Source organism: Exiguobacterium sp. OS-77 (assembly GCF_000414195.2).
GTDB classification, from domain to species: domain Bacteria; phylum Bacillota; class Bacilli; order Exiguobacteriales; family Exiguobacteriaceae; genus Exiguobacterium_A; species Exiguobacterium_A indicum.
Window position 1 is genome coordinate 1,342,561 of record NZ_DF239008.1, and the last position, 57,671, is coordinate 1,400,231.

Annotated in this window: 53 protein-coding genes and 2 tRNA genes (1 of these 55 running past the window's edge); 36 read left to right on the plus strand and 19 right to left on the minus strand. The window is 45.1% G+C overall.

Features of this window, described 5'->3' with window-relative positions; genetic code table 11:
* Positions 1–26 precede the first annotated feature (26 nt).
* Positions 27–986 (plus strand): GTP-binding protein, encoded by a 960-nt coding sequence (locus EXG77_RS06575; RefSeq protein ID WP_023468590.1) that lies wholly within the window; start codon positions 27–29, stop codon positions 984–986.
* Entirely contained in the window at positions 979–1,380 is a 402-nt protein-coding gene (locus EXG77_RS06580) for a reverse transcriptase-like protein (RefSeq protein ID WP_023468589.1), read from the plus strand. The genes EXG77_RS06575 and EXG77_RS06580 overlap by 8 nt, the downstream gene beginning before the upstream one ends.
* Positions 1,381–1,402: 22 nt before the next feature.
* Here EXG77_RS06580 and EXG77_RS06585 read toward each other — a convergent pair whose 3' ends face one another.
* Positions 1,403–2,707 carry a hemolysin family protein gene (locus tag EXG77_RS06585; RefSeq protein WP_035396939.1) on the minus strand — a complete coding sequence of 435 codons (1,305 nt, stop codon included), beginning with the start codon at positions 2,705–2,707 and terminating at the stop codon, positions 1,403–1,405.
* A gap of 118 nt (positions 2,708–2,825) precedes the next feature.
* On the opposite strand from EXG77_RS06585, the gene fumC reads away from it, so the two are divergent.
* Together fumC and EXG77_RS06595 are read left to right on the plus strand one after the other, a co-directional pair.
* The gene (gene fumC, locus EXG77_RS06590; RefSeq protein ID WP_035396940.1) at positions 2,826–4,220 is read left to right on the plus strand and encodes a class II fumarate hydratase; all 1,395 of its coding nucleotides are present in this window, start codon (positions 2,826–2,828) and stop codon (positions 4,218–4,220) included.
* Positions 4,221–4,300: 80 nt separating this feature from the next.
* Positions 4,301–5,818: a diguanylate cyclase gene (locus EXG77_RS06595; RefSeq protein WP_035396942.1), complete on the plus strand. Its 1,518-nt coding sequence runs from the start codon at positions 4,301–4,303 to the stop codon at positions 5,816–5,818.
* Positions 5,819–5,868: 50 nt separating this feature from the next.
* Here EXG77_RS06595 and EXG77_RS06600 read toward each other — a convergent pair whose 3' ends face one another.
* Genes EXG77_RS06600 through EXG77_RS06610 form a run of 3 tightly spaced genes read right to left on the minus strand, consistent with a single transcriptional unit; the run spans position 5,869 to position 7,802 of the window.
* On the minus strand, positions 5,869–6,345 hold the full coding sequence (locus EXG77_RS06600) for a dihydrofolate reductase (RefSeq protein WP_035396944.1): 477 nt from the start codon (positions 6,343–6,345) through the stop codon (positions 5,869–5,871).
* The gene (locus EXG77_RS06605; protein ID WP_035396946.1) at positions 6,342–7,136 is read right to left on the minus strand and encodes a thymidylate synthase; all 795 of its coding nucleotides are present in this window, start codon (positions 7,134–7,136) and stop codon (positions 6,342–6,344) included. The genes EXG77_RS06600 and EXG77_RS06605 overlap by 4 nt, the downstream gene beginning before the upstream one ends.
* Before the next feature lie 48 nt (positions 7,137–7,184).
* Positions 7,185–7,802 (minus strand): hypothetical protein, encoded by a 618-nt coding sequence (locus EXG77_RS06610; RefSeq protein ID WP_023468584.1) that lies wholly within the window; start codon positions 7,800–7,802, stop codon positions 7,185–7,187.
* Between the two features lie 224 nt (positions 7,803–8,026).
* Here EXG77_RS06610 and EXG77_RS06615 point away from each other — a divergent pair, with 224 nt between their 5' ends.
* Positions 8,027–9,697 carry an alpha-glucosidase gene (locus tag EXG77_RS06615; RefSeq protein WP_035396948.1) on the plus strand — a complete coding sequence of 557 codons (1,671 nt, stop codon included), beginning with the start codon at positions 8,027–8,029 and terminating at the stop codon, positions 9,695–9,697.
* Between the two features lie 235 nt (positions 9,698–9,932).
* On the opposite strand, the gene EXG77_RS06620 is transcribed toward EXG77_RS06615, so the two are convergent.
* The 3 genes from EXG77_RS06620 to EXG77_RS06630 form a co-directional block, all read right to left on the minus strand.
* Complete coding sequence (locus EXG77_RS06620; RefSeq protein ID WP_023468582.1) at positions 9,933–10,289, minus strand: PilZ domain-containing protein; 357 nt, start codon at positions 10,287–10,289, stop codon at positions 9,933–9,935.
* 59 nt (positions 10,290–10,348) lie between these two features.
* Complete coding sequence (locus tag EXG77_RS06625; protein ID WP_035396950.1) at positions 10,349–11,047, minus strand: queuosine precursor transporter; 699 nt, start codon at positions 11,045–11,047, stop codon at positions 10,349–10,351.
* 126 nt (positions 11,048–11,173) lie between these two features.
* On the minus strand, positions 11,174–11,656 hold the full coding sequence (locus EXG77_RS06630; RefSeq protein ID WP_035396952.1) for a GNAT family N-acetyltransferase: 483 nt from the start codon (positions 11,654–11,656) through the stop codon (positions 11,174–11,176).
* Between the two features lie 204 nt (positions 11,657–11,860).
* On the opposite strand from EXG77_RS06630, the gene EXG77_RS06635 reads away from it, so the two are divergent.
* On the plus strand, positions 11,861–12,175 hold the full coding sequence (locus EXG77_RS06635) for a hypothetical protein (RefSeq protein WP_035396953.1): 315 nt from the start codon (positions 11,861–11,863) through the stop codon (positions 12,173–12,175).
* A 41-nt stretch (positions 12,176–12,216) separates the two neighbouring features.
* Complete coding sequence (locus EXG77_RS06640; protein ID WP_052017107.1) at positions 12,217–13,008, plus strand: class I SAM-dependent methyltransferase; 792 nt, start codon at positions 12,217–12,219, stop codon at positions 13,006–13,008.
* 56 nt (positions 13,009–13,064) lie between these two features.
* On the opposite strand, the gene putP is transcribed toward EXG77_RS06640, so the two are convergent.
* Both putP and EXG77_RS06650 read right to left on the minus strand, forming a co-directional pair.
* Positions 13,065–14,537: a sodium/proline symporter PutP gene (gene putP, locus EXG77_RS06645; protein WP_035396955.1), complete on the minus strand. Its 1,473-nt coding sequence runs from the start codon at positions 14,535–14,537 to the stop codon at positions 13,065–13,067.
* Positions 14,538–14,797: 260 nt separating this feature from the next.
* Positions 14,798–15,973 carry a MalY/PatB family protein gene (locus EXG77_RS06650; RefSeq protein WP_052017108.1) on the minus strand — a complete coding sequence of 392 codons (1,176 nt, stop codon included), beginning with the start codon at positions 15,971–15,973 and terminating at the stop codon, positions 14,798–14,800.
* 437 nt (positions 15,974–16,410) lie between these two features.
* Here EXG77_RS06650 and EXG77_RS06660 point away from each other — a divergent pair.
* The 6 genes from EXG77_RS06660 (at position 16,411) to EXG77_RS06685 (ending at position 21,212) form a co-directional block, all read left to right on the plus strand.
* A tRNA-Thr gene (locus EXG77_RS06660) sits at positions 16,411–16,481 on the plus strand.
* An 89-nt stretch (positions 16,482–16,570) separates the two neighbouring features.
* Entirely contained in the window at positions 16,571–17,458 is an 888-nt protein-coding gene (locus tag EXG77_RS06665) for a helix-turn-helix domain-containing protein (protein ID WP_035396957.1), read from the plus strand.
* A 7-nt stretch (positions 17,459–17,465) separates the two neighbouring features.
* Positions 17,466–18,356 carry a helix-turn-helix domain-containing protein gene (locus tag EXG77_RS06670; RefSeq protein WP_035396959.1) on the plus strand — a complete coding sequence of 297 codons (891 nt, stop codon included), beginning with the start codon at positions 17,466–17,468 and terminating at the stop codon, positions 18,354–18,356.
* A 12-nt stretch (positions 18,357–18,368) separates the two neighbouring features.
* Positions 18,369–19,244 carry a helix-turn-helix domain-containing protein gene (locus EXG77_RS06675; protein ID WP_203229906.1) on the plus strand — a complete coding sequence of 292 codons (876 nt, stop codon included), beginning with the start codon at positions 18,369–18,371 and terminating at the stop codon, positions 19,242–19,244.
* A gap of 203 nt (positions 19,245–19,447) precedes the next feature.
* Positions 19,448–20,314 (plus strand): helix-turn-helix domain-containing protein, encoded by an 867-nt coding sequence (locus EXG77_RS06680; RefSeq protein ID WP_035396967.1) that lies wholly within the window; start codon positions 19,448–19,450, stop codon positions 20,312–20,314.
* A gap of 22 nt (positions 20,315–20,336) precedes the next feature.
* The gene (locus EXG77_RS06685) at positions 20,337–21,212 is read left to right on the plus strand and encodes a helix-turn-helix domain-containing protein (RefSeq protein ID WP_035396969.1); all 876 of its coding nucleotides are present in this window, start codon (positions 20,337–20,339) and stop codon (positions 21,210–21,212) included.
* On the opposite strand, the gene EXG77_RS06690 is transcribed toward EXG77_RS06685, so the two are convergent.
* Complete coding sequence (locus EXG77_RS06690; RefSeq protein WP_023468569.1) at positions 21,209–21,838, minus strand: FMN-dependent NADH-azoreductase; 630 nt, start codon at positions 21,836–21,838, stop codon at positions 21,209–21,211. The two genes, EXG77_RS06685 and EXG77_RS06690, sit on opposite strands and share 4 nt — an antisense overlap.
* A 146-nt stretch (positions 21,839–21,984) precedes the next feature.
* Between EXG77_RS06690 and EXG77_RS06695 the strand changes: the two genes are divergently transcribed.
* The gene (locus EXG77_RS06695; protein ID WP_370448366.1) at positions 21,985–23,826 is read left to right on the plus strand and encodes a putative bifunctional diguanylate cyclase/phosphodiesterase; all 1,842 of its coding nucleotides are present in this window, start codon (positions 21,985–21,987) and stop codon (positions 23,824–23,826) included.
* Positions 23,827–23,908: 82 nt separating this feature from the next.
* Here EXG77_RS06695 and EXG77_RS06700 read toward each other — a convergent pair whose 3' ends face one another.
* Complete coding sequence (locus tag EXG77_RS06700; RefSeq protein WP_035396973.1) at positions 23,909–24,586, minus strand: amino acid ABC transporter permease; 678 nt, start codon at positions 24,584–24,586, stop codon at positions 23,909–23,911.
* 2 nt (positions 24,587–24,588) lie between these two features.
* Complete coding sequence (locus tag EXG77_RS06705; RefSeq protein WP_023468566.1) at positions 24,589–25,431, minus strand: transporter substrate-binding domain-containing protein; 843 nt, start codon at positions 25,429–25,431, stop codon at positions 24,589–24,591.
* Positions 25,432–25,725: 294 nt separating this feature from the next.
* Between EXG77_RS06705 and gltB the strand changes: the two genes are divergently transcribed.
* The 22 genes from gltB (at position 25,726) to EXG77_RS06815 (ending at position 52,251) form a co-directional block, all read left to right on the plus strand.
* Positions 25,726–30,198 carry a glutamate synthase large subunit gene (gltB, locus tag EXG77_RS06710; protein WP_035396975.1) on the plus strand — a complete coding sequence of 1,491 codons (4,473 nt, stop codon included), beginning with the start codon at positions 25,726–25,728 and terminating at the stop codon, positions 30,196–30,198.
* Positions 30,195–31,661, plus strand: coding sequence for a glutamate synthase subunit beta (locus tag EXG77_RS06715; RefSeq protein ID WP_023468564.1), 1,467 nt, complete (start codon positions 30,195–30,197; stop codon positions 31,659–31,661). The genes gltB and EXG77_RS06715 overlap by 4 nt, the downstream gene beginning before the upstream one ends.
* A gap of 158 nt (positions 31,662–31,819) precedes the next feature.
* On the plus strand, positions 31,820–32,113 hold the full coding sequence (locus tag EXG77_RS06720) for a hypothetical protein (protein WP_023468563.1): 294 nt from the start codon (positions 31,820–31,822) through the stop codon (positions 32,111–32,113).
* Complete coding sequence (locus EXG77_RS06725) at positions 32,106–34,118, plus strand: BglG family transcription antiterminator (RefSeq protein ID WP_035396976.1); 2,013 nt, start codon at positions 32,106–32,108, stop codon at positions 34,116–34,118. Before EXG77_RS06720 ends, EXG77_RS06725 begins: the two co-directional genes overlap by 8 nt.
* 193 nt (positions 34,119–34,311) lie before the next feature.
* Positions 34,312–35,742, plus strand: coding sequence for a PTS mannitol transporter subunit IICB (locus EXG77_RS06730; RefSeq protein ID WP_023468561.1), 1,431 nt, complete (start codon positions 34,312–34,314; stop codon positions 35,740–35,742).
* A 34-nt stretch (positions 35,743–35,776) separates the two neighbouring features.
* The gene (locus tag EXG77_RS06735) at positions 35,777–36,214 is read left to right on the plus strand and encodes a PTS sugar transporter subunit IIA (protein WP_023468560.1); all 438 of its coding nucleotides are present in this window, start codon (positions 35,777–35,779) and stop codon (positions 36,212–36,214) included.
* A gap of 2 nt (positions 36,215–36,216) precedes the next feature.
* Complete coding sequence (locus EXG77_RS06740; protein WP_035396977.1) at positions 36,217–37,359, plus strand: mannitol-1-phosphate 5-dehydrogenase; 1,143 nt, start codon at positions 36,217–36,219, stop codon at positions 37,357–37,359.
* A gap of 238 nt (positions 37,360–37,597) precedes the next feature.
* Positions 37,598–38,395: a hypothetical protein gene (locus tag EXG77_RS06745; RefSeq protein ID WP_035396979.1), complete on the plus strand. Its 798-nt coding sequence runs from the start codon at positions 37,598–37,600 to the stop codon at positions 38,393–38,395.
* 68 nt (positions 38,396–38,463) lie between these two features.
* Entirely contained in the window at positions 38,464–38,988 is a 525-nt protein-coding gene (locus EXG77_RS06750) for a TraR/DksA C4-type zinc finger protein (protein WP_023468557.1), read from the plus strand.
* Between the two features lie 196 nt (positions 38,989–39,184).
* The gene (gene adh, locus EXG77_RS06755) at positions 39,185–40,705 is read left to right on the plus strand and encodes an aldehyde dehydrogenase (protein ID WP_035396981.1); all 1,521 of its coding nucleotides are present in this window, start codon (positions 39,185–39,187) and stop codon (positions 40,703–40,705) included.
* Between the two features lie 22 nt (positions 40,706–40,727).
* Positions 40,728–41,090 carry a DUF779 domain-containing protein gene (locus EXG77_RS06760; protein ID WP_023468555.1) on the plus strand — a complete coding sequence of 121 codons (363 nt, stop codon included), beginning with the start codon at positions 40,728–40,730 and terminating at the stop codon, positions 41,088–41,090.
* A gap of 184 nt (positions 41,091–41,274) precedes the next feature.
* Positions 41,275–42,285 (plus strand): S66 peptidase family protein, encoded by a 1,011-nt coding sequence (locus EXG77_RS06765; RefSeq protein ID WP_035396983.1) that lies wholly within the window; start codon positions 41,275–41,277, stop codon positions 42,283–42,285.
* Between the two features lie 15 nt (positions 42,286–42,300).
* Positions 42,301–42,642, plus strand: coding sequence for a hypothetical protein (locus EXG77_RS06770; protein ID WP_023468553.1), 342 nt, complete (start codon positions 42,301–42,303; stop codon positions 42,640–42,642).
* Between the two features lie 21 nt (positions 42,643–42,663).
* Positions 42,664–43,596, plus strand: coding sequence for an alpha/beta hydrolase (locus EXG77_RS06775; protein WP_035396985.1), 933 nt, complete (start codon positions 42,664–42,666; stop codon positions 43,594–43,596).
* Positions 43,597–43,638: 42 nt separating this feature from the next.
* Positions 43,639–43,722: transfer RNA gene (locus tag EXG77_RS06780), tRNA-Leu, on the plus strand.
* A gap of 201 nt (positions 43,723–43,923) precedes the next feature.
* Positions 43,924–44,691: a transporter substrate-binding domain-containing protein gene (locus tag EXG77_RS06785; protein ID WP_023468551.1), complete on the plus strand. Its 768-nt coding sequence runs from the start codon at positions 43,924–43,926 to the stop codon at positions 44,689–44,691.
* Positions 44,692–44,722: 31 nt separating this feature from the next.
* Entirely contained in the window at positions 44,723–45,367 is a 645-nt protein-coding gene (locus EXG77_RS06790; protein WP_023468550.1) for an amino acid ABC transporter permease, read from the plus strand.
* Complete coding sequence (locus tag EXG77_RS06795; protein WP_023468549.1) at positions 45,364–46,092, plus strand: amino acid ABC transporter ATP-binding protein; 729 nt, start codon at positions 45,364–45,366, stop codon at positions 46,090–46,092. Before EXG77_RS06790 ends, EXG77_RS06795 begins: the two co-directional genes overlap by 4 nt.
* A gap of 312 nt (positions 46,093–46,404) precedes the next feature.
* Entirely contained in the window at positions 46,405–49,245 is a 2,841-nt protein-coding gene (locus EXG77_RS06800; protein ID WP_035396987.1) for a 2-oxoglutarate dehydrogenase E1 component, read from the plus strand.
* Between the two features lie 35 nt (positions 49,246–49,280).
* Entirely contained in the window at positions 49,281–50,537 is a 1,257-nt protein-coding gene (gene odhB, locus EXG77_RS06805) for a 2-oxoglutarate dehydrogenase complex dihydrolipoyllysine-residue succinyltransferase (RefSeq protein WP_035396989.1), read from the plus strand.
* 157 nt (positions 50,538–50,694) lie between these two features.
* Positions 50,695–51,591: a glycerophosphodiester phosphodiesterase gene (locus EXG77_RS06810; protein ID WP_023468546.1), complete on the plus strand. Its 897-nt coding sequence runs from the start codon at positions 50,695–50,697 to the stop codon at positions 51,589–51,591.
* Between the two features lie 216 nt (positions 51,592–51,807).
* Positions 51,808–52,251 carry an Rrf2 family transcriptional regulator gene (locus tag EXG77_RS06815; RefSeq protein ID WP_023468545.1) on the plus strand — a complete coding sequence of 148 codons (444 nt, stop codon included), beginning with the start codon at positions 51,808–51,810 and terminating at the stop codon, positions 52,249–52,251.
* Between the two features lie 53 nt (positions 52,252–52,304).
* On the opposite strand, the gene mnhG is transcribed toward EXG77_RS06815, so the two are convergent.
* The 7 genes in view from mnhG to EXG77_RS06850 are tightly spaced (at most 47 nt apart) and all read right to left on the minus strand, a layout consistent with a single transcriptional unit that may run on beyond the window.
* Positions 52,305–52,679, minus strand: a complete 375-nt coding sequence (gene mnhG, locus EXG77_RS06820; protein WP_023468544.1) for a monovalent cation/H(+) antiporter subunit G — start codon at positions 52,677–52,679, stop codon at positions 52,305–52,307.
* Positions 52,663–52,899, minus strand: a complete 237-nt coding sequence (locus tag EXG77_RS06825; RefSeq protein WP_369792086.1) for a Na(+)/H(+) antiporter subunit F1 — start codon at positions 52,897–52,899, stop codon at positions 52,663–52,665. Before EXG77_RS06825 ends, mnhG begins: the two co-directional genes overlap by 17 nt.
* A gap of 47 nt (positions 52,900–52,946) precedes the next feature.
* The gene (locus EXG77_RS06830) at positions 52,947–53,423 is read right to left on the minus strand and encodes a Na+/H+ antiporter subunit E (protein WP_023468542.1); all 477 of its coding nucleotides are present in this window, start codon (positions 53,421–53,423) and stop codon (positions 52,947–52,949) included.
* Between the two features lie 3 nt (positions 53,424–53,426).
* A complete protein-coding gene (locus tag EXG77_RS06835) occupies positions 53,427–54,914 on the minus strand; it encodes a Na+/H+ antiporter subunit D (RefSeq protein WP_035396991.1) in 1,488 nt (495 codons plus the stop codon).
* Positions 54,907–55,248 carry a Na(+)/H(+) antiporter subunit C gene (locus EXG77_RS06840; RefSeq protein WP_023468540.1) on the minus strand — a complete coding sequence of 114 codons (342 nt, stop codon included), beginning with the start codon at positions 55,246–55,248 and terminating at the stop codon, positions 54,907–54,909. The genes EXG77_RS06835 and EXG77_RS06840 overlap by 8 nt, the downstream gene beginning before the upstream one ends.
* Before the next feature lies 1 nt (position 55,249).
* A complete protein-coding gene (locus EXG77_RS06845) occupies positions 55,250–55,690 on the minus strand; it encodes a Na(+)/H(+) antiporter subunit B (RefSeq protein ID WP_023468539.1) in 441 nt (146 codons plus the stop codon).
* A protein-coding gene (locus EXG77_RS06850; RefSeq protein WP_035396993.1) for a Na+/H+ antiporter subunit A crosses the window boundary here: on the minus strand, positions 55,687–57,671 show its 3' portion. It continues 421 nt past the right edge of the window; 1,985 of the gene's 2,406 nt are visible here — the last part of the coding sequence; its start codon lies off the right edge, out of view — the gene reads right to left on this strand; the stop codon is at positions 55,687–55,689. Before EXG77_RS06850 ends, EXG77_RS06845 begins: the two co-directional genes overlap by 4 nt.

Sequence of the window (57,671 nt, forward strand, 5' to 3'; positions counted from 1 at the left end):
CAACAAGGACGCTAAGGAGTGAAATCATGCAAGACAAAATACGTACGACCGTCATCACTGGTTTTTTAGGTGCCGGTAAAACTACGCTACTCAATCATCTCGTTTCTCAACCGACAGAAAAATTTGCCTTGCTCGTCAATGAAGTAGGTTCTGTTCATATTGATGAAGCATTGATTGAACGAAGTGACGAAGAGATGATCGAATTGACGAATGGCTGCATTTGTTGTTCGATTCGCGGCGATTTACGGGATGCGTTGCTACGGATCGCAAAACGCCGTCGAGATGGAGAGCTATCGTTTGATCGATTATTGATTGAGACGACAGGCGTTGCGGATCCAGGACCGATTCTACAGACATTCTACTTTGAGCCGGCTGTTGAACAGTCCTATCAGATTTCAAGTGTTGTCACAGTCATCGATGCGTACCACTTGGAACGTCAACTGACGTTCCAAGAAAATGTGAAACAAATCGGCTTTGCTGACGTCCTGATCTTGAATAAAATGGATTTGATTGACGAGTCAAAGCGCGAAACGTTGTCCGCTTTACTGCGCGAACGAAATCCTTCTGCAGCTATCATTGAAACGGAACAGGCTCAACTTGAATCGGACCGACTGTTTGAAACGTTCCATTTTCCAAAAGAAGAGCAAGTACGACTCAGTCAACAAACGGATCAGATTCATCAGTCGGTTGAGGATTTCACGGCATTGACGATTGTCGAGGAACGACCCTTGAACCGAAATCGATTCGGAATGGTCCTACGTGAGGTGTTAGAAGCGTATGCGGAAGATCTCTATCGCTATAAAGGAATCATTCATTTTGCAGATACGGATCGAAAGGTCATTTTACAAGGTACTGGCATGATTTACGGCACAGCAATCAGAGAACCATTTAGCGAACAACCAAAGACGACGCTCGTCTTCATTGGGAAAGGGCTAGATGAACAAGCGATACGAAAAGGAATCGAGGCGGCAATTGAACATGGTTGAACTTTATTTTGACGGTACGGTCCGTCCTTCAAATGATGAAGCGGCGGTTGGGCTTTTCAGTAAAAATTCCGAGGGAGAAGTCACGGAAAAAATGTATCAAATTCAAGCGATCAATAATCATGAAGCAGAATTTATTGCTTTTGCGAAAGCCGTCGATTGGGCGCACGAACTGATTGCACAAGGCGAGAGCGTCATTTCGTTTCGGACGGATTCAGAAGCGGTTGCACTCGCAGTCGAACGCGAATTCGTCAAGAACAAACGAACACAGACGATCTTTGATCCTGCCTTTGCGCGTTATCAACTCTTACCACTCGCTTTCGTGAAGTGGATTCCACGGTCGGAGAACAAAGCAGATCGTGTCGCACGAGAAGCGTTACGATTATACGAAGCATGATTGACGACAAACACCCCTATCCTCACGGTAGGGGTGTTTGTTCATGTTCGATGCGCTCGATCAGAATTTGGTCGACGCGTCGTCCGTCTAAATCAACGACTTCAAACCGGTACGGTCCAATTTCGACAGTACTTCCACGGGAGGGTACATCACCTAACGTATATAGAATCAAACCAGCAACCGTATGATAGGCGTTCAACTGTTCACCGGGTAAGTCTTCTGTATAACCGAGCGTCCGCTTTAAATCATCGATGTGCAATAGACCATCCGCGAGGAAGGAGCCATCCTTTCGCATGACGAGTTCCGGTTCTTCCTCGACGCTTGAAATTTCGCCAACGAATGCTTCGAGGATGTCGAATAAGGTGATCATGCCGAGGAAACCACCGTATTCATCAAGAACAAAGGCGATGGATACCGTCTCTTTGCGCATCCGTTCAAGCAAGACGGTTGCTTTCAATTGACGGGGAACGATCAGTGGCGACTGAATCAGTCGTTCAAGTTCCTGGATAGGTCGTTCCGTTGATAGCACCTCTTTCGCATCGATGAAACCGACGAAGTGATCCAGGTCACCATGACCAACCGGTAAGTTTCGATGTCGCGCTTGCCGGAGCTCTTGTAAGATCGTGTCGGAGTCATCCGCTAAGTCAATCCATTCGGTAACGGTACGCGGCTCCATCAGTTCGTACGCGTACAAATCATGAAAATCAAACACACGAGAGACTTGCTCCGCTTCTGATCGATTGAAGGTGCCCTCTTGCGTACCACGAATCAGTAATTGCCGGACTTCGTCTTCCGTCTCGTCTTCTGTTTGCAGGCGATCCAGACCAATCAAACGGAAGATGGAACTCGTGGACTTACTTAGAACCCAAATGAATGGTCGAAGCACAATCGAGAAAAAACGCATCGGTGGGGCAAGCCACATCGTGACCCGTTCTGGACTGACAAGGGCGATACGCTTAGGAACGAGTTCACCGATGACGAGCGAAATATAGGTGATGATCGTTACGACGAGAATATAACCGATCGTACTGGCATAAGGGGCGAGCCACGCGAATTGAGCAAGCCACTTGATGACCGGTCCTGAGAGAGCAGCACCACCAAAGGCACCATTGACGATTCCGATTAACGTGATGCCGACTTGAACAGTCGATAACAGATCGGTTGGTCGATCGAGTAACTCTAATGCAACATGGGCTGACTTTTTGCCATCATTCGCTGCTTTCTCTAATTTGGACCGTTTTGAGGAAAGCAAAGCGAGTTCAGTCATCGCAAAAATACCGTTTGCTAGAATCAAAAGCAGTACAATCGTTAAGTTAATCAACCACATGAAATCTTCACTCCTTTTTTCGATAATAAACTATTCCCGAAAACTGTCTCTCTCATTCCCATTCTGTCTACTTTTGCGTTAAACTAAAAGAGAAATAATCAAAAGGGGGAATTTGTTTATGGAATACCGTGTAGAACGTGACACGATGGGGGAAATTCGTGTACCAGAAGCGCAGGAATGGGGCGCACAAACACAACGTAGTCTAGAAAACTTTAAGATCGGAACGGAAAAAATGCCGATTGAAGTCATTCGTGCCTTTGCAGTCCTGAAAAAAGGAGCGGCGCTTGCGAACCGCGACTTAGGCGTGCTTGAGGCAGAAAAAGCGGGTGTCATCGCTGAAGTATGTGACGAGATCATCGCGGGGAAATTCGATGATGAGTTTCCGCTTGTCGTTTGGCAAACGGGTTCAGGTACACAGTCGAATATGAACGTCAACGAAGTGATCGCTCGGGTCGCGACACGTAAGTTGAAAGAACAAGGCAGTGAGACGACGATTCATCCGAATGATGACGTCAACAAATCACAAAGTTCAAATGATACATATCCGACAGCGATGCATTTAGCGGCGAAGACAGTCTTGTTGGAATCACTATTCCCAGCAATCGATGCTTTGCATGCGACACTTGACGAAAAAGCGAACGCGTTTGCGGATATCGTCAAGATTGGACGGACACACTTGCAAGATGCTACACCAATCACACTCGGTCAAGAAATCAGCGGTTGGGTCCGGATGCTTGCACTTTCGAAGCAGATGATCGAACGGACGCTTGATCCGTTAACGGAATTAGCAATCGGCGGTACGGCTGTTGGAACGGGCATCAACGCACATCCGGACTTCGGTGATTTGGCTGCGCAAAAAATGAGTGAAGAAACGGGATATGAATTCACGAGCGCGGAAAACAAATTCCACGCCCTAACCAGCCACGATCAACTCGTCTTTACGCATGGTGCGGTCAAAGCGTTAGCGATGGACGCGATGAAGATCGCAAACGACGTTCGCTGGCTCGCGTCAGGTCCACGAGCAGGAATCGGCGAAATTACGATTCCAGAAAATGAGCCGGGAAGCTCAATCATGCCGGGGAAAGTCAATCCGACTCAAAGTGAAGCGTTGACGATGGTCGCAGCGCAAGTCCTTGGAAACGATGCGACGATTGGTTTTGCTGCAAGTCAAGGAAACTTCGAACTAAACGTCTTCAAGCCGGTCATCATGTATAACTTCATACAATCGGTTCGTTTACTGACAGATGCCTTGCATTCGTTCAATGACCACTGCGCAATCGGAATCGAACCAGAACAGTCCGTCATCGCTGAGAACGTCGAACGTTCGTTGATGCTTGTCACTGCACTCAACCCGCATATCGGATATGAGAATGCGGCGAAAATTGCAAAGGCAGCGCATCAGTCAGGTTCGACATTAAAAGAAGCAGCACTTGCGACTGGTTTATTGACAGAAGAACAATATGATCAATGGATCGTACCAGCAGATATGGTCCGTCCGAACTTAAAAGCGTGAGTTGAAAAAGCGGGGGATTTCCCTCGCTTTCTCTTTATCCGAGGATTGTTCTTCGGATGTATAGAAAGAGAGGGGATTGGATGGAACGAAGTCGAAAACGAATAGAAAAACAACTGCAACAGACGATCATCATGGTCGAGACGTTACTTCGGATGCCGGCCGTGCCACGAACAGAACTACTCGCATTGGCAAGCTGGCTTGAAGGACTCGGGAGAGAGGAACTGTTCAGAGGACTTGCCGATCAAGTGAGTCGGGAAAAAGCGACGTGGGAACAAATGAATGCGGTCATCACGCAGCCAATCGTTAAAGAATTACTGCAGCCAATCGTCGATCAGTTGTCGGACCGTTCACGCGCCAACCGGATTCGAAAAGAATTGGTCGTCACTGTGACAAGACGTTTTCTTGAGAATATCAAATGGAAAAAATCGCTCGAACAGGAGCGCTATATGTCACGATTCTTCAGTTCGGTGGAAGACACGTTGTCGATATCACATGATATTGCTATGGATGCCGTCATTATCGACCATTCATCTATCGTGGAATCATTGGAGTTGTTCCAAAAACTGATCAAACAAATGGAGTCAGCATTCGTTCCCGTCATCATCGTAGGTCCAAACCGGTCTGATATTCGTCAAGTCAGCTATGAGATGGGAGCCGATGACTACTGGGATGAGACAGTGACGAATGAAGAACGACATGTTCGTCTAGCGAGACTATTACGAAAATTAAGGGTCGTATCTTCGACGATCTTGGTCGATGAACTGACGGGAGCTTATAACCGGAAATACCTCCAAAATGCCTTTGATCGTCGCGTAGCACGTCTCGAACGTGAACAGCGGACATTTGGGTTAGCGATTTTTGATATCGATCATTTTAAGAGGATCAATGATTTACATGGACATCCAACGGGGGATTTGGTCCTCTCCGAACTAGCTACCATCGTTCAACAAGCCGCTCGTCTCGATGATGAATTCATTCGTTTCGGTGGTGAGGAATTCATCTTATTGTTTTCAGCAGAAACAGTACCGCAAGCCGTTGCGAGTATGAATAAAATTCGCGAGCGTGTCGAGCGCCATATTTTTGCGAACGGATTAAAAGTAACGGTTTCGATTGGTCTCTCCTTTGCTTTTGATCTCCTCACATCCCTGGCGCAAGCAACAGCAGAGGCAGATGAAGCTCTGTATCAAGCGAAACGTAATGGTCGTAATCAAGTGGTGTCCTATTCGACAGCGATATCGATCGAAAAAATACTAGTCTATATCCGTGTCGAGGAAGGATTCCTTAAACAGGTACATACGCTTGATATGCCGGGTCATCCGAAATACCATATTGAGGTGATTCCGCTAGATGATCAACGGACGTCGCCAATACAATTGGCGATTCTTTCACTCGATCAGTTAGCAAGCGAGAACTTTGTACGATTAGAGGAGTGGAGACAACAACGGGAATCGATCATTGATGCTTTGGTCGTGACGGATCAAGAAGACGATCGTTTAGCCAATGCGCTATCATGCGGTGCGACAGACTATATCATGACCTCACAGATCGATTCTGATATGGAGGAATGGATTGCTGAATGGATCATGCAAATTCCTTAAAAAAACAGCCACATTCGTCCATCATACGGAGCAATGTGGCTGTTTTTTAGTTACTGATCATATCGACGAATGATGAACGGATAATCGTTTCCCTCGACCGCATCATAATGTGTTTCGGAAGTAATCTGAAATGAAGATGGGATTTCGGGATAATGTACATCTCCAGAAAGAACCGTATCAATTTCAGTGACATACAGGCGGCGAGCAAGAGGAAGCGTTTGAGCAAACAACTCTCCACCACCAATCAAAAAGACTTCTTCTTCTGAATCGACGTATGGTTGCAAAGCAGATAGATCATGCCATACCGTTACACCTTCGGCTGCAAACGTCTGATCGCGCGTAATGACGATGTTCTCTCGACCGGGCAACGGTCGTCCGATGGATTCGAACGTCTTTCGTCCCATGATGATCGGTTTGCCAATCGTCGTACGCTTGAAGTGAGCTAAATCAGCTGGAAGGTGCCAAGGCATCGCATTGTCACGACCGATGACATGATTTTTTGTAAACGCTACGATATGTGTGATCATACGGCTACCACACCTTTAATGTGCGGATCAGGATCATAGCCTTCAATGATGATGTCTTCGAAGCGGAAGTCTTCAATACGATCGACTGTTCGAGCGAAGCGCAGCGTCGGTAATTTTTTCGGGGTACGCGTCAACTGAAGATTAACTTGTTCAATATGATTTGAATAGATATGAGCGTCACCGAGCGTATGAACGAAGTCACCAACCTCAAGTCCACACACATGAGCAATCATATGTGTCAGTAACGCATAAGATGCAATATTAAATGGTACGCCTAGGAAAACATCAGCTGAACGTTGATACAATTGGCATGATAGTTTTCCGTCAGCGACATAAAATTGGAACAAGAGATGACAAGGTGGTAAAGCCATCTCATCGACTTGTCCAGGATTCCAAGCACTGACGATCAAACGACGAGAATCCGGATTCGTTTTGATCTGTTCAATGACTTGTGCTAGCTGATCGACCTTCGTGCCATCTGGACGTGGAAAAGAGCGCCATTGTGCCCCGTAAACAGGACCTAGATCTCCGTTCTCATCGGCCCATTCGTTCCAAATCCGCACACCATTTTCCTGTAGATAACGAATATTCGTATCACCCGAGATGAACCAAATCAACTCATGGATGATCGACTTCATATGTAACTTTTTCGTCGTAATGAGAGGAAAACCATCTTGAAGGGAGAAGCGCATTTGGTGACCAAACACGCTGAGTGTTCCCGTTCCCGTCCGGTCTTCCTTTTTTGTTCCGTGTTCCAAAATGTGTTCGCAAAGTGCATGATATTGTTCCATCGGATGACATCTCCTTTTCGAAAAATCCAAATTTCATTGTACCATAAATTAAGATTTTGAGGATGTCGGTAAATGTCTTGCGAATAGATAACGGAATAAGCCAAAGAGCGGAATCACGTCTTGCCACTCTAGTGATTGTGCATTCCGAACACGAATGCGGCGGAGCAGATAGACTTGCAGAATGTAGAATAATAACAAATCGACGGTCATCGTTCGAACGAATTGATTGGTCTCAAAGTAGATGCGGAATATACTCCAATCAGACCGAGCAAGAGCAATCCAAAGCAATAATGTCGTCACGACGCTAAGTAAGGCGACGACGGTAGGAATCCACCCGCGACGACGAAAAGGAAGAAACGTTTTCCTTGGAATAGCGAGGGCGACATAAGGCATCAACACGAAGGCACCTAAGAAGAACGATCCAATACTTGCGACGAGCGGTCCGGGGCGCATGAATCGTTTCTCATCTAGAAATAGTAAAAAGAAAGCGAACGGATAAATGCCGAGTAAGGCAAATAAACTTAACGCGGATGTATCAAATTGACTTTGGTCGAAACGTAAAAACGACATCAAGAAACCTTCTGGAAAGACACGATTATTTCCAAATAATAAGATGAAGACAATAGCAATCGCCCAGACAAGGAAGAGCAAATATCGACGATACATTTGTCCACACTCCTTTCATATACCTTTCTTTCCCATCATCTTGGATGTAGTAAACACTTGTATTTCATATTTCATGATATCAAATATGTTAAGGTTCTTGCTTGAGCACCTCTCATGGACATGTTAAGATGACGTTGTGAGAATTGAAAGCGCTTTTACAAATTGATGCAATCGTTTGCTCAATATGTAGCACGTTACGTACATAAAAGAGGAGAGTGTTGAGGATGGAACGTAAATGGTGGCATGATAGTGTCGTTTATCAAATTTACCCACGTAGTTATAATGATTCGAATGGGGATGGAATCGGTGACTTGAACGGAATCATCGAAAAGTTGGATTATTTGAAGACACTTGGTATCGACGTCATTTGGCTAAGTCCTGTCTATGATTCACCGAATGACGATAATGGCTATGATATCCGTGATTATGAAGCCATCATGAAGGAATTCGGGACGATGGATGATTTTGATCGTCTTCTAGATGAGGCACATGCACGAGATATCAAAATCGTCATGGACCTTGTCATCAATCATTCGTCAGATGAACATCAGTGGTTCGCGGAGTCGCGTCAAAGCAAGGACAATCCATATCGGGATTATTATATGTGGCGCCCGGCAAATCCAGACGGTTCGCTACCAAACAACTGGGGATCGATTTTCTCTGGACCTGCCTGGGAATATGATGAAACAACGAATGAGTATTACTTACACTTATTCTCGAAGAAGCAGCCTGACTTGAACTGGGAAAATGAGCAGATGCGTCATGATGTGTACGGGATGATTCGTCGGTGGTTGGATCGAGGGATTGACGGTTTCCGAATGGATGTCATCAACTTGATTTCAAAGACACCTGGCTTACCAGATGCGACGGTCCATCCAGGAGCACTGTATGGAGATGGTGGAGAACATTATATCAACGGACCGCGTGTCCATGAGTTTTTACACGAGATGAACGAAGCCTCCTTCGGTAAATACGATGTCCTGACAGTCGGTGAGATGCCAGGAGCGACGACGGATGATGCCATTCTTTACACGGATCCGGCACGTAAAGAGGTCAACATGGTCTTTACGTTCGAACATATGGATCTCGATTCAGGTCCGAATGGGAAATGGGACGTCATTCCGTTTGATTTACTTAAACTCAAGCAAAACTTCACCAAATGGCAGACGGCCTTACATGAGACGGGCTGGAACTCGCTCTATTGGAACAACCACGATCAACCCCGTGTCGTTAGTCGATTCGGAAATGACACGACGTACCGTGTCGAGTCAGCTAAAATGCTTGCTACATTATTGCATTTGTTAAAAGGGACGCCATATATCTATCAAGGCGAGGAAATCGGCATGACGAACGTCGCTTTTGAAGACATTGCGGACTATGAAGATATCGAAATTCGGAACATGTGGAAAGAACGTACGGAACAAGGAGCATCACCGGCTGAACTACTACGTTCCATCCATGTCAAAGGACGTGACAATGCGCGGACACCGATGCAGTGGGATGCGTCGGAGAACGCTGGTTTCTCAACGGGAACACCATGGTTGAAGGTCAATCCGAACTATCCGGAAATCAACGTCGAACAGGCGCTTGCAGATGAGCAATCCATCTTTTATTACTATCAACAGTTGATTCGTCTACGACATGACCATGAGCTCGTCGTCTATGGTCGCTATCAACTCTTACTCGAAGATCATCCAGAAGTTTACGCCTACTCACGAACGCTTGAAGGGGAGACATGGTATGTCTACTGTTCGTTTGCGGATCATGATGTGAATATTCCGTCTACGCATGATACGTCAGATCGGGTCATCGGAAACTATGAAGAGTCCGTCATTACCGACGAACTCACACTTCGACCTTATGAGGCAGTCGTCTTCCGTACGTTTGAAGGTTGATTCATCTAGCCATAAAACAGAGGGCTGACTCAAAAAAAGAATGACGCGTCTTTTCACGCCCCTTTCTCAGGCGAGACACTAAGCCCGCTTTCCTACTTCATTCAAGCAGGAAAGCGGGTCTTGTTTGTCTCTGAAGCGCATAAATGCGCTGTTTCCTATAGAAGTTGCGTGTGACGCGTCATTTTTTACGAGAAAAGGGTGGCAGATCATCATTCTGCCACCCTTTCTTTATAAATTATCGCTCTAATTGAGCGACTTGTTTAACCTGAGCGATGATTGTATCACGATCAGTCGTTGATGGATTGAGGCGGATGCCATACAGTCTTTCGGGACCCACTGGCTTCTCGTGCAATAACTGACCTTCGATGCACAAAGGTTCTTGACCCTCGATCAATGAGAACTCAACCACGATTTTCATTGATTTGAGGAGTGGAAGTTTTAGTTCTGTGCTGATTGCTAGTCCGTTCGGTGAGATATTATGAATTTTCATCAGCCCTTTAGGAGTACGCTGGTCATTTTTCAATAAATGAAATTCACCTGTTATTGGTTTTTTCAGCGTATATCGAAAGGGTTCATTCCGTTTAATTTTCATGTAGGCACCTCCACTCCCATTATCCGACAATTTCGTCAAGTCTTCTAGTTTTTTTTAGATCATGCAGCAGCGTCTGTCGATTGTTTCGTTGGGTGGATACGTTTTGCTAAATACATGAATGGTGTCGCGAACCAAGCGACGACGAATTTCGCGAGATACGTCGTAATGAAGATTTGCCACCAGATGGAGAAGGGCATATCGTGAAAGGCGATCGCACAAAACGTCAACGTATCAAGCAATTGACTTAATACGGTTGACCCTGTCGTCCGTAACCAAAGCTTACGTTCGCCTGTCTTCTGGCGGATCTTTGAATAAATAAAGACATCGAATAGTTGCGAGACGAGATAAGCGGCAAGACTACCAACAGCAATCCAAGGTAATAGTCCAAACAATAAATGCAAGGAATCGGATGTTTCGAGTGCAGCCTTATCAGAAAGTGGTGTATACAAGAGGCTGAACTGCATGAGAACAGTCGTCGTGATCAGGGAGAAGAACCCCATATAGACGCCTTTACGAGCGACCTGTTTTCCGTATTTTTCATTGAGGATATCTGTCGCTAGATAACAACTGCCATACACGACGTTTCCTAACGTGAAGACGAAACCAAAAATATCGACGGTTTGTGTAACTTGGATGTTTGCAATGATTGTTGCGATGGCAATCCACATCAACAATCCTGTCTTACCAAATAAATAATAACTGAAAATCAATAACCCCATCGTTAAAAAAATGGAAGGGATCCATAACCATTCGTTCATGAGATGTACTCCTTTCTGTTCATACAGATGAAAATTGTACGCTGAAATTCATCAACTGTCAAAGGTGACGAAGAGATGAGGGGCATTAAAAAAAGACCATGAGTTTCATGGTCTTTCGGACGGTCTTTAGCCCATTCGTTGCAGAGAGTACCGACGACGTCTTCCTTTGACGTAATAGTTATCTGTCGACGTAAAATCATTTGCTTCCAAAATGCGTTTTGCAAACGAAGCGTGTGGTGATTGTTCAAGGACACGCGCGCGTACTTCGTGACGATCTAGTACCCCAGAATACGTCAATGCTTCAGCAACTGCTTGAGTAGCTAGACCCCGACGCGTATAGGGATCAAACACCATGAAGTCGAGTTGGAAGTAGTGACCCATTTTTAAGAGCAGAACCCGCCCCACGATCGTATCCGCTTCAACGATGTCAAAGTAATAATCTTCAGGATAACTGTGCTCGACGGAATCAAAAGCCCGCTCTTCTCCAAGCTCATGGTCATACCCTTTGATTTCTTGCGGAGTCAGTCCATATGCTTGCTCGCCATACTTCAAGAAATGATCGTACTCAGCTTGATCGACATGACGTAATGTTCGACGTCTCAATTCCATCACAAAATCCTCCCTCATCCCAATTGATGCTTCGTTTACATTATAGCGATACCCTCCGTGCAATTGCAAAAATTAACTGGAATCGATCCGCAGGAAGAAATCTAAAAAAAGTCATTCTGTAATCATCTTGTGATTGTTTTAATTACCTCGGAATATGGTAAAGTAATGATGTAGACAACTGCATACTGGAAGGGGCTGGAAAACGTGTTCACAGAACGTGACGGAATCAAATTGCGTCTAGAGCAAATCGAACGATTGTATTCGGACTTGAATCGTGAAGCGAAACAATTGACGGAACGCTTACGCCAATTAGATGAACAAGGGGATGAAGTTCACCATGATCTTTCCCTTAATAAAGAAGACCGCGATCATTTGAAGTCAAGCATTGATGAGACGCTTCAGGCACTCATGAAGCGGACGACGGTCGATGCAAAAGTCGAACAGGAAAAGCAAGAAGACCTGATTTCGAAAAAAGCATTGATTGAAGATATCGAAGGATTATTGAAGAAAAAGAAATGAGCTAGCTCCGGCTAGCTTATTTTTTTGTGGAGGAACACATTATGAAACCAACCATTGGACTGACGACATGTCTTCGTCCGACTGACGACGTGCATCATCGTGTGAAGCAGTTGTTAGCGGATGAGACGATACATTTTATCTACGTCGTGCGTCAGAAAAAAAGCATAGAACACTTGCAACAGGAGACAGGATTACCGGTGCTTGTCGTCGATAAACAACGGCTTGATTTATATCCATTAGGCGAGACGACATCGTTCTTTTTCCATCCTTCGAGTGCGGTGTTTCGCATCAAACAAATTGATGCAGGTGGAGGCGACCCTCTCGTTGCGATCGGACGCTTATCGGAAGGGATGCGTGTGCTTGACTGCACACTTGGTCTTGGAGCAGATGCCATCGTCATGAGTCATGCCGTCGGAGAGCGAGGTCAGATTACCGGCTTAGAAAGTCGGGTTGAGACAGCATTTGTCGTCAAGAACGGATTAAAACGGTGGGAAGAATCCTACGAACCGATCAATCAAGCGATGCGACGAATTGAAGTGAGAGTCAAACACCATCTCGCCTATTTGAAAGAATGTCCGGATAATTCCTTTGATGTCATCTACTTTGATCCTATGTTCGAACAGACCGTCGAAGAATCGACGCATCTCGATGCTTTACGAACGCTTGCGAATTATGAAGCCTTATCCGAGGAAGCGATGGTGGAGGCGAAGCGTGTGGCACGTCAGCGCATCGTGTTAAAAGCACATTATGAGAGTCCCTTGTTTGAACGGTTTGGGTTTGAACGAACTAAGCGAAAGACGTCGAAGTTGCATTATGGCGTGATTGAACTGTAAGTCAAAAAAAGACCTCTGCCAATTTTTTGGCAGAGGTCTTACTTGTTATTTGCTGATTATTGAACGGCGTCTTTTAATTCGTCTTCCATCTCTTCAAACGTTTCCTGAACGGCATTGACCGGTTGTTTCGTCATCAAGCTGACAACGACCGTAAAGATCAAGCTTGTGAAGAATCCAGGTACCATTTCATAAAGCGTCGTACTAAGTCCGAGTTGAACCCAGATGATAACAGTCAAGGCACCTGAGATAATACCAGCTAGTGCACCTTGTTTCGTCATCCGTTTCCAGTAAAGAGAAAGCAAGATGATCGGACCAAAGGCAGAACCGAATCCAGCCCATGCATAACCGACGAGTGCAAGAATCGTCGCTGACGGATTCCACGCGAGAATACTTGCGATGACGGCAACGACAAGAACGGCAATTCGACCTGTCAGGACGAGTTCTTTATCCGATGCGTCTTTTTTCAAGAACGTCTTATAAAAATCTTCTGTCAACGCACTTGAAGTAACGAGTAATTGTGATGAAATCGTCGACATGATCGCTGCAAGAATCGCAGCCATTAAGAATCCTGTGATATACGGGTGGAATAGTACATCCGAGAAACGGATGAAGACTGTTTCCGGATCACCGAGTCCATTGCCTTGTCCTTCGAAATAAGCGATCCCGACAAGACCAGTCATCATCGCACCGATGATAGATACGAACATCCAACCGATCCCGATGCGACGGGCACTTTTTAAATCTTTAACAGAACGAATCGCCATAAAGCGTACGATGATGTGGGGTTGACCGAAGTAACCAAGTCCCCAAGCAAGGAATCCGATGATTCCAAGAACTGTTGTCCCTTTGAATGGGTCAAATAACGAAGGGTCTAATTTTTCAGCGTAATTGTACGCACCATCGATTCCGCCGACGTCTGTCAATGCGACGATCGGTACAAGAACGAGTGCGATGAACATGATACAGCCCTGGACGAAATCGGTCCAACTAACTGCGAGAAAACCGCCGAAAAGTGTGTAGGCGATTACGACCGCAATCGTCAAGAGCATACCATAGTGGTAATCAAATCCAAATGAGCTGACGAACAATTTTCCGCCAGATACGATTCCAGCTGATGTGTAGAACGTGAAGAAAATGATGATAACGAGTGCTGATACGGTACGAAGCACGCGTGATTTGTCTTCAAAACGATTCTCTAAGAAATCAGGGATCGTAATTGAGTCGTTTGCCATTTCTGTATAGAGACGGAAACGTGGTGCGAGTACGATATAGTTTACGTAACATCCAATCAATAAACCGAGTGCGAGCCAAAGGGCTGATACACCTGTTGCATACATGGCGCCGGGAAGTCCCATGAGCATCCATCCACTCATATCCGATGCACCAGCAGAGAGTGCTGTGACACCTGGACCGAGATCGCGTCCGCCTAACATGTAATCTTCTGTATTCGTCGTTCGCTTGTAGGCAAAATAACCGATTGCCAACATGAGAACAAGATACAGGATGATCGAAATCCATTCTTGCGTCATAAAGTTAAATCCTCCAAATGCAATAGTTTTTTCAGCGATCAAGCATGCATTGACTTGTTCGCCAAATGATATGTTCCCCACCTTACAAGGGATAAAACGACTTTGCAAGTCACTTCATTTTCATGAAAAGTGCCGCTACGCCTAGCGCCTTAAGGGATTGGGACGGTTTTAGTCCCTGTTAAAGTTCTACTACTCGAAATGTTCTGAATAATTAAATAAAACATAAATGATCCTAATTTATTAGGATCATTTATGTCATATTAATTGGTCCAAAACCGTTGGTATGCGGTGCTTAAACGGTCTAGTGCCTGATCTAATTGTGCACGAGGACACCCGATATTTAAACGTTCAAACGTTTCGCCACCAGATCCGAACGAAGAACCGTGCGTTAGAGCGATTTTTGCCTCCTTGACGAGCCAATCTGATCGTGGTTTACTATCCAGTTTGAGTGCTTTGAAGTCGATCCACAACAGGAAAGTTGCTTCTGGAATGACAACGTCTAATTTTGGCATCTCTTGGCGAATCCGACGGATGGCATGGTCACGATTTCCTTCTAAATACACAAGTAATTGTGACAGCCATTGTTCACTCATAGCATCACCATACGCTGCTGAAATCGCAGTCGAAGCCAATGCATTCGGGTGAACGAAATGACGTTGTTGGACACGTTCGATTTGTTGACGAATCGAGATGTCAGGTACGATTAGATAAGACGCATAGAGACCCGGAATATTGAACGTTTTGGATGGGGCACTCACTAAAATGAGTTTTTCATAATCCAAACTGAGAATGGGCGTGTGCACGGAACCTGTATAGACGAGGTCCGCATGAATCTCATCGGATACAAGATAAACATCATGTTGCTTCGCGAGTTCGACGATTTGTTGTAATTCTTCTCTCGGATAGACTTTACCGCTTGGATTATGCGGGCTACAAAGAATCATCATACGTGCTGTTCGCATTTGCCGTTCGAGAAGTGAAAAGTCAGTCTGGTACGTCTCACCGTCTAAAAGAAGCGGATTTTCAATGAGTTGTCGTTGATTAGACTGAATGATTTGATGAAATGGAGGATAGACCGGTGTCTGGATGATGATTTCATCACTCGGTTCCGTCAGTGCGAGGACAGTATGTGCAAGTCCTGGAACAACACCACTTGAGTAGAGAATGGAATCAGTAGTGATTGTGACGTCATATCGCTTTTGAAACCATTGTTGAATTGCTCGTTTGGCTTCGTCTTCAAACATCGAGTAACCGAAATGACCTGTAGCAGCACGTCTAGTCAATCGTTCTGTCAAATTGTGGGGTGGACGGACGTCCATGTCGGCGACCCACATTGGAATCAGCTCATCTGATCCATATAGCGAAGGGAGCCCGTCCCACTTGACGGATCCTGTATTTCGTTTCTCGATCGTTTCATCAAAATTGATTTGTTCCATCAGACTTCACTCCTGTTCTTCAATAGTTGAATGACTCCATTTCACCATAGCGGATAGAGAGAGAGTGGGGCAAGTCGAAAAAATAAAGGTTTAACATTTATACGATCAGGCAATTACTAAACTCGAACCTACCATAATGAAACGGAGTGATGATCATGTTGCATTCTAAAGTAGTCGTCGGGCGATCGCCTGAGGAATTAGAGGAAAGACTTAATGAATTTTTTGAAAATAATGGGGTCGGATCAAACGCCATCATTACATTAAAATTTTCAACATTCGTTGCGTCTAAAGCGGATGAACATTATTCAGTTTTAGTCGTCTATGATAACTCGCTAACGAAAACTACACTGTAAATGAGTGACAAGAAGTTGAGCTGAAAAGCATCGACTTCTTGTTTTGTCTTTTTCTATAAGTTATACTAGAATTAGGTTTTACAAGCTTCCGTAGGTTAATGGCAGACCTCAGCAATGGTAATGCTGCAGTGCGAGTTCGATTCTCGCCGGAAGCATAGACACGTCTTCCGTCTCAAGTGATATATACTTGAAACGGAAGACTTTTTTCATGAGTTCGATATTTTTGATTTGAGGAGTGACTTTCATGCATCCAGTCATTCATTCTGTTGGTGATAAGATCAAGCAAGAACGAAAAAAACAAGGAATGACACAAAAAGCACTTTGTGAAGGAATTTGTAGTCAGGCCGAAATCAGTAAAATCGAAAATGGTCGAAATTCCCCAACGATTGATTTGTTACAGCAGATTTGTCGAAGACTACGCATCCCGATTTCATTGTTTTTTGAAGATGAAATCGTCTCACAAAAATTAAATGAAATAGACCAACGAATGATTCGGCATTTGCGTGAAAAAACGTACTCAGATATGGCAAAAGACTTAGAAAAATATGAGAACGTCAATAATGCGGTTGAAACTAAAATTTTAATTCGCTACCATCAAGAATTACTAGACTATGAAAGAGGAAATATTGATTTTCGGACATGTATCGCCTCTTTATTACAAGTTGTCAGACAGGAACAGATCAAAGACAAATCATTTCTTCTTTATACACGAATTCAGATGGTAATTGCTGTTCTGTATACGAACCACGAAGAATATAGTCGTGCCCATCAAATCTATAAAGAACTATTAGACTTACCTTATCAAACAAGAGAATATAAAAAAATTCGAATGAAGATCATGTATAATTTCATACGTAATTTAGTAGAGTTTGAACGATTCGAAGAAGGGTTGCAGGAAGTTGAGAAGGTCATCGAAGAGACAAAACAATTGCAGGATTTAACGTATCTCGGACAGTTTTATTTTCAAAAAGGAATCTTATTAGAGGCGTTAAAAGCATCTGAATCAGAAACAAAAGAAGCGTATACGACCGCTTATTCTTTTTTCATTGCTACTCAGAATCACTCTTATCTAAAAATCCTTGAAACCTATTTTTCTGATCACCTCTTATTTCCGATTAATGAAAGTGAGTGAACAAAAAATGATAGATTTACCAACTTCATCGATTGGTAAAAAAATTAAGATGTTACGATTAGAAAAACGGATGACTCAAAAGGAACTGTGTGAGGATATTTGTAGTCAAGCTGAGATTAGTAAAATCGAGAATGGAAGAAACATTCCAACAATTGATTTATTACAACAAATTTCTAGAAAACTACGAATACCCATTTCTTTATTTTTTGCGGATGAACAGGTCTCGCAAAAGTTGAACGAAATTGACCAAAAAATGTTACGGCATTTTAGAGAAAAAACGTATGGGGAAATGTCAGCAGAGTTAGTTCAATATTCTAACTCTACAACCATATTTGAAATTAGAATTTTTATTCATTATTATCAAGTCCTGCTTGAATATGAAAGAGGAAATATTGATTTTCGTTCATGCATTACATCCTTACTTCAATTAGTTGCGCAAAAGAAAATCATGGAACAGTCGTCTCTTCTTTATATTCGAATTCAAATGGCAATTGCTGTTCTCTATACGAATAATAAGGAATATGCGCATTCTCACCAAATTTATGAAGATTTATTAAAAATGCCATATCAGACCTGTGAATATAAAAAAATTAAAATGAAAATCATGTACAATTATTTAAGAAATTTGTATAGACTAAAGCGATTTGAAGAAGGATTGCAAGAAGTTGAACAAGTAATTGAAGAGACAAAAAGACTACAAGATTTAACATATCTTGGTCACTTTTATTATCAAAAAGGTTTCTTTTTAGAATCATTACATGCTGCAAATAATGATATTAGAGAGGCATATACCATTGCCTATTCCTTTTTTATTGCAACAAATAATCATGCTTACCAAAAAATTCTTGAAGTGCATTTAGCAGAACTATTGCTATTCCCAATAGATGAAAGTGAGTGAAAAATGATGAAGATGAATTCACTAACTTCATCGATTGGTACAAAAATAAAACAGTTGCGTATTGAAAAGCAGATGACACAAAACGAACTGTGTAATGGTATTTGTAGCCAAGCTGAGATTAGTAAAATTGAAAATGGTTTGAATTCACCCACTGTAGATTTAATGAAGCAAATTGCCACTCGATTAAAAGTTCCAATTGCACTTTTATTCGAAGAACTTCAAGAAAACGAAGAAATGGAACGATTTGATCAGACTGTTTCAGCGCTACTTCGAGATGAAAAGTATGAGCAAATCAAGAGATACATTTCTAAGCACAATAATAATGAAAATAATGAGTTAGTCATATTAAATGCATATTTTCGAATCATCGTCGACTTGAAACAGGATCAGTATGATTTTAGGACCGCGACTTTCCTATTGAATAACCTTCTAATTGAACGGGATGTTCAAAACGAATCAATCACTTTGTTCATTCGAATCAAAACCGCGATTGCCAATTTATATGCTGAACATAAGCTATTCCATTTAACGACGAATTCTTATTTGGATATCGAAATTTTGTTAGAGAGTCTTAATAGCTCATTATATGTCACCTCTTTAATCAAAATTTATTTTAATCATGCCCAAATCCTTTTGTATCAAGATCTGTTTGAAGAATCAAAAATATATATTCAAAAAGGAATTGAATTATGTTTACTTCATCAGCAAACTTTTCTTTTAGGGCATTTGTATTTTCAATTAGGTAACTATCAAGAAGCGGTAGGAATAGATTCATTTCAAAAAACATATACAGTTGCGTATACATTGTTGCATGCATTAGAGCTTAAATCGACTAAACAAAAAGTTGTTGATCTAAAAGAGGAACACTTATTATTTACTTTTGAGTAGACTTAAAAGTAATCCTATATAGGCGCTTGTCCCAATGCGAAATCTTATACTATATCTTGTTTTTTAGAGTGCATAAAATTCGCTATCTTCTTTATCTGTTAAGAAAAATTTTTCGGAATCATAAACTGATTTCTCCGTATACTTAATCAAATAATAAACACGCTGTTAAGTGAAAATGAAACTACAAGAAAGGAGCAGAAATTTTGGAAATCGAAGCATTTGGTCAACATATTAAACAACTACGTGTCGAAAGAAATTTAACGCAAACAGAATTAGCAAGAGATGTATGTAGCCAAGCGGAATTGAGTAAAATCGAAAATGGAAAAATCATGCCGACGATAGATATTGTTCAACGGTTATCCCAAAAGCTCCATACTTCAACGGCTCATCTCTTCATTGATGCGAATGAGACCAGTCTATTTCATCAATTTGATAGACAATTGTCTGACTTTTCTAGACGACATCGTTATGATGGCATGCTTGATTTCATTAAACAAACACCAAATGATTTACCTTCTTCTGTTCAATTATTAATTCGTTATTTTGAGTGGGTAGCTCGTGAGGGTAAAAAAGATATTGACTACCGTACTTGTATTTCTCAATTACTTTACTTATCAGATCAAGAACAAATGGAAATCGAATACCCATCTATTTTCTTAAGAATTAAAATGTCTGTCGCAAACTATTATTATTTAAATCACCAATATCAATATGCGCGAAAAATATATGAAGAATTATTAGAGTATGATTATATGACATATGATTTGATAAAACTAAAATCTAAAATTATGTATAACTATGCGCAGCAACTGTACTTTCAATCAGATTTTGAAACGGGACTGAAGATAACGGAAAAAGGCATTCAATCATCTCTAGAAAGAAAAGATACGTCATTGTTAGGTCATTTTTTTTATCAACGAGGTTGTTTTTATGAAAAGTTAGATTATCCACGTAAGGACATTCAAGAAGCATTTACTCACGCGTATACCATATTTCACGCGTTAGACAATAGAAATCACGCTGAACTAGTATTAAATGGTAAACGTGATTTTTTATACTTTGAACTTTAAAATAGATGAAGGAGGAGATCGTATGAGTCATTTATCTTCATCAATAGGATATGAAATTAAACGGATTCGAAAAGAGAAAAATATGACTCAAGCTGAATTATGTAAGGGAATATGTAGTCAAGCCGAAATTAGTAAAGTAGAAAATGGTAAAAATTCACCAACAATTGATTGGTTACAACAAGTTGCAAAACGTCTTAAGGTACCGCTGTCGATGTTGTTTGAAGATCATCTTCGAAGTGATATGTATACATCTTATGATCAACAGTTGTTAAGGTTGTTACAAGGTAATCAATTTGAAGAAGCTTGCAAAATTACTAATCATATAAAAAACGAAATAGATTATGATGAAATAAAATTTTTAGCAATATATTATGAAATTATCATTCATGAAAAACGTCAAGTGATAACTTTTCTTGAAACCGTTGATGAACTTAAACAGTTATTAATGCATACGTCATTACAATTCAAATCTCCAACACTCTATTTACGGATCCAGATGGCAATTGCAATTTCTTTTATTGAGCATAAGGATTTTGATTCAGCAGAAAATAGCTTTCAAGTATTGCTTCGGTTTAACTATGACACAATTGAACTGAAAAAAGTTCGTATTAAGATTCTTTATAACTATGCAAAACAACTATCTGAACAAAATCGAAATCAACTTGGATTAGAGATTACTGAACAAGGCATTCAAGAGAGCTTGCAAATTGAAGATGGTCAACTTTTAGGTCAACTATATTATCAAAGAGGTTACTTCAAAAAAATTTTGAATCGTAACCCCTCTGACATCCAAAAAGACTTTACAATGGCGTACTCATTATTCCGTACCTTTAATCTACCTGTTCATGAAAAAATCTTACTTGAAAAAAATAGTTCATTTGTTTTATTTCGTATTTAGAATCGTTCACCTGTCTTTTTACATGCAAGAAGTGCCTGTTCAATCAATTCAGATGCACGATCGGGGTATTGTTGATGCCCTTCTAAAATGACTGTCGATACATCATCAATTCCGAAAAATGCTAATAAGTCTAACATGTAGCGAACAGCGTGTTCACTTGGTGCTTTCTCTTTTGTCGAGTAATCTCCACCGCGTGAATGAATCAACAACACTTGTTTGTTTTCAACCAGTCCGATCGAACCCTCAGCTGTGTAACGAAACGTTTGACCAGCCTGTGCGAGATAATCCATATAGTTGTGAAGCGGTGCAGGAACTGTTAAGTTCCACATCGGAAATGAAAAGACGACCTTATCGGCATCTAAGAATCCGTTTAAATATTCTTGAAGCCGTTGCGCGTGGATCGCATCATCTCCCGTTAATTCCTCTCCTTTAAATAGTCGACCTGCCGCATTCGCAAGCTTTAAATCAAAGAAGGGGAGACGTTCCTCGAATAAATTCAAAACCGTGATTGTATCGCCAGGATGATGCTCACGATACGCATTTAGGAAAGCATCGTTCAATTCAGAACTAATGCCTTTTTTTTGATGTGTGCTATCGTTGGCTTCAATAAACAGTAGATGAGACATAGTTAATCGCTCCTTTCTATACCTATCTATTCCCATTCTAATCAAAATCATGACTTCCCATTATTTTATTATTTTTAGAAAATTCAGGTTTTGTTTTGGTTCTGATAAGGAAAATAACCGACAGGAACTAGAAAGAGGGGATGGCGGTGAACACACAGCGACGTTCTTCCAATAGTCTGCAATATCATCGAGAAATCCGGGCAAATTATCAGTTGTTCGGGATGATCATTTTTGTATTGACGAGTTGTGGTGCCATTTTATATATCGTTGCTAACCTGTTTAGTCGTTCTGGTTTAAATGGGGAGGATTGGATACGCGCTCTCGTCATTGCGAGTGCTGGAATAGCACAATACTTCATTGGTAAAAGTACACTGTCAGATCGGCTAAAGCCACATATAATGTCGAGTGTTTTTTTGTTGATTCCATACATTTATTATCCGTTCATCGATCGTGGTGTCCAAACGGTTTGGGCATGTGCACTTCTTTTCATTTTAGCGTCATTAGTCGTCATTAATCGGACAATGTTGCTGTATGCAACGAGCATTACGACGATTTCTCTTCTCTATATTTGGTATCATACTCCAACTTTTGAAAATGCCACGATGTTTGCATCCGATCACATCGCGCGCATTGGACTTATCTTGATTGCGACGATCATTAGTTTATTGATTCATAATCAATACGTCACCCGTCTTGAACGTAATATTGACTACCTAGCCCGTTTACAAGAACAAGCATTCACGGATCCTGTGACAGGTTTATCAAACCGATCTTCATTTGTGATTGAAGTAGATAAGAAGAAACGAGAAGGTGATATGATTTGTCTCGTTGATCTGGACGATTTCAAAACAGTCAACGATGCATTCGGATACCGAACCGGAGACCGCTCGTTACACATTATTGGCCGGCGATTGATGAATCACTTTCCGGACTGTACAATTGCGAAAGCAAGTGGAAGTGCTTTTTTATTGCATGCACCACACCATTACGATGCACGAGTGCTCTGTGATGATATTTTGTCGAGTGTAGCAGAACGTGTACAAATCGATTTTAAGCAGATTAATGTAACTGCAAGTATCGGTGTTTCATACATGAACGATGAAACAACAGACCATGTCATTAACGATGCAGAGATTGCATTATTTACAGCAAAGGCAAATCGAAAAAATACGTATGCGATTACAGATTTAGCGACTCAAAATGAACGAAAGCGAGCGCTTCAATTAACACGCGATTTGTACGATGCAGAGTTGGATCGTGATTTCTTCATTTTATTTCAACCTCAAGTCAATGCACGAACGCGTCAAATCACAGGAGTGGAAGCATTAATTCGTTGGAATCACCCGGAGTATGGTCTCGTTCCGCCAAATGAGTTCATTCCACTTGCGGAACGGACACGTTTCATTGAAACGCTTGGAAGCTGGGTCATGCGACAAGCTTGCTTACAAGGAAAAGTATGGTTGGAAGAAGGGAAGGAACCTATAACGATTTCAGTGAATGTTTCGCCTTGGGAATTGCGACAACCTGATTTTACAGATCGAGTACTGACGACCTTAAAACAAACAGGTTTTCCACCATCACTCCTTGAAATCGAGATGACAGAACACATCTTCATCGAGGGAACGGAACAAATCATTGAGACATTGAATGCGCTCCATTTATACGGAATTCGAATTGCACTCGATGATTTCGGAACCGGTTTTTCCTCTATGCAGCCTCTCGTTGAACTTCCATTCGATCAATTGAAGATTCCGAAAGAAATCGTTCAAGAAGCGATTCATTCTGAAAAAAAACGAGCGATGATCGAGACAATCATTCAATTAGGGAAACGATTAGATATGACGATCGTCGCAGAAGGAATCGAACTAGAAGAAGAGGCAGCGTTGCTCGAGCGGTTAGGATGTCATACGTTGCAAGGGTACCTCTTCCATCGACCGCTACAACCGCGGCAACTCGAACATTTTTTAGCGATGTATCGGGAAGGGTAACCAATCAGTAACAATTTAAAAAGCAAACAGGCGATGGACATGGTCCATCGCCTGTTTGTATAACAGTTTGCGAAATAATGAATCAGAGATACCGTGCAAAACGACGCTCGAGAATCTCTTGGATGACTGCGATACAGGAACAAATTCCCCAGTAAATGAACGCAACGACAAAGTAAACGGTCATATAATCAAATTCACGCCCACCAACGATTTTTGCCTTTTGAAATATTTCAGGGACAGTAATCATGGCAGCAAGCGACGAGGCTTTGACGAGATCAAGCAAGACGTTTGAAAGCGGTGGGATGGCGATTCGGATCGCTTGTGGCAAAATAATACCAACGAACGTTCGATATCGCGATAAACCAAGCGAAGCTGCCGCTTCTTCCTGACCACGATCAATCGATAGTAAGGAAGAACGAATGATCTCTGCCATGTACGCAGCACTATTCAAACTAAAACCGGTAATTGCTGCTGTTAACGCGTCCAGTTGAATATTGATGACCGGCAGTCCGAAATACAACATGAACAGCAACACGAGAATCGGAACACCTCGCATGAACGAGATGTAGGCGCTCGCTCCGATACGTAAAAGTCGAAGCCTAGACAGACGACAAAGGGCAAGGAGCAAACCAATTCCAAGACCAATGGTCATGCTGAGCAAGGAAATCCATAGCGTCTGTCCCAGTCCACTCAAAATATAAGGAAACGATTCAACCGCCAATTCCGGATTGAAGACGGACCGCCAATCAATCGAAGACATCGTTAATTCACATCGACGATCGTCGTTTTGACGTCAGGCATTTGAGAGACATCTTTTCCAGCATAGAATTGCTTCGAAATTTCCTTTAATGTGCCATCTTCCTTCATTTTATCGAGTTGTTCGTTAATGTTGGATTGAAGTTCCTTGTTATCTAAATCCATGATTAAACCAACCTGACTTGGATTATAAGCGATATCAGGATGAATCGTAATATCGAAGTCCTTGAAGAAATCGACAGCGAGTGTTTGCAAGTAGTAATCATTCAAGATGACGTCTGTTCGACCATTTGAGACATCTCGTAGATACTGATCGTTCGTCGCGTTATCGTACGTGACTTCTTTTGCACCGTATTTTTTAGCAATCTGCATATATGTCGTTGTAGCTTCTCCGGCAGCTTTTTTACCTTTCAAGTCTTCAAGAGACTTGATGCCTGATAAATCACTTTTACGGACGATTGCCGTACCATACGTATATTTATATGGTTTTGAGAACGCGAATTTTTCTTTACGATCATCGGTGATCGTAATGTCGTTAGCAGCGAGATCGACTTGACCTGTATTGACGCTTGTCAACATACCGTCGAATGACATCTCTTTGAATTTCACTTTCAAATCAAGACGCTTTGCTACTTCTTTGACGACTTCGACATCAAATCCAGTCAACTTATTGTTTTTCTCTTCATGGTAAGATGTCGGGAAAAGTGTACCAGCCGTCGCGACAACAATTGTGCCATCTTTTTGAATCTTGTCATATGCGGTTGCCTTCTCCTCTTGCTGACCACATGCGCTTAATAAGATCGAGCTTCCTGCGATCAAGAGACCCGTAAATTGCATTGTTTTTTTCATCGTATTATTCCTCTCTCTACTTCCATGATCAATAACTCTTTTCATAGTTAAAAATACCACGGAATCTTATGTTCGGGCAAAGTAATACGCGCACAAAGTGTAGAATTCAACTAAAAAAAATATTGAATGAATATCCATGTTTATGTAAGCGTTATCAATGTTGATATATGGTATTTCTATCTTTAAAGGTTAAATAAAATAGTGATTATGCATAGTAGCGAATAAACATAAAAGAGTGTAAAGTATAATTTAACTGAATATACAGAAAATTAAGAAGGCAAGGAGAGTGCTACCATGACATTTCATCAGTACCCTGAACAGCAGGGATTATACGACCCTCGTATGGAACATGATGCGTGCGGGATCGGGGTTTACGCACATCAAACAGGACGAGCGAGTCATGAAGTTGTTGAACATGCATTGGCCATGCTTTGTCAAATGGAACATCGTGGTGGACAAGGAAGCGATGCGAAGACGGGAGACGGAGCGGGTATTTTAACGCAATTACCAGATCGTTTGTTTCGTGAAACGGTTCGCCACATTTCCTTCCCTAAAAAAGGGGATTATGGCGTTTTCATGATGTTCTTACCACGTGAGGAACGGGAACGGATGCGACTCGAACGAACATTAGAATCCATCATCTTGACAGAAGGACAAGACGTCTTAGGATGGCGTACTGTACCTGTTCAGTCAGAAGTGCTTGGGTCGGGTGCCCGCCGCACGGAGCCAGTCATTCGTCAATGTTTCATTGGTGCAAAGGCGATGGAAGGATTGACATTTGAACGAACACTCTTTTTGATTCGTCGCGCATTTGAACGTGAATCAGAACAACTCGGTCTTGAACAATACGTCTTGAGTAGCTCGAGTGAAACAATCGTTTACAAAGGACTCGTGACGACGGATCAATTGCGCGCGTACTTCGATGACTTACGAGATGAGCGCTATCAATCAGGATTTGGTATCGTGCATTCGCGTTTTAGTACGAATACGTTTCCAAGTTGGAAACGTGCTCACCCGAACCGTTATTTGATTCACAACGGTGAAATCAACACGTTGCAAGGAAATATTCGGGCGATGCGCGGTCGAGAACGTCGACTGGCCGAGACGACGTATGGTAATCGGGCAGAGGAAGTGTTACCGATTCTAGATGAGACAGGTAGTGACTCGTCGATGCTTGATAATGCGTTTGAGTTTCTTCATCTGTCCGGACTCTCGCTCGCTGAGACAGCACTGATGCTCGTACCAGAACCATTCGAACATGCTGAGATCAGACCGGCTAAGCGCGCATATTATGAGTACCACAGTAGCATGATGGAGCCATGGGATGGTCCGTCTGCGATTGTCTTTACGAACGGAAAACAGATTGGTGCGACGCTTGACCGAAACGGTTTACGCCCAGCGCGATATGTATTGTTACGCGATGGTCACTTCATGTTGTCGTCAGAAGCAGGGGTACTTCCTCTTCGTGAACAAGACATTCTGTACAAAAAACGATTAGCACCGGGTGAACTGCTTTTACTCGACTTTGCGTCCGGTCAGTTGATCGCAGACGAAGAGATCAAACGGGAGCTAGCGACACGGCACCCTTACGCGGAGTGGCTCGCGCAAGAAGTCGTGTCCCTTTCAAGTAACGACTTCAAGGAAACGCTCGTTGAACTTGGAACGAAACAACGACACTTCGGATATACGCGTGAAGATATCGATCAATACTTGATCCCGCTCGTCGAAGAACAAAAGGATCCGTTAGGCGCGATGGGAACGGATATACCGCTAGCGGTCTTAAGTGAACGTCCTCAATCCTTGTTCCGATATTTTAAGCAGCTGTTCGCACAAGTCACGAATCCACCGATTGACGCGTTACGCGAAGAGATCGTCACCTCGACGCTGACATGGCTTGGTCGACAAGGGGAGCTGCTGACGCCGAACCGTGCAAACTGTCGTCGTGTTCGCTTGGATACGCCGATTCTGCGACCAGACGAAGCCCATGCGCTCAAACAAAGTGGACTTAAGCAAAAAACGATTTCGACGACGTTCACCGACTCGCTTGCAGAAGCACTCGACATGATCGTTGATGAGGCTGTGACCGCCGCACGAAACGGGTATGAATTATTGACGTTATCGGATCGTCTCGTACGCCCCGGCAACTTGCCGATGCCAATCCTATTAGTGACGAGTGCGATTCATCATGCGCTGATCCGTAAGGGATTACGTACAAATCTCAGCTTGATCGTTGAAGGGGGAGAGATTCGTGAAGTCCACCATGTCGCGACGTTGATCGGATACGGTGCGGATGCGATTTATCCGTACCTGGCATATGCGACGCTTGAAGAAGCGGTAGGGAATTGTTTTACGGATGTCGACAAACGTTACCAAAAAGCAGTCACCGAAGGCGTCGTCAAAGTCATGTCGAAGATGGGCATTTCGACGGTTTTCAGCTACCGGGGGGCGCAAATCTTTGAAGCGGTCGGAATCGATCGCTCCGTCATTGACCAGCATTTCACGGGTACGGTCTCTCAATTGAGCGGGATGACGCTTGAACTGATGGAAGAAGAAGTCCGACGAGCACAACAGATTGCAGATGAACGGATTCATTTAGAGTCCGGTAGTGTCTTCCGGTACCGTCAAGCGGGAGAACATCATGCCTTTAACCCAGCAACGATTCATTTGTTGCAACACGCATGCCGGACGAATGATTACCGGCTTTATCAAAAGTACGCTCAACGCATTCAGGAGGAACCGGCAACGGTGCTACGACATCTGTTGACGTTCAAGGAGACGACGGCAATCCCGATCGAGGAAGTCGAGCCTATAAGCGAAATCGTCAAATACTTTAAGACGGGTGCGATGTCCTACGGATCGTTATCCAAAGAAGCGCACGAGACGCTTGCGATCGCGATGAACCGATTAGGTGGTAAGAGTAATAGTGGTGAAGGCGGTGAAGAAGAGGAACGGTACGAACGGGATGAAAATGGTGACTTCCGGATGAGTCGGATCAAACAGATCGCCTCTGGTCGTTTTGGGGTGACGAGTCATTACCTCGTTCACGCGGACGAATTACAAATCAAGGTGGCACAAGGTGCGAAACCCGGTGAAGGCGGTCAATTACCTGGTGAAAAAGTCTATCCGTGGATTGCGCGGGTGCGTGCATCGACACCCGGTGTTGGATTGATTTCTCCACCACCCCATCACGATATCTATTCGATTGAAGATTTGGCGCAGTTGATTCATGACTTGAAACGTGCCAACGATCAAGCCCGGATTAGCGTCAAACTTGTCGCCAAAGGTGGCGTTGGGACGATCGCGGCTGGGGTTGCGAAGGGGCTTGCGGACGTCATCGTCATCAGTGGTCATGACGGCGGCACGGGTGCCTCGCCGAAGACGAGTATTCAACATGCCGGACTGCCATGGGAACTTGGTCTTGCTGAGACCCACCAAACGTTGACATTAAACGGATTACGCGAGCGTGTCGTCCTTGAAACCGACGGAAAACTCTTGACTGGTCGCGACGTCATCCTCGCCGCGATGCTCGGAGCGAATGAGTATGGGTTTGCGACAGCGCCGCTCATCGCAGTCGGATGCATCATGATGCGAGCGTGTCATCTCGACACGTGTCCTGTTGGTGTCGCGACGCAAGATCCAGAGCTCCGTAAGAAATTCACAGGATCTGCCGATGATGTCGTCCATTTCATGACGTTCATCGCAGAGGAAGTACGAGAACATTTAGCGAAGCTCGGTGTTAGACGACTACAAGATCTCGTAGGGCGGACGGATTTACTCGAACCGTCAGAACGACAACGGACGCATTGGAAGGCGAAGAGTCTTGATTTTTCGCGTCTCCTCGTTCACGTGACACACGGTCCGGCTGAACAACAACAGCATCATGTCGAGCGTTCTTTTGACGCGCGTGAAATCTCGCCGTATTTAGAGGCGGCAGATTTCAGTCAGCCTCAGACACTACGTTTAACGATTCAAAATACAGACCGTGCAATCGGAACACAGACCGGTGCCATGCTGACAAGACGGTTTGGGGCCCTTGGTCTGCCGACAGATCGATTGAAACTCGAACTGAATGGATCTGCCGGACAAAGTTTAGGCGCTTATTTACCACGTGGTGTAACACTTGATGTCACGGGAGAAGCGAATGATTACGTCGGGAAAGGATTGTCCGGGGGTATCATCGCCGTCCATCCTCCACGTTCGATTTCGTTCGTCTCGTCCGATCAATCGATCATTGGTAATGTCGCACTTTACGGGGCGACAAGTGGAGAACTTTATGTCAACGGTCAGGCAGGTGAGCGATTTGCGGTTCGAAACAGTGGAGCCGTCGCCGTCGTCGAAGGAATCGGCAACCATGGACTCGAGTATATGACCGGTGGATCCGTCGTCGTCCTTGGCGATGTCGGAAAAAACTTTGCTGCCGGTATGTCAGGTGGTGTCGCCTATGTCTTGCCGCGTCATCCTGAACAATTTTTACAACGTGTCAACCGCGAACTCGTTTCGACGGGACCTGTCACGCATGTCGAAGAGATTGCGCGACTCAAGACGTTCATCGAACGTCACGTCGCACGGACCGGAAGTGAGCAGGGAGATGCGATTCTAGCGAACTGGGATCATGTCATTCATTCGTTCATCCGCGTCATTCCCTCGACGTATGAGAAAGTGACAACGTTGATGGCTGATTTCGCTAAACAAGGACACAACACCGAAGAAGCGATGTTGCTCGCATTTGAGACACATCTAGGGCGCAGAACAGGAGGGGTACGATGAAACGACGCGATCAATTCATGACAGTTGCTCGTTCGGGTGGAACGGAACGACATCCAAGCGAACGGGTGGGTGATTTTAAGGAATATAAGACGGCTTTGACGGAAGCGGAAGCGAGTCAACAAGCAAGTCGATGTATGGATTGTGGCACCCCGTTTTGCCATGTAGGGGAAGTATTTGATCAAGTGAAGATTGGTTGTCCAGTCTATAACTTGATTCCAGAATGGAACTTGCTCGTAGAAGAAGGACGTTTTCAAGAGGCACTCGATCGCCTTCTTGAGACGAACAATTTCCCGGAATTCACGGGTCGTGTCTGCCCAGCGCCATGTGAAGGATCGTGTACGTTGTCGATTCATGAACCTGCGGTCGCGATCAAAGATATCGAACGGACAATCATCGACATTGGCTTCGAAAAAGGATGGGTCGTGCCCCGAATTCCAGCAATACGATCGACACGTTCGATTGCCATCGTTGGATCTGGTCCTGCCGGTCTTGCGGCTGCCGATCAGCTGAATCAAGCCGGTCACCAAGTGACGGTCTACGAGCGGGAAGATCGGATTGGCGGATTACTCACGTACGGCATACCAGCCATGAAACTTGATAAAGAGGTCGTACAGCGCCGTGTTGATTTGCTTGAAGCAGAAGGGATCCACTTCCGGACGAACGTCACGATCGGTGCAGATATCACTCTCGAGACACTTGAAGCGGAGTATGACGCCGTTATCTTATGTGTCGGCGCGACGGAACCACGCAAATTAACGGATGCGCCAACGCGTGGAGTTGGTTATGCGATGGATTATTTGACAGGGGTGACACGTCACGTGCTCTCGCAAGAACCGTTGTCTGCTGATCACGATGCGAAAGATAAAGATATTCTCGTCATCGGTGGAGGCGATACCGGAGCGGACTGTGTGGCAACAGCACTCCGTCAACGCTGTCGCTCCGTCGTCCAATTCGGTAAACATGAACAACCGGGTACGACGCGTGCAACAGGAAACATGTGGCCGGATACACCGTCACTCTACTCCATCGATTATGGGTACGCAGAAGCGTTGCAACAATTCGGTCGGGATCCTCGTGAATACTTGATCGCGATCAAGCGATTCACAACAAGTGAATCGGGTCAAGTCACCGGTGTCTGGACGATTCAAACGACGAAAACAAAAACTGAATCGGGTACAGTGATCTTTGAGGAGATCGAAGGGAGCGATCGTTACTTCCCAGTCGATCAAGTCTGGATTGCCATTGGATTCAGTGGTGTCGAAGAGAACGTACTCGAACATTTAGCAGTCGCCTCGGAACGTGGGAAAATCAAGACGACACGTTACGCGACGAACCGTCCAGGCGTATTTGCCGCAGGTGACGCAAGACGTGGTCAATCATTGATCGTCTGGGCGATTCGCGAAGGTCGTGAAGTAGCAGAAGCCGTTGGACAATATTTAAAAGCAATGCAACAAACAGGCTAAATCACATCGTCTGGATTTTCTGGCATCATCGGAAATCCAGGCTTTTTTGTGTTTGGCAAAGAAATCTGCCAGTTCAAAAATAACTATTGATTTTGTTTCAAGGTCAAACACCGAAAATATTTCTGCTATTCTTATAAAATGAAGAGGAGGTATGACAGATGAATTCAGAAATCATCTATTTCGTATGCGAGAGTGGAATGGCGAGTAGTATCATGGGGGCTACGATTTTAAGAAAGCGCTTACTTGAATGCGGTATTACGACAGACGTCAAGACATGTCGGATCGCAGAACTACCTGATCAAGCAGCTTTTATCGTCGGAGAAACGCAACTCGTCCATCGACACGTATGGAAAACACATTGTTCGGTTCATCCAGTCGATCGGATTCTTGATCCGACTGCATATGACGTCATCCTCGAATCTTGGCAGAAAAGAGTGAGGCTGCATGACTGAATTTACACCACGGGAACATGATATCTTATTTTTCCTATTATCACGCGAGGAACCTGTTCAAATACAAGAGATTGCGGAAACGCTCGAGACATCGGAACGAACGATTCAACGTGAACGCGATCGTCTTGCCCAGTCTTTAGAAGATCATGATTTGCGTTTGACATATGTTCGCGGCAGAGGTCTCTTAATTGAAGGAACGGACGAAGCCAAACATGCATTACGAGACCAACTCTTGTTGTCACATAAACAATTACCGAACGCTGAAGATCGCCAAGTCGAGTTAGCGTATCGGCTACTACAAGAAGAAGGGATGGTCAAATTACAGGCAATCGCCCATGCGATGTATGTGGCTCCGAGCACCGTTAGCCAGGATTTAGAGCGGATTGATGAGTGGTTTCTACAATATGACCTTGAAATCAAGCGCAAAAAAGGTATTGGTGCCGAAATCATCGGTGAAGAAATCAACAAACGCCGTTTACTGATTTCATTGATCTTTACGCAATGGGATGTTCTTGCTTTCTATCGCTTGTTACAAGGCGACGCCGGGCAATTACCTCATCTGTTACGCATGAATCGAACATCCTGGCTTGAGATGATCAATCAAGCGTACGCGGTCATAGAGCCATTGACGAAAGAAGGGCGTCTCAATGACCGACAAATCATGCGTGCGACACTCAGCTTAGCTTTACAAGCGTTGCGCAAAGATCAGTTTCCGATGCGTTACGAGTTAAAAGCGTATCCGGTTGAAATCCTCAAATGGGTGGAACGCGTCGAAGAGCGATTACCTGACACGTTGTCGATTGCCGAACGCCAATGGTTATCAGAAGAATTGCGTGCTTTCTTTCAATCGGACGCAGGAGATACGGAGGAACTCGTCACGCGCCTTCGTGTAAAACGATTGATTGAGCATGTCTCCTTACTATATGGAACGAACTTTACGAAGGATCATGCGCTAGAACGCGGACTCGTCTCGCATATTCAATCGTACACCCGTCAAAATAGCGTCAATCCGTCCTATGTCATCAAACAAATCGAACGGGAATATCCGCGCTTGTTTGATGCGGTCAAACAAGCAGCATTGTCGATCTTCACCGATGCGACATTTGAAGACGTAGATTTAGCATTTTGGGTCATGCATTTCGGTGCCGTTCTCAGCAAACCGACACCAAAACTCCCATATCGTGTTCTAGTCGTCTGCTCTGCTGGACTCGGTTCCTCGAAGTTATTGATGAATCGGTTACGGCAAGAATTCGCTGAACTCGAGCACATCGATAACTCGTCCTTGTTTGGCATCGAACGGTTACTAATCGATTCGTACGACTTTGTATTGTCGACTGTACCGTTGCCTGACATTCGTCCACCACATCTTCTCGTCAACCCGTTGCTTCCTCAGGATGAGGTCGAACGGATTCGGAAATTAATTCTCGCCTTGCCTAAATCCTTTCAACCGGCACCGCGAAAGACAAAAACGGAATGGCTCGATCTTGAGCAATTGCATCGGCTCGTTGCATCGTCCATTCAAGTATCGGACGGATTCCGAATGGAACGGTTAGAGCGGGTGGGCGATGGGATTGAATCGCTCTTGTTTGAGATCAGTACACGCATGGTCGAGCAAGGATTGGCGAAGTCAGCTGTTTCGCTCTCTGGACAATTGCTACGTCGTCATGAGATGTCAGGTCTTGGTATTCCGGGAACGCGGCTTGCGCTGTTTCACGGACGCGATGCGACGATTCAACGAGGGGGATTCCTCATCTTTGAATTGCCTGAACCGATCGACTTGCTCGGAATGGATCAACAGTTACAATCCGTCGAACGGCTCCTCGTCTTGGTCGCACCGGAAGAGACCTCGAACGAACTGCTTGAATTACTCAGTTCGATCAGTGCTGCCATCATCGAGAGTCCCGAACAAATGGATCAATTCGAATTCGGGGAGGAACAGACGATTCGTCTGCTTTTGAATCGAACGTTTCGAACGGTCATTGATCAATTCCTAGGTCACACTTGAAAAAATCCCTGTCACTCCATTCCTGAAGTGACAGGGATTTTTTTATGTCAAGCAGGCTTCTTTCCAGTCTGTCCAACTTCTTGGACAAAGACTGAACTAGGAAAGATTGAGTAAGCGCTTGCAGTACTCTTACAATAAGGTCATAGCAAAGCAATCATCGTATCAACTCATACACGAAATGGAGGCTAACACAATGGCGACAGCTCAAAATGGAGCACGGGGCATCCGTGTACAAGTTCAACGGTTCGGAAGCTTTTTAAGCGGTATGGTCATGCCGAACATCGGTGCATTCATCGCCTGGGGGATCATCACGGCACTGTTCATCCCAACTGGATGGGCACCAAATAAGGAGCTCGGTGAACTCGTCGGTCCGACGATCACCTATCTCTTACCGTTGCTGATCGGATACACAGGCGGGAAATTAATGCATGACGTCAGAGGGGGTGTCGTCGGGACGCTCGCGACGATGGGGGTCATCGTCGGCACAGAGATTCCGATGTTCCTCGGTGCCATGATCATGGGACCACTTGGTGGATACGTCATCAAAAAGTTCGATCAGTTGATCGAAGGAAAAGTCAAACCGGGTCTCGAGATGCTCGTCAACAATTTCTCGGTCGGAATCATTGGTGGTTTGTTGATGCTCGGTGGGTTCAAGTTATTCGGACCACTCATGACAGGTCTTGACGACATCATGGCTGCAGCAGTTGGTGCAATCGTCAGTGCGCACTTATTACCGCTTGCTAGTTTATTCATCGAACCAGCGAAAATTTTGTTCTTAAATAACGCCATCAACCACGGTATCTTAAGCCCACTTGGTCTCGATCAAGTGAATGAAGCAGGAAAATCGGTACTGTTCCTACTCGAAGCTAACCCGGGTCCGGGTCTCGGATTGTTACTCGCGTACTCGTTCTTCGGTTCTGGTGCAGCAAAGAAAACAGCACCGGGTGCCGCGTTCATTCAGTTCATCGGTGGGATTCACGAAATTTACTTCCCGTATGTCTTGATGAAGCCGGTCTTATTGCTTGCGATGATCGCAGGTGGTATGAGTGGAATTCTCACATTCGTCCTATTTGATGTCGGTTTAGTCGCACCTGCTTCGCCAGGTAGTATCATTGCGGTTCTTGCGATGGCATCCCGCGGCTCTTACATCGGATTGATCGCCGGTGTCCTTGTTTCAGCGTCTGTGACATTCGTTGTCTCGACTGTCTTATTGAAAACAAGCAAAGCAAAAGAGACATCGCTTGAAGAAGCAAGCGCGAACGTCAGTGCGATGAAAGGCAAACAATCGATTGCCTCGACACTCGTTTCAGCTGATGCTAAACCACTTGCGGAAGTCGAACATATCATTTTCGCTTGTGACGCTGGTATGGGATCAAGTGCGATGGGAGCATCCGTCCTTCGCAATAAAATCAACAAAGCGGGCTTACCGATCAAGGTAACGAATACGTCAATCAGTCAATTGCCGCAAAACGCCGAACTGATCATCACGCATCGTGATTTGACGGAGCGAGCGAAGGAACAGGTTCCAACGGCAGAACACCGATCAGTCGATAATTTCTTGAATGCCGGTTATTATGACCAACTCGTTCATGAGATTGAAACAGCACGAAATAAGATTTCTTAAAAATAAATATAGAGATATTCAAGGAGGAATAAACATGACAACGACAATGAACCTTTCACCGGAACTCGTATTACTGGATCAACAATTCGCAGACGAGACGGCAGCCATTACGGCTGCCGGTCAACTCCTCGTCGACCATGGATATGTCGAAGCGGGTTATATCGATTCAATGCAGGAGCGTCACGCTTTATCAACGGTTTATATCGGCAACCATGTCGCAATTCCCCACGGAACAGAGTCGGCTAAATCACAAGTCAAGAAAACGGGGCTATCGATTCTACAAGTACCGCAAGGCGTAGCGTTCGGAACGGAACAAGCACGACTCGTCATCGGTATCGCTGGTGTTGGGGACGAACACCTCGAGTTGTTATCGAATATCGCAGTCATTTGCTCCGATGAGGAGAACGTCGAGCGTATCGTGGCAGCGAAATCAAAAGAAGAAATCATTGCCTTATTGACAGCGGAGGTGTAAGCATGAAAGCCATTCATTTTGGTGCCGGTAACATTGGACGTGGTTTCATCGGCTTACAACTCGTCAAGACGGGTTACGAAGTCTGTTTCGTAGATGTCAATACGACGGTCGTCGATGCATTAAAAGCACGACATACCTATGAGGTCGGTTATGCCTCTGAACAAGGAGGACGTGAACGGGTCGACGGCGTGACGGCGCTCAACAGTTTGTCTGAACCGGATCAGGTCATTGCAGCGATTCGCGATGCAGATGTGATTACGACAGCTGTCGGTCCGAGCTTGTTGTCGAAAGTAGCTCCTTTGATCGCGGAAGGGTTACGTCAACGTGATCAACAGACACCTGTCTACGTCATTGCGTGTGAGAATATGATCGGTGGGTCAAAACACTTGCAAGCGGAGGTAGCGAAACATCAGACGGTAGCGGAGAACTGGTATTTCCCGAATGCAGCGGTTGACCGGATCGTGCCGCTTCAGCATCATGAAGACCCGTTGTACGTCGAAGTGGAAGAATTCTTCGAATGGGTGATTGAGACGACTGGACTACCGGAAGCCTATCCACGGATTAAAGGTGTTACCTATGTCGAGAACATCGAACCGTTCATCGAGCGGAAACTGTTCACCGTTAATACGGGACATGCGATCGCTTCGTACCTCGGAGCACTCTTTCATAAAGAGACAATCGCTGAAAGTCTAACGGATCCACGCATCCGTCGTGGTGTCCAGACAGCACTTTACGAAACAGGGTGGTTGTTACTTGAAAAGTACGGCTTTAACCCCGTCGACCATAGTGCGTATATCCAAAAGAATATGAAACGCTTTGAAAACCCGCGAATTCATGATGAAATCATTCGTGTCGCTCGTTCACCGATTCGTAAACTGAGTCCAAGTGACCGACTCGTCAAACCAGCGAAGGAATTGATGGAGCGCGGGATTGAAGCAGATGGATTAGCGCGCGGGATCGCAGCAGCACTGACCTATTTCGATCCAAATGATTCAGAATCTTCTGAATTAAATGCATATATCACGAAACATGGAATTGAAGATGCGTTAAACGCATATCTAAAACTGTCAGCAACGGATCCACTTGGATCTCGAATCATCGAACATTATGAAGCGATGCAACAACAAGTCAATTCGATTGCTTGAGAATAAGTGTGCGCACCACCCTTCACGTCACGTGAAGGGTGGTTTTGTATTTCAAATAACATGTAGCGCATCGTCATCGAAATAATCAGTTTTTGCAAATCTTCTATCACAATTTGATTACAATTTGTATATTCAATTTGGAATATTCGAAAACGAATATTTAGCGATTAAAATACATTGTACGCTATATGAACGGAACATCTCTATTCCGATTTTTCAGGTAAGAGAAGGTGATTATATGTTGAATTATAAAGTGAACGTATATAGATTAAACGGAGCACGACCAAAAGCAACAAAAGGAACCGGACCAAAACATTTGATTTATTCGAGTCAGTTTTCTTCACGTACACCAGTCCATTTATTGCATCAACTCATCTTGAATCGTTTGTTGGTTGAACAAGAAAAAAATCTTGATTTGACGTATACGATCGAAGTAAATGCGGTACTTGATCAATTCGTGATCGACGTCCGTGTCTTTTCAACAGATACGGTCAGTGTCAAAGTAGAGCGTGACTTGATTGAAATCATTGAACGAGAAGAAGTCCGTCATATCCCAGCGCTTGAGATCGGAAAACCGGATTTTGCGGAATTCGCCCACATCGTCTTAAAGGTCAAGGAAGGTGGCCCACGCCTGTCACAAGAGGATACGCAACGAATATTCAATGAGTCTGGTGTTCGAGGACGAATCATCCTGCATAAGGAACGAATCGACAGTCATGAACCGTCACATTCGATTCAACTACTTATTGGTGGGACGGAAAAGTCTTTATATAGTCTTTCGCAATACCAGCTTGATCCACTCTTCCGTAAAAATGGGTTAACGATTCAATCCTTGAATCTGTTACCGTTTGATTTATTCATGATTCGTGACAAAATCGCGATGCTGTCTTCGGCAGATGCTTCGCAACTGTGGATCGATGACATCACGACATCCAAGAACGGACGATCACATCAGATTTGTTTTAACGATGGGAATGAATGCATGACGGTTATCTGTGATCTTCATGGATCAATTCGTTCTTATAAGTGTTCGTGATGGTTTAACTCTTCTTCGAATAGGCTACATTCTTAACAGAGGTTCTAACGAAGGGGAGTCGAACAATCATGTTATCTAAACAACAGACGGAAGAATTCAAGCAACGATTATTAAAGGAAAAAGAAAAGACGACATCAAACATCGAACAACGCGATACCGATTACGATGAAGGTGAATTGTCGAGTTACGATAATCATCCTGCCGATTCCGGCGATGAATTGTTCTTGCGGGAACGCGATCAAGCGATCACAGACATGCAAGAGGATATGCTCTCTGATGTGGATCGTGCCCTAAAAGCGATCGAGGACGGAACGTATGGCATTTGTAAGGTCTGTGGAAAAGAGATTGAGATTGAACGTCTTGATATCATTCCGGAAACGCTATTATGTATCGAGCATGCAAAAGAAGAAGCAGAACAAAACGAGAACGATCCGAATTCGCGACCAAGTGAAGAAGATGTACTGGATCCATCTGTTACAGCCCGCGGGAAAGACATCGACGGTGATACGGATGGATTCTCGAAAGTAAGTGATTTCGGTAGTTCCGACACACCGTCTGACCAAGAAGACGGAATTGACCCGACACGGTCTTGACCGGCAAAACATCTCCCGAAAATGGAGATGTTTTTTTCTCGAAAAAAATCACAGATATTTACCGGAATTTTTTGACTTTTCATATAATTTTGGTACGATGGTATCGAGGGGGCTGTTTTAGCCTATATTAAAATGTAAGCGCATACAAGCATCCGTCTCACTGCTTGACCATTTTAGTTGAGGGAGGAAATAACGCATGATTTATGACATTCCGAACAAGCAAGGGTCAAAAGTACAGTACAAGGAACGGTATGAAAATTATATCAATGGAAAGTGGACGGCACCTGTCGGGGGAGAATATTTTGATAATGTCACACCTGTCACTGGTAAAGTATTGTGCCAAGTCGCTCGTTCCGGTAAGGAAGACATCGAACTGGCTCTTGATGCAGCACACTCGGCAAAAGAAGCATGGGGGAAAACGTCTGTAACGGAACGCTCAAACATTTTAAATAAAATCGCGAATCGGATGGAAGAAAACCTTGAGATGCTCGCTTATGCAGAGACGCTTGAGAACGGGAAAGCGGTTCGTGAGACACTCAACGCCGATCTACCGCTCGCAATCGATCACTTCCGTTATTTCGCCGGCGTCATCCGTGCCCAAGAAGGTTCGGTCGGCGAACTCGATCAAGACACGGTAGCGTATCACTTCCATGAGCCACTTGGCGTCGTTGGTCAAATCATTCCGTGGAACTTCCCGCTCCTGATGGCTGTCTGGAAGCTGGCACCGGCTCTTGCAGCAGGAAACTGTGTCGTCTTAAAACCAGCAGAACAAACACCAGCGAGCATCATGGTGCTCATGGAACTTGTCGAGGATCTATTGCCACCTGGTGTCGTGAATATCGTCAATGGATTTGGTCTCGAGGCAGGAAAACCGCTCGCTTCAAGCAAACGAATCGCAAAAATCGCCTTTACGGGAGAGACGACGACAGGACGTTTGATCATGCAGTACGCATCACAAAACTTGATTCCGGTCACACTCGAACTCGGTGGGAAATCACCGAACATCTTCTTTGAGGATATCATGCAGGCAGACGATGCTTTCTTTGATAAAGCAATCGAAGGATTACTGATGTTCGCGTTGAACCAAGGAGAAGTCTGTACGTGTCCGTCGCGTGCCTTGATTCAAGAATCGATTTACGAACCGTTCATGGAACGTGTTCTAGAGCGCGTTAAAGCCATCAAGATCGGAAATCCTCTTGATTCGGACGTCATGATGGGTGCTCAAGCTTCGAACGAACAGATGGAGAAAATTCTTTCATATCTTGAAATCGGTAAGTCGGAAGGCGCAGAATGTCTCATCGGTGGGGAACGCAACATGCTTGAAGGGGATCTCGCAGAAGGATATTACATCCAACCAACGATCTTCAAAGGACACAATAAGATGCGAATCTTCCAAGAGGAAATTTTCGGACCGGTCTTGTCAGTTACGACATTCAAGACGGAAGAAGAAGCGCTCGAAATTGCGAATGATACGTTATATGGTCTTGGTGCCGGCGTCTGGACACGTGATATGAACCGTGCTTATCGGTTTGGGCGTGCGATCGAAGCAGGACGCGTCTGGACGAACTGTTATCACCAATATCCAGCACACGCGGCGTTTGGTGGTTACAAAATGTCAGGGATCGGACGTGAAAACCATAAGATGATGCTCAACCATTACCAACGGACGAAAAACCTACTCGTTAGCTACAACCCGAATAAACTCGGTTTCTTCTAAGTCGGAAAGGACGTGGATGCAAATGGTGGAACGTGTTCAGGCGACAGCAGCTTGTCTAGAGTTAATCGACCAGTTGAGAGAAAAACACGGTCCGTTGATGTTTCATCAATCTGGTGGTTGTTGCGATGGCAGTTCCCCGATGTGTTTTGCGCAGGGTGATCTATTCCTGGGAGATCAGGATAAAAAACTGGGAGAGATCGGTGGTTGTCCGTTTTATATTCATGAAGATCAATATGAGTACTGGAAACATACGCAACTCATCATTGATGTCGTGGATGGTCGAGGCGGAATGTTCTCTCTTGAAGGTGTCGAAGGGAAACGTTTTTTGACACGCTCCCGTGCGTTCACGCAAGAGGAATACGCTGAACTATCAGCATCAAGCTAAGGAATCAAACACGGTTTCGTCGAGGTGACTTGTTCATTCAGGTCGCTCGTACGGAATCGTGTTTTTTGTTCGTATCACGACGTTCGAACAGGATAAAAGTTGGTAATGCGGCATAAGAACGGTATAATGAACTCATATTTTGACGAGAAGATAGTTTCACACTATGACATTATAGGGGGTCACCATGAAATATCCATTTTTAGGTTGGACAGGTCAAACGATCGGAGTGACGGCGCCCTCCTCCGGATTACGTGAACAGCAACAGGAATGGGTCGAACGAGCAGTTGAACAGGTACAAGCACGACAAATGAACGTCCGTTTAGGCGAAACGATTTGGTCGCATCAACATGCTGAGAGTGCACCGGCTAAACAACGGGCCGAAGAATTGAACCGCATGATGACGGATGAGACGATTGATGCCGTCATCCCGCCATTTGGCGGGGAACGCGCCATTGATCTTTTACCTGAGTTGACGCTAGCTACTTACCAAACAAAATGGTTGCTTGGCTATTCCGATATCAGTACGCTATTGCTCAGTCTGACGCTTCAGACGGGAATTGCAACAGCACATGGTCCGAATTTCGTTGAGCTTCGAAGTGAAGAATGGGACGAGACGACAAGTGCCTGGCGACGAGTACTTGCGACGCCAACTGGAGGAACCGTTACACAGTGGGCTTCCGATCGTTATCAATCCGAGTGGACTGATGAAGAACGTCCAGCAGGTTCGTTATTTCAGCTAACGGAAGCGACGGAATGGAAAGCACTTGATGAGCGAACAGAAGTGACCGGACGTATACTTGGTGGGTGCCTAGAGACGATTCGCCATTTGATTGGGACACCGTATGGAGATGTGCAGCGTTTCCAGCGTGAAGAGATCAACGGAGAACCGATCCTCTGGTACTTTGAGGTGTCTGAAGCGAATTCGGCAGAGGTGCACCGGACGCTGCGACAAATGGCGTATGCTGGCTGGTTCAACCATGCGGCTGGCTTTTTATTCGGGCGCACGTCTGCAAGGATTACAGAAGACCTGACATGGCTAAACGTGTATCAATATCTAGCGGATGAGACAGGCTTACCAGTCTTATACGATCTTGACATCGGTCATCAGCCGCCGCAGGTGACGTTAATCAATGGAGCGACGGGTACGGTTCGTATTCAAGGAAAAGATTCACGAATCGATCTGACGTTCAACTAAAAAGGAGAGCACGCAATGGCACGTCGTAAGTTTCAAGCATTAGGCGTTTATAAACGCGTCCATATCAATCCGGAGACACGTCGGATGACGTTACCGGAACCATTTTACGATGCACTTCGTCTAGAAGATGAATTGCTGATTGCACAAGTCGGAGATGTTCTCGTCATGCGACGTCCGGGGGAGGTCGTCGAGACAGAAACAGATTTATTGAGCGAACTCGTAGAAGATGGATTCACGGGTACAGAGCTCGTCCAAGAATTTGCCTACCGGCGTCAGCAACAAGAACAGCGATTACGTCAACAAGTCTTGCAGGATGAAGAGGATGACCATGCTGCTCAACTGAAGATCGAGTTATAACGGAAAGAAGGAGTGGGGCAGATGCGTCGCAGAACAAAAATTGGAATCGGAGTCATCGGATCCGGATTAGTAGCAGCGAGTTATTATTTTTACGAGATGGCAATCGCTACGAATCCAAAGCCATTCTTATCGAATAATCGAGATCTAAGTGACGAGATGATCCGATTGATGCAACCTGGTCAGACATGGATCAAGGAGCAACCGCTTGAGCGGATCGAGATTGAAGCGAAAGACGGTTTAACGTTACGCGGGCATTTTCTTCCGTCACCTGTTCCGTCAGATCGGATCGTCATTCTCGTGCACGGGTACGGAGGCGTCGGAACGGATTTAGCCGGATTCGCCTATCTGTACCATCAGGCCGGTTTCCATGTCATGATGCCCGATAATCGTGGACACGGAATGAGTGACGGTCACTACATCGGATTCGGATGGCATGATCGGGAAGATTGTCTCAGTTGGTCGAACTATCTGATTGAACGGATCGGACAGGAGGCGAAACTATTCCTGCATGGCGTATCGATGGGAGGGGCGACCGTATTGATGACGAGTGGCGAACAACTCCCACCACAAATCAAAGGAATCATTTCTGATTGTGCCTATACGTCCGTTAATGCAGTCCTTGCGTATCAGATGAAGCGGATGTACCGTCTACCACACTTTCCGTTCTTAGGCATGACGAGCGTATTGACGAAGCTAAAGGCTGGTTATACGTTCCGTGAAGCATCTGCGCTGAAACAGGTCAAAAAGGCACAAGTACCGATTTTGTTCATCCATGGTGGGGCGGATACATTCGTACCGACAGACATGGTGTATGAGCTGTATGAAGCTTGTCCAACGGAAAAAGAGCTCGTCGTCATTCCAAATGCCGCTCATGCGATGGCCTATTTTGAGGATCCAGCATTGTATGATGATGTCGTCGAGAAGTTCGTTCGCAACATCTTGCGAAATGATTGACAACTCCGTTCTTTACCCGCTATATTAATATCATAAATCAACGTCGTCGTGGCGGAACTGGTAGACGCGCTAGACTCAGAATCTAGTGGTGGCAACACCGTGGAGGTTCAAGTCCTCTCGGCGGCATAAATGATTGAAGGAGGCAATCCCAGCAGGGGGTTGCCCTTTTTTTATTGCTGAATAGAAAACGATTACAACGAATAAAAATTCAGAAATATTTATCTTTTTAGAATTTTTCTGGTAAAATACGTTTTAAAGAGGGTACTCTTCAGGGAAAGTACTAAGTGAAGTAGACAATCTTTAACACATAGGAGAGGGGAAACAAACATGAAAAAAGGGAGTATCTTGCTAGCGCTCTTGATGAGCTGTGTTCTCGTACTTGGTGCATGTAGCATCGGTTCGAAAGAAGAAGAGTCGTCTGAAGGAAAGACTTATAAGGTCGGCATTGACGTCACGTATCCACCATTCGAATATAAAGACGGGGATACGTACAAAGGAATCGACATCGATCTCATGAAAGCAATCGCGAAGGATCAGAACTTCAAGATTCAATTTGAAGCGATGGACTTTAGCGGCATCATTCCGGCACTTCAAGCAAATCAATTGGACGTTGCCATTGCCGGTATGAGTATTACGCCAGAACGGAAGAAAGTCGTCACATTCTCGGATCCATACTTCAAAGCTGGTCTTATTCTAGTCGTCAAAGAAGATGAGAATGGTATTAAATCTGTCAACGATTTAAAAGGGAAAAAAGTAGCCGTCAAAAAGGGAACGACGGGTGCGAAATATGCAACGGATAACGCAGATAAACTGGGCTTTACAGTCACACAGTTCAATGACAGTCCAGCGATGTTCCAAGAAGTGAAGAATGGTAACGCTGCTGCTTTGATTGAAGATTATCCTGTCATCTCATATGCAAACAAACAACAAAACCTTGGATTAAAACTTGTCGGAGACCGTCTCAACGGGGACAACTACGGAATCGCTGTCTTAAAAGGTGAGAACGAGGATCTGATGAAGAAAATCAACAAAGGGCTTGCGAATCTGAAAGAAAACGGTGAATACGATAAAATCGTTGACACGTATCTGAAATAAGTCGCAAGGCGATAAGGGAGTGGGATAGCCAATGGAAGTGGTCAAAACCGCATTTCCATTTTTCTTGGAAGGGCTTCAAGTCACATTGTATATTTTCATCATCGCGGTCATCGTCGGCTTTCTGATTGGCTTAGTCGTCGCATTGATGCGGTTATCACCATCAAAAATCTTAAACGGGATCGCAATTGTCTATATTGATGTCATTCGCGGAACGCCGTTCATCGTTCAGTTATTCTTCATCTATTTTGGACTCAATTCGCTCGAATGGTTATCGATGGACCGGATGTATGCAGGGATACTGACGGTCGCAATCAATGCCGGTGCTTATTTTGCGGAGATCATTCGAGCTGGTATCCAGTCGATTGATAAAGGACAAACAGAAGCTGCGCGTTCACTCGGGATGACAGGGCGTCAAACGATGGTACAGATCATCTTACCGCAAGCATTCCGACGGATGTTACCAACGATTACGAACCAATCGATCATCAGCTTAAAAGATACATCGTTGCTGTCGATCATCGGAATCGCTGACTTGACGCAACAAGGTCAGGTTCAGCAATCGACGACGTTCGAACCATTTATCGTCTGGTCTGTCGTCGGATTGATGTACTTCGTCATCATTTATCTCTTGTCCTTAGTGGCGAAGTTCTTGGAACGGAGGTTTACATTACGATGAGTATCATTGAAGTGAAGAACTTAAAAAAATCCTTCGGTTCGAATGAAGTCTTAAAAGACATCAACGTCTCGATTGCAGAAAAAGAAGTCGTTTGTGTCATCGGTCCGTCGGGATCTGGGAAAAGTACGTTTTTACGCTGTTTGAATCGATTGGAAGAGATCACGGGTGGTACGGTCATCGTCGATGATTTCGACATTACGAGTCCAAAGGTCGATATCAACAAGGTCCGGGAAGAAGTCGGGATGGTCTTTCAACATTTTAATCTCTTCCCACATAAGACCGTGCTAGAAAACGTCACGCTCGCACCGATTAAAGTGCGTAAATCGGATAAAGAACAGGCGAAACAGCGGGCACTTGAACTACTCGATAAAGTCGGATTACGTGAAAAAGCGGATAATTATCCAGGTGAATTATCTGGAGGTCAAAAACAGCGGGTCGCTATTGCCCGCGCGCTTGCGATGAATCCGAAAATCATGTTGTTTGATGAGCCAACGTCAGCGCTTGACCCGGAAATGGTCGGTGACGTGCTTGCCGTCATGAAACAGCTTGCCCTTGAAGGCATGACGATGGTCGTCGTGACCCATGAGATGGGATTTGCTCGAGAGGTTGGAGATCGCGTCTTATTCATGGATGGTGGCTATATCGTCGAAGAGAACGTGCCACAAGCATTGTTTGATTCTCCACAACACGAACGGACGCAATCGTTCCTTAGTAAAGTCTTATGATGGAACCGGCGTATCTAAATGCGGATACGCCGGTTTTTTGACGAATCATAAATAACTGGCTAAGCGCTCATAAGAAAAACTTATACATTTAAGCGCAAGAATTTGGGAATTCGAAATGCACACACAGGAAAAGAGTAGTAATATAGTAACGAAGGCACTTTCATGGAAGAATGACACGATCATTCCTTCTCATGACGTTCAGCGTTTTATTCATGCAATTCCTTTTGAAAGCGCTAACAGGTAGAGGGCTGGAAACACATCGAGTATCCACTGGATGTGTGGGGAGAAATATAGAAACGGGGGGAACCGTACATGGCAAGCCACGAGCAAGATCAACAAGCATTCTATGGACCAAACCTTGGCTACATCATTGAATTGTACGAGCGTTTTTTAGAAGACAAAACATCCGTTGATGAGGAGACACGTGCTTATTTCGAAGAGCATGGTGCACCCGTGACGGAACCAGTTGTACCGATGCAAGTCGAGACAGGAGATTTCGAAAAATATCTTGCGGCGAATCGTTTAGCGGAACAAATTCGTGCAAAAGGACATCTTGCGGCGGATATCTATCCGCTGAAGGACCATCCGCGAGAAACAGGATTATTCGAATTGAGTCAGTACGGATTGACAGAAGCAGATCTTCGAAAAATGCCAGTCTCACTCGTCTGTCCTGAACCACCAACTGGTGTACAGGACGCATTTGAAGGCATCGAACATTTAAAAGCGCAGTACACGGGAGCAGCCGCAGTTGAGTTCCAGCATGTCGACGATCTCGATGAAAAGAAATGGCTCCGTCAGAAAATCGAGCAAGGTGCTTTGACAGCGGCGCTAGATGCTGAACAAAAGAAACAGTTGTTCAAACGCTTAGCTGAAACGGACCTCTTCGAAAAATACTTGCACAAAACATACGTCGGTCAAAAACGCTTCTCGATTGAAGGACTTGACGCGATGGTGCCATTGCTCGACACAATCGTCGGACACCTCATCTCGAACGGGTCGGAGACGATCAATATCGGAATGGCACACCGTGGACGGTTGAACGTTTTGGCGCACGTACTCGGGAAGCCGTATGAAATGATCTTTGCTGAGTTCCAGCATGCACCAAACCACGACCTCGTACCATCTGAAGGCTCGATTGGGATCACGTACGGTTGGACGGGCGACGTGAAGTATCACCTCGGTTTAAACCGAAAACTTGAGCAAGAGACACGTAACGTGCGGATGACGCTTGCGAACAATCCGTCGCACCTTGAGTTCGTCGACCCAGTCGTCGAAGGCTTCACACGTGCGGCACAAGATGATCGCTCACAAAAAGGAGCACCACGCCAAGAGCAAGCGGCTGCTGCTGCGATCCTGATCCACGGTGATGCAGCGTTCCCAGGTCAAGGAATCGTGGCTGAAACATTGAACTTAGCGAATCTCAAAGGATATAACACCGGCGGAACGATTCATATCATCGCGAACAACACGATCGGCTTCACGACGGAGCCGACGGACTCCCGTTCGACGCGTTACTCGAGTGATCTTGCCAAAGGATATGAGATTCCAGTCTTCCACGTCAATGCGGATGAGCCGGAAAGCTGTCTCGCTGTCGCGTTGCTCGCGAGCGAGTACCGGGCAACGTTTAAGAAGGATGTCATGATTGATTTGATCGGATATCGTCGTTTTGGTCATAACGAAATGGATGAACCGATGAATACGAACCCGGTCTTATACGATTTGATTCATAAACATGATCCAATTCGTGTCTTGTACGGGAAAACACTTGTCGCGAACGGGGATGCGACAGCTGACGAAATTCAATCGATTGAAACATCGATCAATGACCAGATGAAAGCAGCTCGTGAAAAAGTACCAAACGTCGAGAAAGAGTATGGTGGGGTCATGCCGGACGTCGTCTTTAAAGGCGTTCCGACCATCGAGACAGGGGTCTCGATTGAAACATTGACGGCGTACAATGAAGAATTATTACAGTGGCCGGACGGCTTCCAAGTGTTCCATAAACTTGAGAAGGTCCTGAAGCGCCGGACGGATGCGTTCTCAACGAAGAACGGAATTGACTGGGGACATGCCGAAACATTGGCGTTCGCTTCGATTCTCTCAGATGGAACACCCATCCGCTTGAGCGGTCAAGATTCTGAACGGGGAACGTTCGCACAACGGAACATTAATCTTCATGATGTGAAAACAGGAGAAGGCTTCTCGCCACTCCATGCCTTGTCAACGGCAACTGCATCATTCTCGGTCTACAACAGTCCGTTGTCTGAAGCAGGTGTACTTGGTTTTGAATACGGTTATAACGTCTTCGCTCCGGAAACACTTGTATTATGGGAAGCGCAATATGGGGACTTTGCGAACTCAGGTCAAGTCATCTTCGACCAGTTCATCTCAGCTAGCCGAGCAAAATGGGGACAAACGTCAGGTCTCGTCATGTTGCTTCCGCATGGTTATGAGGGGCAAGGACCAGAACACTCGAGTGGTCGTTTAGAACGTTTCTTGACGTTATCGGGTGAGAAAAACTGGACGGTCGCGAACGTGTCAAGTGCTGCCCAGTACTTCCACCTGTTGCGCCGACAAGCAGCGATTCTCGGGAAAGAGGAAGTCCGACCGCTCGTCGTCATGACGCCGAAGAGTCTCTTGCGTCATCCGCTTGCGACATCCGATGTCTCTGAGTTGACGGAAGGTAGTTTCCAACGTGTCATCGAACAAGCTGGACTTGGCGAAGCACCAGATCGTGTTAAACGTCTTGTGTTCTGTTCTGGTAAGATGGCAATCGATCTAGCAGAAGCCGTTTCAAAATCAGATGAGAATCTCGATTGGCTACAAATCGTCCGGGTCGAGGAGTTGTATCCGTTCCCGGCGAAAGCCTTACAAGAAGTCATCGCGCGCTATGAAGCCGTCGAAGAGATGGTTTGGGTACAAGAAGAACCGAAAAACATGGGGGCTTGGTCCTTCATGGAACCTCGACTTGAGACAGTCGCACCGAACGGCATCCAAACCGTCCGTTACATCGGTCGTCGTCGTCGTTCTAGTACAGCAGAAGGTGACCCGTCAGGTCATAAAGTAGAGCAGGCACGTATCATCAATGATGCACTCACAGCGACTGTTTCTACTCCAACAGCACCATCACACGTATCAAATCACACATCATAACTTAAGATAGAATCGAGTCATAGGGGGAGAATACGATGGAAATCAAAGTACCAGAACTTGCCGAATCAATTACTGAAGGAACGGTGGCGTCTTGGTTAAAACAACCAGGTGATCACGTGGAAAAAGGGGAAGCCATCGTTGAGCTCGAGACAGATAAAGTCAACATCGAAGTACCGTCAGATGAAGCAGGTACGTTGACGGAAGTGATGGCTGCTGAAGGAGATACAGTTCGCGTCGGGGAAACGATTGCTGTCATCTCTGCTGGTGGCGAGGCTCCAAAACCGGCTGCGGCAGAACCAGTACAAGAAACGCCAAAAGAGACACCAAAAGCAGAAGAAAAAGCGGAACAACCGGTGGCTGCAGCAGCGACTGAAAGTACATCTGTTGCGGATCGTCCGATTGCTTCACCTGCTGCCCGTAAACTGGCTCGTGAAAAAGGAATCGATTTAGCACAAGTGGCGACGCAAGATCCACTTGGTCGCATCCGCGTCCAAGACGTCGCGACGTTTGAAGTAGCACCACGTGAGCAAGCAAAACCGGCTCCTACGAAACCCGCTACACCGGCACCAGCACCTTCAGCCGCTCCTGGGAAACCGGAAGAGCGAATCAAGATGTCACGCCGTCGTAAGACGATTGCGAACCGACTCGTTGAAGTTCAACAAACGGCAGCGATGTTGACGACATTCAATGAGATCGATATGTCAGCGGTCATGGCACTACGTAAACGTCGCCAAGAGAAATTTGTGAAGGAAAACGAAGTCAAGCTCGGATTCATGTCATTCTTTACAAAAGCAGCAGTCGCAGCACTGAAGAAGATGCCATACTTGAATGCTGAGATTCAAGGGGATGAAATCGTCCTGAAGAAATTCTACGATATCGGGATTGCGGTCTCAGCACCGGACGGTCTCGTCGTTCCTGTCGTACGTGATGCGGACAAGAAGAACTTCGCTGAGATTGAAAAAGATATCATTCAACTCGCTGTCAAAGCGCGTGACAACAAACTCGGTCTATCTGACTTGACGGGTGGTACGTTCACGATCACGAATGGTGGTACGTTCGGTTCACTCATGTCGACACCGATCTTAAACGGTCCACAAGTCGCGATTCTAGGGATGCATGCAATCAACTTGCGTCCTGTCGCGATTGATGCTGAACGGATGGAAAACCGTCCGATGATGTATGTCGCACTCTCCTACGACCACCGAATCGTTGATGGAAAAGAAGCCGTTACGTTCCTGAAGCACATCAAAGATTTGCTTGAAGATCCAGAGTCATTGATTTTCGAAGCGTAAGTTTCAAGAAGACCCGTTTGATCGAACGGGTCTTTTTCTATGTCGTAATAACACTTTGTCATCAAATCACGAAATGACATTTACATTTTCTCTATATCAGCTTCATACATACGACTTAGGATAGGTATTGTAAGAATATTTCAAGGGGGAATCAATTATGTTGAAACAATTTGGGTTAACGATGGCTGCAGGCGCGATATTAAGTACAGGTTTTCCGACAGAAGATGTCGGTGCACAATCAAAAGGAAAATCATTGCTCGATCCAAATCGAATCATCAACGTCGCTCACCGCGGAGCTTCAGGGTATGCACCAGAGCATACGATGCCAGCTTATGAAATGGGACATAAGAAATTTAAAGCAGATTACATCGAGATTGACTTACAGATGACAAAAGATGGTCAATTGATTGCGATGCACGATGAAACGGTTGATCGGACTACAGATGGGACGGGTGCTGTCAAAGACAAGACACTTGAAGAAATCAAGAAGCTTGATGCAGGAAGCTGGTTCAATGAAGTAAACCCTTCACTTGCTCGAAAAGAGTACGCTGGATTAAAAGTGCCGACACTTGAAGAAATTTTCTCGACATATGGAAAGCATGCGAACTATTATATTGAAACAAAATCGCCAGAGGTTTATCCAGGTATGGAAGAGAAGTTATTGAATACCTTAAAAGCTTATGGTTTATCGAGTGATCGTGTAAAACCGGGTCAAGTCTTAATTCAATCGTTCAGTGAAGCAAGCCTTCAAAAAGTCAAAGCCATGGATCCGAATGTACCGCTTATTCAGTTGATGGAAGCGAACGAAGTCAAGGCATTGACGGATGATCGATTGACTGCAATCCGTCAGTATGCAGTCGGTGTCGGTCCTTCCTTCAAAGCGTTGACACGTGAGAACGTCTCAGCGATTCGCGCGCATGATTTATTACTTCACCCGTATACTGTCAATGAAAAAGCGGATATGGTACGTATGCTTGATTATGGTGTTACAGGTGTCTTTACGAACTATGCCGACCGTTTCAATGATGTCGTGAAAGGGCTGTACAAAAAATAAAGTAAAAACGAAACAGTACTATTTCTTCTTTCGAACAGGAAAGGAGGAATAGTTTTTTGTTTTTAAAACTCGTATTTTAAATCCAATATTTCATTCCATACGTAAACCCTATAGAGGTTTATCAGAATTTCGAATCATGAGACAAAACAATGTAGTCAGTTTCGTATTTCATGGTACGATAACAGTGCAGTTTTGGGAAGGAATGGAGTGAGGATCGTGAGAATTACACAGTATACGGATTATGGACTACGTGTGTTGATGTATCTCGGGGTGCACCGGGATGTTATCACACCAATGCCGCAGATTGCCAAGCATTATGGCATCTCATCCAACCATTTAATGAAGGTAACACAACAATTAGCGAAACTTGGCTATGTCGAATCAACAAGAGGTCGGTCAGGCGGACTCCGTTTGATTCGTGAGCCAAAAGACATCAACATCGGGAAAGTCGTTCGGGAGATGGAACCGATGGATATCGTCGAGTGTTTTGGAAGCAACGGTCATTGTGTCATCGAACCAGGATGCCGTCTAAAAGGTGTGCTCGGACGAGCGCTTCGAGCTTTTATCCGGGAACTGGAACAGCATACATTAGAAGAATTGCTAGATAATCGTGATGAGTTGGCACTCTTGTTTGCTGCCTCATCTTTACAGCGTTCCTAATCAAAAAACCCTCGTTTCCGTGAATGGAAGCGAGGGTTTTGTCATAGCGATACTTATACGTCATCTTGGCGTTTCTTTGGTTCCACATGTTCTTTATTCTGGGACAAGTCGTCACGAACAGACGATTTCCACAACGGAACATTGCTGTAATATGCAGCACGAGCGATCAGATGTCCTCCAATCGGTGCTGTGATGAGCACGAACAGGATGCCGAGAACGACACGAGAGGAGAAGAATCCATCTTCAGTGACGAAATAGATGATGACGCCGATTAAAATCGACATGACACCTAATGTCGCGCTTTTAGATGCAGCGTGAGCACGCGTATAGACATCCGGTAAGCGGATCAGACCAAGCGCGGTGACGAGACTAAATCCCATACCGAGCAAGGCGAAGACCGCGACGATCAATTCATTGGTTGCGATCACGTTCGATGATCTCTCCTTTCTCGATATATTTTGAAAAGGCAACTGTACCGATGAAGGCGAGTATACCAATCAACAGGATGACTTCGAGGTAGTCGCTCGTCCGTAAGATGATCGAGACAAGTCCAACGATTGAAATCAAGCTGATACCAATTGAATCAAGCGCGATGACACGATCCGCAATACTTGGTCCTTTGATGACCCGGTAAAACAGACCAAGCATCGAGAGAAAGACACCCCCGAGTGCGATATAGATTAAAATATCGAACATCACCGACTCACCTCCAGAATGGCTTTCTCAAAACTATCGCGAATCGAAGCGACCGCTTCATCGACCTCTGGCATGTGGAGTGCATGAATGTAGAGTGTCTTATTATCATCCGAGATATCAACGACAAGCGTTCCCGGTGTCAGCGTGATCAGCATTGACAGCAACGTGATTTGCCACGGTTGATCGAGTTCGGTCTCATAGGCGAAAATACCAGGTTGAATATCTAACTTCGGCTTTAAAATGATTTTCAAGACATCGATGTTCGCGACGACAAGCTCGTAGAGAAAGCGGAAAAACAATAGGACGAGTGCGACGACAGGTCCGAGATAAAAGCGACCTTTGAAGCCGCGACGGAAAGCGAACATCGCAATCAGCCCTAGCGCGTAACCGATGACGAAACCGGAGGCCGAGAAATTGTTTGAGAGAAACATCCACAAGAATGCAAGAAATAAGTTGAGCAAGACTTGAAATGCCATGAATTAACGACCTCCTTTTAGTACGGCATCGATATAGAGCGTTGGATTCGTCAACGGTTCGACGGCTTGTTGAATCAGTGGACGCATCGCCTCAGCACCTACTCCATAGAGAACGCTGAGCGCAACTAAGACAATCGTAGGAACTAGCAGCTTGGGAACAAGCGCTTGTTTATCACCCGAGTAGGTCTTCGGTGTTCCCCAAAAGGCACGCATGAACAATTGAACGACGGAATACAAGACGAGCAGACTTGATAGTAAGACGATGATCGGTCCAATCAACTCACCAGCTTCAATACCACCACGAACAATCAGGAATTTCCCAATGAACCCGCTGAGCGGTGGAATCCCGGCAAGTGATAACGCCGCGATGAAGAACGTCCAACCTAGTACAGGATAGGTTTTGATCATCCCTCCCATATTTTTCAGTTTACTCGAGCCGGCAATTCCGACCATGATCCCTACGAGAAGGAATAAAGCGGCTTTGATCAACATATCATGAAGAAGGTAGAAAATCGCACCTTCTAGTGCTTGCGGTGTCATGAGGGAAACCCCGTACAAGATGACCCCGACTGCGACGATGATGTTGTAGATGATGATTTGCTTCGCATCCCGTGTCGCAAGCGCACCGATCACCCCGATGATGATCGTACTGAGAGCAAGGATACTTAAGATTTGATGAATCGTTCCAATCTCATTTGAGAAGAACAAACTATACGTCCGTAAAATCCCGTAGACCCCGACCTTCGTCAGCAAGGCACCGAACAGAGCAAGAACAGGCGTCGGCGGTACTTGATAAGAACCAGGTAACCAGAAGTAGAGCGGGAAGATCGCACCTTTTAATCCGAAGACGATCAGGAATAACAAGGCGATGACGTTTAGGATTGCCGGCTGTCCGACCTCTGAAATCTTTTGACTGATATCCGCCATGCTGAGTGATCCGATGATTCCGTACAAGAAGGCCACCGTCATGACGAATAATGCGGACGAGATGACGTTGATCAAAAGATACTTCAGCGATTCTCGTAATTGTGCCGGTTTCCCGCCGAGAACGATCAAGACATAAGACGAAATCAGGAAGACTTCGAAGAAGACGAACATGTTAAAGATATCACCTGTCGTAAAGGCACCATTGACACCAACGAGCAGGAATTGAACGGCGATGAAATAGTAGTATCGTTGATAGGAAACGCTCAAGTAGACAATGGCATACCAGATGATACAAAGAACAAGAATGCTCGTCGTCGTGACGAGTAAAGCGGATAGCATGTCAGAGACGAGTGTGATACCAAAAGGTGCTGGCCAGCTACCGAGTGTGACTGTTAAGATGCCGTTCGACCGGACAGTCAGCACAAGATAGATGGAGACACAGACAGTCAAAATCGTCGAAAAGAGGGAAACGATTCGTTGTCCTTTGAGGTGTCTCGGGAAAAACATCAAGATGACACCCGTCAACAAAGGGATGATGATTGGTAGTAGCGGTAAGTTAATCATTCGAATCGGTTCCTTTCATCTCTTCGATATTATCGGTTCCGAGTTCTTGATAGGCACGATAAGCGAGTACCAAGAAAAAGGCAGTGACACCAAAGCTGATGACGATGGCGGTCAAGACGAGTGCTTGCGGTAGTGGATCCGTATAGGAAGTCACGCCGTCCTTTAAGACCGGAGCCGCGCCTCGTTTTAATCCACCCATCGTCATGACGAGTAGATGGGCAGCGTGGCTGAGCAACCCTGTTCCGATGATAATGCGAAGAATACTTTTCGAAAGAATGAGATAAATGGCACACATCGTCAGGATGCCTGCGGCGATCGCCATGATGATTTCCATATTAATCACTCTCCCCAATCGTTTGAATAATCGTCATCGTCACACCGACTACAACAAGATAAACACCAAGATCAAACAACATCGCCGTATGAAGTGATGTCTTACCGAATAACGGTAGGTTGAAATAGTCATGTGCATGTGTGAAGAACGGGACGTTAAAGACAAGCGCTCCTGAAGCCGTCAGTACGGCAATCAACATGCCAAGAGCCGTGATCCATTTGTAGTCGAATGGCAAAATCCGGCGTAACGTCTTGATGTCGTAAGCAAGTAAGATCAAGACAAGAGCAGACGCCGTCACAAGACCACCAATGAAACCGCCACCTGGCGTATAGTGTCCAGCAAAGAACAAGTAGACAGCAAACAGGAAGATGATGAACGTGATAAAGGAAGTCGCGGACTCTAAGATGACGTCATTCGTATGTTTTTTTGTCTGCTTTTTCATTTATCCATCCCTCCTGTTCGTCTGAATTTAATCATCGTGTAAATTCCGATTCCGGCAAGTGCGAGAACGGCAATCTCAAACAACGTATCGAAGCCACGGAAGTCGACGAGAATGACGTTGACCATATTACCGCCAGCGGCAAGATCAGCGACATTATCGATGTAATATTTGGCGATTGAAGTAAACGATCGTTGGCTGAGAGAAGCAAGTGCGACGAGTGTCACCGTCAGTCCGACGAGTGCCGAAATCAAGGCGTTGCCGAGCTTGAACGGAATGCGCTCTTCTTTCCGGCTGATTTCCGGTAAACGATAGAAAACGAGCAGGAACAGAGCGACCGATACTGTCTCGATGACGAGTTGCGTCAAGGCAAGGTCTGGCGCTCGGAACAAGACGAAGAACAGAGCGACCGTATAACCTGTCACACCGAGCAAGATGATCGATGTCAGTCGTGAACGCGCAAAGGTGATCGAGAGGGCACTCGAAACGAGAACGAGTGCAAGGATGATCTCATACGCGTCAATCGAGCTGATTGGATCAACCGCGAAGCGGAAGGCATCAAACCCGTATAATGCCGTCAAGATCAAGATGACGATGAATCCGAAGATGTAGACGAGATACGACCGCATGTATCCGGTCATGACCGTATCATGGATCTTTGTCGATGTCTGTTCACCACGACGTAACAAGGCGTCATATTGATGATTCAAGGAGACGGCACGTGGCATCCGGTTGTAAAGCGATTGCCAACGTGGGAGTGTTTTATACAAGATTACGCCAGCACTGATGATCACGAGTGTCAGGAATAATTCAGTATTGAATCCATGCCACATTGAAATATGCACATCAATCTTGCCACCCGCATCAACGACTTGCGGTAAGATCGCTTCGACTGCCGGTCGAATCAACGTATCCGATAATATATTCGGGAAGAGTCCGATGATGACGACGAGCGAGACGAGGACGAGAGGTGGAATCAACATGCCAATCGGTGCCTCGTGTGGTGTTTTCGGTAACTTGTCGTCTTGACGCTTACCGAAGAACGTTCTGCGGACGATCAAGATGCTATAGACGAATGTAAAGATACTTCCGACGACGGCGAGTACAGGAATAATCCAACCGTAAGACGGTAAGTGGAACAAGTCAGATCCTGAAACTTCAAGTACACCTGTCAAGAACATCTCTTTACTTAAGAAACCATTGAATGGTGGAATCCCCGCCATCGAAAGGGTCCCGATCATCGCAATCGTCATCGAAATCGGCATGAGTTGCGCAAGACCACCGAGCTTCCGAATGTCGCGAGTACCAGTCTCGTGATCGACGATTCCCGCCATCATGAAGAGACTGCCTTTAAACGTCGCGTGGTTGATCAGGTGGAAGATCGCAGCGACTGTCGCAATCGTATATAATCCGTCATCTAACGCGTCGACGTGCAAGGCGGCTGCTCCGAGTCCGAGCAAGGACATGATCAATCCAAGCTGAGAAATCGTCGAGTAAGCAAGGATTCCTTTCAAATCATGTTGTTTCACCGCATTGAGTGAACCCCAGAATAAGGTGAATATTCCGACAGATGAGACGAGATAGAACCAGAGCGACTCATCCGCAAAAATCGGACTGAAACGAGCGACAAGATACAACCCTGCCTTGACCATCGTTGCCGAGTGCAAGTAGGCGCTGACAGGGGTCGGTGCTTCCATCGCATCCGGTAACCAGATGTGGAACGGAAATTGAGCCGATTTCGTGAAGGCAGCTAGCAAGAATAAAACGAGGGCGACCGAAAAGAAGGGTTCACCTTGAATCGATTCAAGCGACGCATAGGTCTCACGAATACTTAACGATCCACTGAGTGTTGAGAGAATCGCGATTCCCCCAAGCATCGCTAGTCCACCGAAGACGGTGATCAGCATCGATTTTTGAGCGCCGTAACGAGAACGTTCCCGCTCGTACCAATAGGCGATCAATAAGAACGACGAAATCGACGTTA

Coding starts and splice junctions, on each gene's coding strand:
- EXG77_RS06575 (WP_023468590.1), top strand. CDS start 27: ATGCAAGACAAAATACGTACGACCGTCATCACTGGTTTTTTAGGTGCC.
- EXG77_RS06580 (WP_023468589.1), top strand. CDS start 979: ATGGTTGAACTTTATTTTGACGGTACGGTCCGTCCTTCAAATGATGAA.
- EXG77_RS06585 (WP_035396939.1), bottom strand. CDS start 2,707: ATGTGGTTGATTAACTTAACGATTGTACTGCTTTTGATTCTAGCAAAC.
- fumC (WP_035396940.1), top strand. CDS start 2,826: ATGGAATACCGTGTAGAACGTGACACGATGGGGGAAATTCGTGTACCA.
- EXG77_RS06595 (WP_035396942.1), top strand. CDS start 4,301: ATGGAACGAAGTCGAAAACGAATAGAAAAACAACTGCAACAGACGATC.
- EXG77_RS06600 (WP_035396944.1), bottom strand. CDS start 6,345: ATGATCACACATATCGTAGCGTTTACAAAAAATCATGTCATCGGTCGT.
- EXG77_RS06605 (WP_035396946.1), bottom strand. CDS start 7,136: ATGGAACAATATCATGCACTTTGCGAACACATTTTGGAACACGGAACA.
- EXG77_RS06610 (WP_023468584.1), bottom strand. CDS start 7,802: ATGTATCGTCGATATTTGCTCTTCCTTGTCTGGGCGATTGCTATTGTC.
- EXG77_RS06615 (WP_035396948.1), top strand. CDS start 8,027: ATGGAACGTAAATGGTGGCATGATAGTGTCGTTTATCAAATTTACCCA.
- EXG77_RS06620 (WP_023468582.1), bottom strand. CDS start 10,289: ATGAAAATTAAACGGAATGAACCCTTTCGATATACGCTGAAAAAACCA.
- EXG77_RS06625 (WP_035396950.1), bottom strand. CDS start 11,047: ATGAACGAATGGTTATGGATCCCTTCCATTTTTTTAACGATGGGGTTA.
- EXG77_RS06630 (WP_035396952.1), bottom strand. CDS start 11,656: ATGGAATTGAGACGTCGAACATTACGTCATGTCGATCAAGCTGAGTAC.
- EXG77_RS06640 (WP_052017107.1), top strand. CDS start 12,217: ATGAAACCAACCATTGGACTGACGACATGTCTTCGTCCGACTGACGAC.
- putP (WP_035396955.1), bottom strand. CDS start 14,537: ATGACGCAAGAATGGATTTCGATCATCCTGTATCTTGTTCTCATGTTG.
- EXG77_RS06650 (WP_052017108.1), bottom strand. CDS start 15,973: ATGGAACAAATCAATTTTGATGAAACGATCGAGAAACGAAATACAGGA.
- EXG77_RS06665 (WP_035396957.1), top strand. CDS start 16,571: ATGCATCCAGTCATTCATTCTGTTGGTGATAAGATCAAGCAAGAACGA.
- EXG77_RS06670 (WP_035396959.1), top strand. CDS start 17,466: ATGATAGATTTACCAACTTCATCGATTGGTAAAAAAATTAAGATGTTA.
- EXG77_RS06675 (WP_203229906.1), top strand. CDS start 18,369: ATGAATTCACTAACTTCATCGATTGGTACAAAAATAAAACAGTTGCGT.
- EXG77_RS06685 (WP_035396969.1), top strand. CDS start 20,337: ATGAGTCATTTATCTTCATCAATAGGATATGAAATTAAACGGATTCGA.
- EXG77_RS06690 (WP_023468569.1), bottom strand. CDS start 21,838: ATGTCTCATCTACTGTTTATTGAAGCCAACGATAGCACACATCAAAAA.
- EXG77_RS06700 (WP_035396973.1), bottom strand. CDS start 24,586: ATGTCTTCGATTGATTGGCGGTCCGTCTTCAATCCGGAATTGGCGGTT.
- EXG77_RS06705 (WP_023468566.1), bottom strand. CDS start 25,431: ATGAAAAAAACAATGCAATTTACGGGTCTCTTGATCGCAGGAAGCTCG.
- gltB (WP_035396975.1), top strand. CDS start 25,726: ATGACATTTCATCAGTACCCTGAACAGCAGGGATTATACGACCCTCGT.
- EXG77_RS06715 (WP_023468564.1), top strand. CDS start 30,195: ATGAAACGACGCGATCAATTCATGACAGTTGCTCGTTCGGGTGGAACG.
- EXG77_RS06720 (WP_023468563.1), top strand. CDS start 31,820: ATGAATTCAGAAATCATCTATTTCGTATGCGAGAGTGGAATGGCGAGT.
- EXG77_RS06725 (WP_035396976.1), top strand. CDS start 32,106: ATGACTGAATTTACACCACGGGAACATGATATCTTATTTTTCCTATTA.
- EXG77_RS06730 (WP_023468561.1), top strand. CDS start 34,312: ATGGCGACAGCTCAAAATGGAGCACGGGGCATCCGTGTACAAGTTCAA.
- EXG77_RS06735 (WP_023468560.1), top strand. CDS start 35,777: ATGACAACGACAATGAACCTTTCACCGGAACTCGTATTACTGGATCAA.
- EXG77_RS06740 (WP_035396977.1), top strand. CDS start 36,217: ATGAAAGCCATTCATTTTGGTGCCGGTAACATTGGACGTGGTTTCATC.
- EXG77_RS06745 (WP_035396979.1), top strand. CDS start 37,598: ATGTTGAATTATAAAGTGAACGTATATAGATTAAACGGAGCACGACCA.
- EXG77_RS06750 (WP_023468557.1), top strand. CDS start 38,464: ATGTTATCTAAACAACAGACGGAAGAATTCAAGCAACGATTATTAAAG.
- adh (WP_035396981.1), top strand. CDS start 39,185: ATGATTTATGACATTCCGAACAAGCAAGGGTCAAAAGTACAGTACAAG.
- EXG77_RS06760 (WP_023468555.1), top strand. CDS start 40,728: ATGGTGGAACGTGTTCAGGCGACAGCAGCTTGTCTAGAGTTAATCGAC.
- EXG77_RS06765 (WP_035396983.1), top strand. CDS start 41,275: ATGAAATATCCATTTTTAGGTTGGACAGGTCAAACGATCGGAGTGACG.
- EXG77_RS06770 (WP_023468553.1), top strand. CDS start 42,301: ATGGCACGTCGTAAGTTTCAAGCATTAGGCGTTTATAAACGCGTCCAT.
- EXG77_RS06775 (WP_035396985.1), top strand. CDS start 42,664: ATGCGTCGCAGAACAAAAATTGGAATCGGAGTCATCGGATCCGGATTA.
- EXG77_RS06785 (WP_023468551.1), top strand. CDS start 43,924: ATGAAAAAAGGGAGTATCTTGCTAGCGCTCTTGATGAGCTGTGTTCTC.
- EXG77_RS06790 (WP_023468550.1), top strand. CDS start 44,723: ATGGAAGTGGTCAAAACCGCATTTCCATTTTTCTTGGAAGGGCTTCAA.
- EXG77_RS06795 (WP_023468549.1), top strand. CDS start 45,364: ATGAGTATCATTGAAGTGAAGAACTTAAAAAAATCCTTCGGTTCGAAT.
- EXG77_RS06800 (WP_035396987.1), top strand. CDS start 46,405: ATGGCAAGCCACGAGCAAGATCAACAAGCATTCTATGGACCAAACCTT.
- odhB (WP_035396989.1), top strand. CDS start 49,281: ATGGAAATCAAAGTACCAGAACTTGCCGAATCAATTACTGAAGGAACG.
- EXG77_RS06810 (WP_023468546.1), top strand. CDS start 50,695: ATGTTGAAACAATTTGGGTTAACGATGGCTGCAGGCGCGATATTAAGT.
- EXG77_RS06825 (WP_369792086.1), bottom strand. CDS start 52,899: ATGCTTGGTCTGTTTTACCGGGTCATCAAAGGACCAAGTATTGCGGAT.
- EXG77_RS06830 (WP_023468542.1), bottom strand. CDS start 53,423: ATGGCATTTCAAGTCTTGCTCAACTTATTTCTTGCATTCTTGTGGATG.
- EXG77_RS06835 (WP_035396991.1), bottom strand. CDS start 54,914: ATGATTAACTTACCGCTACTACCAATCATCATCCCTTTGTTGACGGGT.
- EXG77_RS06840 (WP_023468540.1), bottom strand. CDS start 55,248: ATGGAAATCATCATGGCGATCGCCGCAGGCATCCTGACGATGTGTGCC.
- EXG77_RS06845 (WP_023468539.1), bottom strand. CDS start 55,690: ATGAAAAAGCAGACAAAAAAACATACGAATGACGTCATCTTAGAGTCC.